Origin of the sequence: Pseudomonas sp. JBR1 (genome assembly GCF_028198185.1) — a bacterium.
Classification (GTDB): Bacteria; Pseudomonadota; Gammaproteobacteria; order Pseudomonadales; family Pseudomonadaceae; genus Chryseomonas; species Chryseomonas oryzihabitans_E.
The window spans coordinates 1,236,336-1,293,090 of record NZ_CP116340.1; the positions used below are offsets into that span (position 1 = coordinate 1,236,336).

Genomic DNA, 56,755 nt, shown 5'->3' on the forward strand with positions numbered 1-56,755 from the left:
CGCCGCGGCATCCAGCTTGCCTGCCGCCAACAGCTCGATGACCCGCGGAAAACGCCCGTTGTTGAGCCGCGAACCTACCAGGGTCAATTCCTTCTTGATGATCTCCAGCTGCACCAGCTCGCTGGGCGTGGCGCTGAAACCCAGCAGGCCGATGCGCCCCGCCGGCGAGGCCAGGCGAACGATCTCTGGCAGCAGGGCCGGATGGCAGGCCGCATCGACGATCAGGGGTACGCCCTCGCCACCGGTGGCCTCACGCAGCGCCGCTTCCACGTCGGTATCGCGGCCGTTGAGGGTCCGCGTCGCCCCCAGGGCACGAGCGGTGGACAGGCGATCATCGAGTACGTCGGTGACGGTGATGTCTTCGATACCCAAGGCACGGCCCATCTGCACCAGGGTCAGGCCGATCACACCCGCGCCATAGATCAGCAATGAATCGCCGGGAAAGACCTGCATCCGCTCCAGCACATTCAAGGCGATGCTGTAGGGCTCGACCAGCGCGGCCTGCGCCAGCGGCAAACCGGGCGGCAGGCGATGGGCATTGGCCGCGGGCACGCAGACCTCTTCGCTGAAGCCGCCATCGCGATGCACACCCAGCACCTGCAGGCGACTGCAGACGTTGGGGCGGCCGATGCGGCAGGGATAGCAGTTGCCGCAGGCGATCACCGGATCGACGCAGACCGGGTCGCCCACCGCCATACCGCTGACCCCCGCGCCCACCTCGCGCACCACGCCGGCGAATTCGTGGCCGGTGACGCGGGGAAAGCGCACGAAGGCGTTCTGCCCATGGATGATGTGCATGTCCGAGCCGCAGATGCCGGCATAGGCCACCCCGACCCGGACCTCGCCGGGCGCCAGCGCGGGCACCGCGACCTCTTCGATGCTGAACTCGTGGGGTGCTCTGACCTGAAAGGCTTTCATCCTGGATTCCTCGCTCACCAATGCCACAGGGTGCCGTCCACCAGCCGGTTCACCGGCAGGCTGGCGCGTTTGTAGGGATAACGGGCGGCGAGGTCCTCGTCGATGTCCACGCCGTGGCCGGGCACCTCGCCCGGGGTGAAATGGCCGTCCTCGAAGCGATAGGCATGGGGAAAGACCTCGTCGATGCGCGCCTCGTGGGGCATGTGCTCCTGGATGCCGAAGTTGGGTACCCAGGTGTCGAAGTGCAGCGCCGCGCCCATGCACACCGGCGACAGGTCGGTAGCGCCATGGAAGCCGGTGCGCACCTGGTAGAGCGCCGCCAGGTCGGCGATGCGCCTCATGTGGGTGATGCCGCCGGCATGCACCAGGGTGGCGCGGATGTAGTCGATCAGCTGTTCCTGGATCAGCTCGCGGCAGTCGTGGATGGAGTTGAACACCTCGCCCACCGCCAGCGGCGTGGTGGTGTGCTGGCGAATCAGCCGGAAGGCCTCCTGGTTTTCCGCCGGGGTGCAGTCCTCCAGCCAGAACAGGTTGTACTCCTCGACACGCTTGCCCAGCCGGCCCGCCTCGATGGGCGTCAGCCGGTGGTGCACGTCGTGCAGCAGATGCAGGTCGTCACCGAAGCGCTCCCGCACCGCAGCGAACAGATTGGGGACATGGTTCAGGTACTTGGCGGTGTCCCAGACGTGCTCCGCCGGCAGATCGCTGTCGGCCGGCTCGTAGCGCTCGCCCTCGCGCTTGGCCACGCCGTAGGTGGTGGGGATGCCCGGTACCCCGCACTGCACCCGTACCGCGCGATAGCCCTGCTCGACATGGCGGGCCACCTCGTCCAGGCAGCTCTCGATGTCCTTGCCGGTGGCGTGGCCATAGACCATCACCCGCTCGCGGCTCTTGCCGCCGAGCAGCTGGTACAGCGGCAGGTTGGCGGCCTTGGCCTTCAGATCCCAGAGCGCCACGTCCACCGCAGCGATGGCGGTCATGGTGACTGGGCCGCGCCGCCAGTAGGCCCCGCGATAGAGGTACTGCCAGATGTCTTCGATGCGGTGGGCGTCGCGGCCGATCAGCGCCGGCAGCACGTGTTCCTCCAGGTAGGCCACGACCGCCAGCTCGCGGCCATTCAGGGTGGCGTCACCCAGGCCGTACAGGCCTTCGTCGGTGACGATCTTGAGCGTGACCAGATTGCGGCCGGGACAGGTGACGATGACGCGGGCTTCGGTGATCTTCATGGGTTCAAGCCTGGGCAGTGAGAGAAAGAGACAGGGGCGGCATTGCCGGCATGGCCGCGCGCGGGATGAGCGCGCCGGGATGCTGGATGACCGTGGCGGCGAGGCGATGGCCCCAGCGGGCGGCCACGTCGGGCGCACCACCCTGGAGGCGGCAGGCCAGGTAGGCAGCGCTGAAGGAATCGCCGGCGGCCGTGGTGTCGACCACCCGGGCGACCGCTTCGCCATCCACCTCCTGGCGCCCCTGGCGATCCTGCACCAGGCAGCTGCGCGCACCCCGCTTGAGCGCGACCTCGGCCACCCCCCACTCGGCGTACTGGGCGAACAGCGCGGCTTCGTCAGCGAAGCCGAACAGCGCGGCGTCGTCCTCCCAGGTCACCAGCGCCAGATCGGTGAGCTGCAGCAGCCGCTGGTAAGCCGTGCGCGCGGCCTGGACGCCTGCCCACAGCCGTGGCCGGTAGTTGTTGTCGAACACAAGGCGGGTACCTGTGGCGCGTGCTTCACGCAAGGCGGCGAACAGCCGCTCGCGCCCGGTATCGGTCAGCACCGCGAGGCTGATGCCACTGAGATAGAGCACCTGATAACCGGCCAGCGCCGCCAGCAGGGGCTGGGCGTCGGCGCCGTCGAAACATTCGCGTGCCGCCGCCTCGCCCCGCCAATAGAGAAAGCGCCGCTCGCCATCGGCGTCGGTCTGGATCAGGTAGAGGCCCGGCAGGCGCCCGGGCAGCACCCGCACCCGCTCGTCACTCACGCCCTCCTCGCGCCAACGGGCGCGCATTGCCTGGCTCAGGGTGTCGTCGCCCACCGCGGTCAGGTAATCCACCTGCACCTCGCCATCCTCCAGCAGGCGCCGCAGGTAGACGGCCGCATTGAGCGTGTCGCCGCCAAAGGCCTGGGCCAGTTGCCCATCCGCCTGGGTACGCAACTCGACCATGCACTCGCCGATGAGGCCGATGCGAGTCAGCGGGGACGAAACGAGGGGCAGCGTCATGCAGATTCCTTTGGTTATTCCGGTACCCGGACGCGGCAGGCGGAAATCGCCAGGCCGGGTACCCCGGGATCAAGGTGGAAGGTACGGCCGGCCAGGGGCTGGGCCAGGCGCGCACGGTCGTCGAGTCCCACGCAGGCGGTGGTCACCAGCAATTGCTCCAGACGCTCGCCATAGAAGGCGCAGGAAGTCACCCGCGCCACCGGGAAATCCAGCCAGTCGAGCAGGTGCCCCTGGGCATCCCAGCGACTCAGCCGAGCGCCGTCCCAGTGTGCGATCCACAGGGCGCCCTGGCTGTCCACCGCGAGCCCATCAGGCACGCCGGGCTGATCACCGAAGTCGATCAAGGTTCGCGTGCGACCGAGTTGGCCACTGCTGAGATCGAAATCGAAGGCCTGCACCCGGCGGGTGGGCGAATCGATGTAGTAGAAGGTACGGTTGTCCGGGCTCCAGCCCAGACCATTGGAGACGGTGACGCCATCGAGCACCTGGTGCAGTCGGCCGTCGAGGTCGAGGCAATACAGTCGTCCACCGCCTGGCGCCTCGTCGAGCAGCGTCGTACCCAGCCAGAAGCGTCCCAGCGCATCGCACTTGCCATCATTGAAGCGATGCTGCGGCCCATGTACCGCCTGGGGCGGCGTCGTGATCCGCACCGGTTGCGAGGTACCGGCGGCGAGGCGCCAGATGCCATCGCTCAAGGCCAGCCAGATGGAGCCATCGACATGGGGAACGGCGCAGCCCAGCGGTCGCCCGAAGCCCAGGACATCGACCACGGCGGTCTGGTGCGGCGCCGCCCGCAACAGCCGGCCGGCGAGAATATCGACCCACAGTAGCGCCCGCTGCCGGGCGTCCCACACCGGCCCTTCGCCCAGCTCATCCTGGTGATCGAACAGACACTCAGGCTGCGCCATGACCGGTCTCCTCCACGAAGCGCAGCGGAATCAGCACCAGCAGGCAGCTCAGCGCGAGCATGGCGTAGCTCCAGTGCCAGCCGAAATGCTCGATCACATAACCGGCCACCGGTCCTACCAGAAAGCCCGCGAGGCCCAGGCCGACGCCGATGAGCAGCCCCAGGCCACTGCCGGCCGCGCGTGGCGAAGAGTCCACCGCCAGCGAGTAGAGCACCACATAGGGCGAATTGCGGAACAGGCCCCAGGCCAGCAACAGGGTCCAGGCCATGGCGCGGCTGTCGATGAACATGCACAGGGCGACGCACACGGAGAAACCGACGGTCAGGATACCCAGGGCGAACTTGCGGCCGCGGCGGTCACTCAGGGTTCCCCAGAAGATCTGCCCTGCCCAGCCCACCAGGCCCGAGGCGCCCGAAATCACCGCGGCTTCGGCCAGCGTCAGGCCCAGCTGGCTGGTCAGCTGATAGGTCAGAAAGGTGGCCACGCCCATTTCGGTCCAGAGAAACAGGAAGTTCATCACCAGGCAGAGGCGCACATTGCGCTCGGCGAACGCCTGGCGCAGGTTGGTCAACGGATTGCGCGAAACCGGCGCCGAAGCATCGACGGGAACCGTAAGGTGCGCCTGGCGAATCCAGGCATAGACCTGCTCCTCGTTGCGACGCCGCCCCAGGTACAGCTGCAGCAGGATGATCGGCAGGCCGATGAGGGGAATCCACAGGAAGGTGGCGCGCCAATCGCCATTGGCCAGGATCAATCCCATCAATACCGGACCGGCGAACTGGCCGAGCGGCATGCCGGTGTGATGGACACCCAGGGCGAAGCCGCGATTTTCCTTCTGCCAGAATTCGCTGGCGACCGCGATGTTGACCGGCTCCATGGCGCCGGTGCCGAGGCCCATGGTGAATCTCAGCACCTGCAAGGCGCCCAGCGAACGCGCATAGACGGTGGCGAAGGCCGAGCCTATGGTCAGCGCGCAGGCACCCACCCAGCTCCAGGCACGGCGATGGCCGGTGCCGACGCTATCGGCCAGCACCCCCACCACCAGGGCCCCGATCAGGGTACCGACAAAGCTCAGGGAACTGAGCCAGCCGCCCTGGGCGGCGTCCAGACCATACTCCTGCATGATCGCCGGCAGCACCGTCGGCAGGAGCTGGCGATCCACCGAAATCATCAGCATCGCCAGGGTAGTGACGCCCAGCATCTGCCAGGAGACCGGGTGAGCCCGGGGCAGCCAACCAGAGGCACGACCGGCAGGCGCCAGGGCGCCCGGCGCTTTGGTAGTGGATTTCATCGTCGCAGGTCCCGTTGTTGTTTTTGTCCGCTTCGCTGGCAACCGCCAGCGCTGGGATACCGACCCTTAGCAAAATTATGTGGAACGTTGTTCCATTCGCTAAATCCAGTGTCGCTGGCATTTCCCGCATCCGTCAATCAGAATGGAACAGTGTTCCGTCAACCAGACGACAGGCGGTCTTATGGAAAAAACAGCGACGCTCGGCAACGACATGGTTAGCGCGGTCGGCCGCACCCTGGCGGTACTGGAGGCTCTTGGCGAGCGCGAGGATGACTGCGGAGTCTCCGAGCTGGCGCAGCAGCTCGGCCTGTCCAAGAGCACCGTTCACCGCTTCCTGCAGACGCTCAAGGCACTGGGCTATGTGGTCCAGGACACCGAGGACCGCTACCGGCTGAGCGTCAAGCTGTTCGAGCTGGGGGCCCGCGCCCTGCCCCAGCTGGACCTGGTCCGTGAGGCCGAACCGGGGATGCGTCATCTCAACGATCTCACCGGAGAAACCGTGCATCTCGGCATCTTCGACGAAGGTGCCATCGTCTATGTACACAAGCTCGATTCGCGCTACACCCTGCGCATGTATTCGCGCATCGGCCGCCGGGCGCCGTTGTATTGCACCGGGATCGGCAAGGTCCTGATGGCCTGGCGCCCGGAGGGCGAGGTCCGCCAGATCCTGGCCCAGGAAACCTTTGTCCGCCGCACCCCCAATACCCTCGACAGCCTGGACGCCTACCTTGCGGAACTGGCGCGCGTTCGCGACCTGGGCTTTGCCGAGGACCACGAGGAATTCGAGGACAACATGAGGTGCCTGGCCGCGCCGATCCGCGATCGTTTCGGCCAGGTCGTCGCCGGCCTGAGCGTGTCCTTTCCGTGCTTTCGCTTCCGTGAGGAACTCAAGGCCGACTACGTCCGGGAGATGCTCACCACCACGGCACGGATCTCGGCCCAGCTGGGTGTACCAGCGCGCTAGCGATTCCTGATTGTCCGGCGCATGCGGGTCGCCGGGCGCCCGCCGCCAGCACCCCGGCGTGACTTGGGCGGCCGTTCACCGCTGGTCCCCGCGCCCCGCTGGCGGTGCCTTCCAGTCCCATGGCTCTTCGCCAGACGGATGGCCATGCGGCTTGGGCCTTCTTAAGGTACCGCTAAGACACCCCCTATAGCGTGTGACGCACATCACAAACCAATCCCACTGTCCAGCTGGGAATCTTCAAGGTGACTGTCATGATGATGCGCACACTCAAGATGGGCCGCCGCTCGGCTCTGGCCTTCTCGATTATCGTAGCAATCGTCATCACGCTCGGCGCCATTGCCGTGACCCAGATGCACCTGCTGAGGCAGTCGGAAATCAAGGTGGAAACGGACTGGATGCCCAGTGTCCGCCAGGCCGGCGAGATGACCGCGGCGCTGCTCCGGCTCCGTCTCGAAAGCCTGCGCAGCCTTGGCACCCTTGATCCGGCGCTCAAACCGGAAATGGTCGATACCCTGGCCGATCTGCGCGGCCGCTTTTCCACCCAGGTCAAGGCCTATGCACGGCTGGTGTCCAGCGACGAAGAGCAGCAGCTCTACCAGACCGTGCAGAATGGCACCTCCGCCTATCTCGGCCAGCTGGACACCTTCGAGACCCTGTATCGGCGCGGCGACCTGCAGGGCGCCTCCGCGCTGGCCAATGGCAGCCTGCGCGCGGCGGCAGATCAGGTGCAGACGCAGATCGAAAACCTGGCTGCCCTGAACGACCGCGGAGCCACCGCCTCGGGGATCGAGGCGACCCAGATCTATAATCACGGCCTGGCCTGGACCATCGGCCTGATCGCTACCACCCTGCTGGTCACCGTGACGCTGGCGCTCCTGCTGACGCGCAGCATCACGCTCCCCATCAGCGAAGCGCTGCGCATCGCCCAACGGATCGCCAACAAGGATCTCTCCGAAGACATCCAGGTCGTAGGCCGTGACGAGGCTGCCGGCCTGCTGACCGCCCTGGCCGGCATGCAGGCCAATCTGCGCGACACCGTCGCGCACCTGGCGGACAGCTCCGGCCAGCTCGCCGCCGCGGCCGAGGAGATGACCGCGGTGATCGACGAGGGTAACCATGGCCTGCTCAGGCAGAACGACGAGATCAGCCAGGTCGCCACGGCGGTGACGGAAATGAGTGCCGCCGTGGACGAGGTGGCGCGCCATGCCGAGGAAAGCGCCGGCGCGTCGCAACAGGGCAGCGCTCTTACCCGGGCCGGCCTGCAGCACGTCGGCTCCACCCTCGCCGCCATCGAGCGGCTGACCGCCCAGGTTGGCCAGAGCAGCGGCCAGATCCAGACCCTGTCTAGCCGGGTCCAGGACATCAGCAACGTCGTCGACGTCATCCGCGCCATCGCCGAGCAGACCAACCTGCTGGCCCTCAATGCCGCCATCGAGGCCGCCCGGGCAGGCGACCAGGGACGCGGCTTCGCCGTGGTGGCGGATGAGGTCAGGGCGCTGGCCCATCGTACCCAGCAGTCGACGCGAGAGATCGAGACGATGATCACCACCATCCAGCACGACTCCACGGAGGCGGTGAAGGCCATGCAGCAGAGCAGCCAGACGGCCGCCGCCTCCCTTGCCGTGGCCCGGGACGCCAACGGCGCGCTGCTGGCCATCGCCGAGGCCATGGGCGGCATCGACGAACGCAGTGCCCTGATCGCCACGGCCGCCGAAGAACAGGCGCTGGTCGCCAAGGACATCGACCGCGGCCTGATCAGCATCAAGGACCTGTCCGATCAGAGCGCCGCCGGCGCAAGTCAGACCTCCGGGGCCAGCAACGAGGTCTCGCGCCTGGCCGCGGGCCTCAAGCTGGTGGTGGCCGAGTTCGTGATCTAGCCAGTGGACTCAAGGTCCCCTGAGGTACCGCCCTGGATTAGCGCAACCCGCCAAAGCGCCGATAGAAGCCGTCGTTCATCTCCGGCAGCGGACCATCGGCGGTTTCCAACACCTGGGCCAGGTAACCTTCAGCCGGTAGCGCGGTGAGTCGATAGAGGTTGCGACAGAGTTGCCGGGCCGCACGGCCTTCCCAGTCGGCAGGCAGCAATTCGTCTGGCAGCTGGGGATCGCGCAGGACCAGCTTGCGGTACTCGTGGATCAGCAGCAGTCGCACCAGAAAGCATTCCTGGGCATCGAGCACGGTCTTCTCGTTCAGCGCCTGCCACAGGGGCCGGAACAGGGCGATGAATTCGCGGTAGTGCTCACCCAGTTCGTCCAGCCGCCAGCTGTCCCGCACCTGCAGGCGCATGGCCTTGGACGCCAGCACCTCCTGGCCGCGGGTTTCGAAGATGAGGCTGTCGTCCAGCACGCCCAGCTCCTTGAGGGTGGTCGTGACATCGGCGCGGTCGCTGCGCGGACAGGCCAGGGTATTGGCCGCCAGCGCCCCGAAGCCCTGCCACTCCAGCTCTTCGCGGACGCGCTTGCGCTGCTCGGCGGGAACCTGCGACAGCAACACCATCAGCCAGGTACCGTCCCACGCCGCGGGCGCCCCGCTGTAGACGCGCTTGAAGGCCTTCTCGAAGCGGCGCCGCCCGGAGCCAGTGAGGCTGTAGTAGCTACGACGACCAACTTTCTCCGCGATCAGCCACTCTTCCTTGGCCAGCCGAAAGACCGAGGTGCGCACCAGGCGTTCGTTGATGCCCATGGGTTCGAGCAGGGTGAAGAGGCTGCCAAGCCAGACCGTGCCGCCGTGGGGCTCGATCACATCGCCATAGAGGGTAATGATCAGCGAACTGGCGCGGACGGGACCGTTCTGCTGGAAGCGGGCGATCAGTTGATCGAGTTGCGGCTGACTGCTCATGGGCGAACGCATGGAAAAGGAGCCGCGACTATACCCGCGCGGCCGCGGCGCTGACCACGCCCCTCCAGGGCTGTTCAGGACGGCGAAGGCGTCTTGGGGCGGAAACCGGCATCCACCTGCCGCGGCCGATTCGCCTCCACCGCCGTCAGGGGCGCACACTCCGCCAATCCCTGCCGGCAACGCTGTGCCAGCAACTGGTATTCCGCCGTGCCCCGCTGCTTCCAAGCTAGCTCTTCGGCGCTCAGGGTGCGCACCACCTTGGCCGGCGAGCCCATCACCACGCTTAGTGGCGGGCACTCGAAGCCAGCCTTGACGAAGGCGGTGGCCGCTACCAGGCAGCGCTCGCCGATCCGCGCGTTGTCCATGACCACGGCGTTCATGCCTACCAGGCTGTCCGCGCCGATATGGCAGCCATGGAGCACGGCGCCATGACCGATATGGCCGTTCGACCCCACCACGGTGTCACTGGCGGGAAAGCCGTGCAGAACGCAGGTGTCCTGCACATTGGCGCCTTCCTCCAGCAAGATTCGCCCGAAGTCGCCCCGCAAGGCGGCCAGGGGGCCGACATAGCACCCCGGTCCGACGATGACGTCGCCGATCAGTACGGCGGTGGGGTGCACGAAGGCACTGGGATCCACGACCGGCACCAGGCCGTCGAGTCGATAACAAGGCATCTAGCGATCTCCTCTACACGGCCGCCCTGGCAAGCCGACTGAACGAAACACGCGGCAGCCTCGCCAGGCAGGGCTGCACTCAAGGGCTGGCAAGGGACGACGGCAGGTCAAGCCCAAACTCCCTCAGCCATCCCTGAAGAACATAACCAATACGACAAAGAGACACAAATTAAAAGCATAGCGTTGATTCTTTGTATCGGTTAGTGCCTATACTGAAGCTGTCGAGTGCCCGTTCCAGAACGAGACCCTGCTGCAGAACCAGAACAACACCAAGACGCCGGCCCTGAGCCGCGCCTGCTGCAAAGGAGTGTCCATGCCGCGCACCCTGAATGTGCTGCCGCCGGAGAAAGGTGTCTGCCTGATCACCCTCCAGCGCCCCGAGGCGCTGAATGCCCTCTCCACCGAGCTGCTGGGCGAGTTGGCGCAAGCCCTGGAAACAGCCGAACGGGAGCCTGAGGTCCGCGTCGTGGTCCTCACCGGCAGCCGCAAGGCCTTCGCCGCGGGCGCCGATCTCAAGGAGATGGCCGAACGGGATCTGATCGGTACCCTCGAAGACCCCCGGGTCCGCCACTGGCAACGCATCGCCGCCTTTTCCAAACCCCTGATCGCCGCGGTCAACGGCTTCGCCCTGGGCGGTGGCTGCGAGTTGGCCATGCATGCCGACATCCTCATCGCCGGCCGCGACGCCCGCTTCGGCCAACCGGAAATCAATCTCGGCATCATCCCCGGCGCGGGTGGTACCCAGCGCCTACTGCGTGCGGTCGGCAAGTCCCAGGCCATGCAGATGGTGCTCACCGGTGAGGCCATCGATGCCCGCCAGGCCCAGCGCGTCGGCCTGGTCAGCGAGATCACCCAACCCGAACTCACCGTCGAGCGCGCCCTCGAAATCGGCCGACTCATCGCGGCCAAGGCGCCACTGGCGGTGCGCCTCGCCAAGGAGGTGCTGCTCAAGGCGCAAGACGTGGATCTCGCCAGCGGGCTGAAGATCGAGCGCCAGGCCTTCATCATGCTGGCGGGCACCGCGGACCGCACCGAAGGCCTTCGCGCCTTCCAGGAAAAACGCCCGCCGCGCTTCGTCGGCCGCTAAGCCCTTTCCGCCTCTGCCCTGGAGCCAGTCCCATGACCTTCGAACACCTGCTGTTCTCCGTCGAAGACGGCGTCGCCCTGCTCAGCCTGAATCGGCCGGAGCAGCTCAACAGCTTCACCCCGCCGATGCACCTGGAGCTGCGCGAGGCCCTCAAGCAGGTGCGCCAGACGCCCGAGGTGCGGGTGCTGCTGCTGACCGGTGAAGGGCGCGGCTTCTGCGCCGGGCAGGATCTCTCCGATCGCAATGTGGCACCCGAGGCGGCGATGCCAGATCTCGGCGCCTCCATCGAGACCTACTACAACCCCCTGATCCGCGCCCTGCGTGACTTGCCCATGCCGGTCATCTGCGCCGTGAACGGCGTGGCTGCCGGCGCCGGGGCCAATATCCCCCTGGCCTGCGACCTGGTCCTGGCCGCACGCTCGGCGAGTTTCATCCAGGCCTTTTGCAAGATCGGCCTGATCCCCGACTCGGGCGGTACCTGGATGCTGCCGCGCCTCATCGGCATGGCCCGCGCCAAGGCGCTCGCCCTGCTGGGTGAACGTCTCACCGCCGAACAGGCCGCCGACTGGGGGCTGATCTACCGGGTGGTGGACGACGCCGAACTGCGCAACGAAGCCCTCAAACTTGCCCGCCATCTCGCGACCCAGCCCACTTCCGGACTGGCGCTGATCAAGCGCAGCCTGAACGCCAGTTTCGACAACAGCTTCGACGAGCAACTGGACCTGGAGCGCGACCTGCAACGCCTGGCCGGGCGCAGCGACGACTATCGTGAGGGTGTCAGCGCCTTCATGGCCAAGCGCTCCCCCACCTTCAGGGGCCGCTGAGATGGTTGCCTTGCCGGAGACGGCGCGGATCGCGGTCATCGGCGCCGGGGCCATGGGCGCCGGCATCGCCCAGGTCGCGGCCCAGGCCGGCCACGAGGTGCAGCTCTACGACAACCGCCCCGGCGCCGCTGTCCGGGCCATCGATGGCATCGCCTGGCAACTCGGTCGGCTGGTGGAAAAGGGCAAGCTGGAAGGCGCCACGCGCGACGCCATCCTCAGTCGCCTGCGGCCCGCGGTGTCCCTCGACGCCCTGGCCGAGGTCAGCCTGGTGATCGAAGCCATCGTCGAGGACCTCGCGGTCAAAGGCGCGCTCTTCGCGCAACTCGAAGCCCTCTGCACCCCTGACTGTATCCTCGCCAGCAACACCTCTTCGCTGTCCATCACGGCGCTGGCTGCGGGTCTCGAGCGACCCGAGCGGCTGGCCGGCCTGCACTTCTTCAATCCCGCTCCGCTGATGGCGCTGGTCGAGGTGGTCAGCGGCCTGGCCACCGACTCGGAGGTAGTGGAGACGCTGCTGGCCACCGCCCGTCGCTGGGGCAAGCGCCCGGTCCGTACCCGTTCAACCCCCGGTTTCATCGTCAATCGCGTCGCCCGCCCCTTTTATGCCGAGAGTCTGCGCCTGCAGCAGGAAGGCGCCGCCAGCTGCGCCTCGCTGGATGCGCTGCTGCGTGAGGCCGGTGGCTTCCGCATGGGCGCCTTCGAGCTGACCGACCTCATCGGCCAGGACATCAACTATGCCGTCACCTGCTCGGTGTTCAACGCCTATCACGGTGATCCGCGCTTTCGGCCCTCGCTGATCCAGAAGGAGCTGGTCGATGCCGGCCGCCTGGGCCGCAAGAGCGGCCTGGGCTTCTATGACTATCGCGAAGGCGCGACCCGTCCGGCTCCAACCGAGTTGGAAAGCGCCGCCACCGTCGACGGCTGCGTGCTGGAAGGCGACCTCGGCGTGGCCCGGCCCTTGGTGCAGCGCCTGCGGGCCACGGGGATCGCCGTCACCGAGCGGGCCGGTAGCGGTCTGTTGCGAGTGGGCGATGCGGTACTGGCCCTGAGCGACGGGCGCCTGGCGAGCGAGCGCGCCCGGCAAGAGGGCCTGCGCAATCTGGTCCTGTTCGATCTGGCGCTGGACTACGGCACGGCTAGCCGCCTGGCCATCAGCTGGGCAGCCGACACCACCCCCCTGGCCCGTGATCAGGCCGTCGCCCTGTTGCGCCACGCCGGCCTCAAGGTCACACCGATCCGCGACCTGCCCGGTCTGCCGGTGCTACGCACGGTGGCGATGCTGGCCAATGAAGCGGCCGATGCGGTCCTGCATCAGGTGGCGTCCGCCGCGGACGTGGATCTCGCCCTTTGCGCCGGCGTCAATTACCCCCTTGGGCCACTCGCCTGGGCGGAGGCGATCGGCCTGGGACCGGTACTGACCACCCTGGAAAACCTGCAGCGCAGCTATGGTGAGGATAGGTATCGACCCTCACTGCTGTTGCGCCGGACCCTGGCCGAAGGAGGTCGCCTGCATGAATGACGCCCATTCGCAGCCCCTGGCCGAGGCCTGCGCCGAAGTCCTGCTCAGTCGCGACCGCGCCTCACGTCAGCTGGGCATCCAGCTGCTCGACGTCGGCCCCGGCAGCGCCCGCCTGAGCATGCTGGTCACGCAAGACCACCTGCAGGGCTACGGCACCTGCCACGGCGGCCTGCTCTTTACCTTGGCCGACTCGGCCTTTGCGGTCGCCTGCAACACCTACGACCAGGCCACGGTCGCGAGCGGCTGCAGCATCGATTTTCTGGCCCCGGCCCAGGCGGGAGACCGCCTGGTGGCGACCGCCGTCGAGCAGAGCCGGCGCGGTCGCACCGGCCTCTATGACGTCCGTATCGACAACCAGCAGGGCCAGCTGATCGCCCTCTTCCGCGGCAGGGCCTACCGCGTGCATGGCCCGGTGCTGGTACAGGAGACCCGTGAGGAGTGATGCCCTCTGAACCCGGACGCCTGAGCAACGCCCAGGCATTGCGCAAAGGCCGCCCGCAGCCCCCAACACAACCTTCGAGTGACGCCATGAACCTGCCCCTCGACGCCAATCGTGCCCTGCTCGACCCGCTGGAGATCGCCAGCCTAGACAGCCTGCGCCAGCATCAGCTGGACCGGCTGCGCTGGAGCCTGAAGCACGCCTACGAGAACGTATCCCTGTATCGCCGGCGTTTCGAGGAGGCCCAGGTGCACCCGGACGACCTGCACTCCCTGGACGATCTGGCGCGTTTTCCCTTCACAGGCAAGAGCGACCTGCGCGATCACTATCCCTACGGCATGTTCGCCGTGCCCCAGCACGAGATCGTGCGCTTGCACGCCTCCAGCGGCACCACCGGCAAGCCGACGGTGGTGGGTTATACCCAGGGGGACATCGACACCTGGGCCAGTGTCATGGCCCGCTCGATTCGCGCCGCGGGCGGTCGCAAGGGTGACCGGGTGCATATCGCCTATGGCTACGGCCTGTTCACCGGCGGGCTGGGCGCCCATTACGGCGCCGAGCGCCTGGGCTGCACCGTGATCCCGATGTCGGGCGGCCAGACCGAGAAGCAGGTCCAGCTGATCCGCGACCTGCAACCCGACATCATCATGGTCACCCCTTCCTACATGCTCAACCTGGCGGACGAGATCGAACGCCAGGGCGTGGACCCGCACGAATTGCGGCTGCGCCTGGGCATCTTCGGCGCCGAACCCTGGACGGCCGAACTCCGCCGTGTGGTGGAAGAGCGCCTGGGCATCGTCGCCCTCGACATCTACGGCCTCTCCGAGATCATGGGGCCTGGCGTGGCCATGGAGTGCGCCGAAACCAAGGACGGCCCCACGGTGTGGGAAGACCACTTCTATCCGGAGATCATCGATCCGGTCAGCGGTGCCGTGCTGCCGGATGGTGAATACGGCGAGCTGGTCTTCACCTCGTTGAGCAAGGAAGCCCTGCCGATGATCCGCTATCGCACCCGCGACCTGACCCGCCTGCTGCCGGGTACCGCCCGCCCCATGCGGCGCATCGACAAGATCACCGGGCGGAGCGACGACATGCTCATCATCCGGGGCGTCAACGTCTTTCCAACCCAGATCGAGGAGCAGGTGCTCAAGGCCGGCATCCTGGCCGAGGTCTATGAACTCCACCTGTCCCGCCAGGGCAACCTGGACAGCATCGAGGTGCATGTGGAACTCCGGCACGAACTCCAGCACCTGGCCGCCACCGAACAGGCGCAAATCGCCCAGGAACTGGCACGGCAGATCAAGACCCACGTCGGCATCAGTACCAGGGTCCTGTTGCAGCCCTGCCACAGCCTCAAGCGCTCGGAAGGCAAGGCCTGCCACGTCTACGACCGTCGTCAGCGCGCCTGAGCCACCACCACTCTCCAGACGCGAGGGCGGCGCCTCGGTGCTCGGTCCCAAAGCCGTCTTTCTCGCCTACGCAGTGCGTGAATCGATCGGATCACGGGCCGGGCAGGCGCTTGCCAACCGTGGGTTCCCCGCAAAACAGCGCCTCTACCGGCGGTCATGGCCACAGGGGACATCCACCAGCGGCCCTTCAGGCGCCCATAAACCGACACAGATAAATTGCACTGTACATTGCTTTTTGTATCGTTTAGAACTGAAGACCTGTGAGGCGATACCTCTTTCCTCCACTGCACAGGAGCCGACTCATGTACGCGCAACTGGTCGAGACCGGCACCAAGGGTGTCAAGTCGCTCGAAGAGATGTCACCCGAGGAGCGGGCGTTCCAACAGAAGATCGATGACGAGATCAAGATCGAAGCCAAGAACTGGATGCCCGAGGCCTATCGCCAGACGCTGATCCGGCAGATCTCCCAGCATGCCCATTCGGAAATCGTCGGCATGCTGCCCGAGGGCAACTGGGTGACCCGCGCGCCGACGCTCAAGCGCAAGCTGCAGTTGATGGCCAAGATCCAGGACGAAGCCGGCCACGGGCTCTACCTGTACAGCGCCATGGAGACCCTGGGCGCCGACCGTGACGAGGAGATCGCCAAGCTGCACACGGGCAAGGCCAAGTACTCCAGCATCTTCAACTACCCGACGCTGAACTGGGCCGACATGGGCGCGGTGGGCTGGCTGGTGGATGGCGCCGCCATCGTCAACCAGGTGGTCCTGCAGCGCACCTCCTACGGCCCCTATTCCCGCGCCATGATCCGCATCTGCAAGGAGGAGAGCTTCCACCAGCGCCAGGGCTACGAGCTGCTGCTGACGATGATGCGCCAGGGTACCCAGGCCCAGCGGGACATGGTGCAGGACGCCATCAACCGGCTCTGGTGGCCGGCGCTGATGATGTTCGGCCCGAACGACGCGCACTCTCCCAACAGCGCCCAGTCGCTGGCCTGGAAGATCAAGCGGCAGAGCAACGACGAGCTGCGCCAGCGCTTCATCGACCAGACCGTGCCGCAGCTGGAGCTGCTCGGCTGCACCGCGCCCGACCCGGAGCTCCGGTGGAACGAGGCTCGCGGGCATTACGACTTCGGCGCCATCCAGTGGGAGGAATTCTACGAGGTGCTCAAGGGCAACGGCCCCTGCAACGCCGAGCGCCTGGCCACCCGCCGCAACGCCATCGACGGTGGGGCCTGGGTCCGCGAAGCCGCGGTCGCCCACGCCCGCAAGAAACAACAACGCACTAGCGCCGCCTGACCCTGGGAGATCGCCGCCATGGCTGAATGGGCCCTGTTCGAAGTCTTCGTGCGCAGCAAGCACGGTCTCAACCACAAGCACGTCGGCAGCGTCCATGCGGCCGATGCCGCCATGGCCCTGGAGAACGCCCGTGAGCTCTACACCCGGCGCAGTGAGGGCGTGAGCCTCTGGGTGGTGCCCTCGGCGCAGATCACCGCCTCGTCGCCGGACGAGAAGGAGCCGCTCTTCGACCCCGCCGACGACAAGATCTACCGGCATGCCAGCTTCTATGAGCTGCCCCCTGAAGTCGGCCACATGTGAGCCCTGCCATGAGTGAGCATCACGCCAAGATCGAGTACCTGCTACGGCTGGCCGACAGCGCCCTGATCCAGGGCCAGCGGCTGTGCGAGTGGTGCGGCCGGGCCCCGGCGCTGGAAGAGGAGCTGGCGCTGATGAACGTCGGCCTGGACCTGATGGGCCAGGCGCGCAACTGGTACGACTACGCGGCGGAATTGCTGGCCGACGGCCGCGATGCCGATCACCTGGCCTTTCGCCGCGACGAGCGCGCCTTCCGCAATCTGTTGCTGGTCGAGCAACCCAACGGCGACTACGCCGTGACCCTGACGAAGCAGTTCCTCTACGACGCCTGGCACCTGCCCGTGCTGCGCGGCCTGAGCGAGTCCGGCGACGCCCGCATCGCCGGTATCGCCGCCAAGGCGGTCAAGGAAGTCACCTATCATCTGCGTCGCTCCGGCGAATGGGTCGAGCGCCTGGGCGATGGCACCGAAGAGAGTCACGCACGGATGCTGGCTGCCCTGCCCCAGGTCTGGCGCTTTACCGTGGAGCTGACCCAGGGCGACGAGGTAGAGCAGGCGCTGCAGGAGGCAGGTATCGGCCCGGATCCGCTGGCCATTGCCAGCGCCTGGCAAGCGCAGGTCGAAGAGACCTTCGCCCGGGCCACCCTGCCCGTGCCCGCCCCTGCGGTGAATTTCTACCTCAGCGGCCGCCGTGGCCTGCACACCGAACACCTGGGCACCCTGCTGGCGGAAATGCAGTTCCTGCAACGAGCCCATCCCGATGCGACCTGGTGAGCTGATCGCCAGCAGTCACGGCGCCCGTCCAGGCACCCCCGCCGACCTCGACCTGGCCTGGCGGGTGCTCGGCGCGGTGATGGATCCCGAGGTGCCGGTTGTCAGCGTGGTCGACCTGGGTATCGTGCGCGACCTGGATTGGCAGCAGGGCCACCTGCATGTGGTGGTGACCCCGACCTACTCCGGCTGCCCGGCTACCGAGGTCATCGAGCAGGACATCCAGCAGGCTCTTGAGACCGCCGGCTTCGCCGCCCCGCGCCTGGAGCGCCGCCTGGACCCGGCCTGGACCACCGACTGGATCACCGCCACCGGCCGCCAGGCGCTGAGCGCCTACGGCATCGCTCCCCCCGCCCCCGGTGGCAGCAAGCGCAGCCTGCTGGGCGAGGCGCCGGAAGTGAGCTGTCCGCAATGCGGCAGCCGCCACACCGAACGGCTGAGCGAATTCGGCTCCACGGCCTGCAAGGCGCTGTATCGCTGCCTGGAATGCCGCGAGCCCTTCGACTACTTCAAGTGCATCTGAGCGGCGGCGCCGCACGAGGTCGACCATGAGCCGATTCCACCGCCTGACCATCCGCGACGTCCGTCCCGAAACCCGCGACGCCGTGTCCATCGCATTCGACATCCCCGCCGAACTGCAGGAACGCTTTCGCTTCACCCAGGGCCAGCACCTGGTGATCCGCACCCGGGTGGAGGGCGAGGAGCTGCGCCGCTCCTACTCGATCTGCAGCGGCGTCAACGATGGCGAGCTGCGGGTGGCCATCAAGCGGGTCAACGGCGGCCGTTTCTCCACCCATGCCAACCAGGCGCTCAAGGTCGGCAGCCAGCTGGATGTCATGCCGCCCGCGGGCCGCTTTCAGACTCCCCTTGATCCCCAGCACCAGGGCCACTATCTGGCCGTGGCGGCAGGCAGCGGCATCACCCCCATCCTGTCGATCATCAAGACCACCCTGGAAACCGAACCGCTCAGCCAGATCACCCTGCTCTACGGCAATCGCTCGGGCAACGCCGCCCTGTTTCGCGAGCAACTGGAGGACCTGAAGAATCGCTATCTGCAACGCCTGAACCTGATCTTCGTCTTCAGCCGCGAACAACAGGACGTGGACCTCTACAACGGTCGTATCGACGCCGATAAATGCGCGCAGCTGTTCAGTCGCTGGCTGGACGTTCCTGCCCTCACCGCCGCCTTCATCTGCGGTCCCCAGGCGATGACCGAAACGGTACGGGCGCAGCTCACCGCCAGCGGCCTGCCAGCTGAGCGCATCCACTTCGAGCTCTTCGCCGCCGCGGGAAGCGAGCGATCGGAGGCGCGTCAGACCATCGAAACCGGCAGCACCGCGACCAGCCAGATCACCGTCATCCACGATGGTCGCGCTCTGGCATTCGATCTGCCACGCAACAGCGCCAGCCTGCTGGATGCCGGCAACGCCCAGGGGGCTGAACTGCCCTATTCCTGCAAGGCGGGCGTCTGCTCCACCTGCAAATGCCGGGTGATCGAGGGTGAGGTGGAAATGGACAGCAACTTCGCCCTGGAAGATTACGAGGTCAAGGCCGGCTATGTGCTCGCCTGCCAGGCCTACCCCCTCAGCGACCGGGTGGTGCTCGACTTCGACCAGCGGTAAACCGTCGCCCAGGGCGAAACCAAGAACGATAACGAGAGCCGCCGCCCGGTGTCGGACGCGCTCCAGGAGAAGTCCCATGAACAACGTCCCCGTCCTGCAAAGCTTCATCGGCGGCCGCTGGATCGGCCGGCACGGTGCCCAGCCGTTGCGCAGCGCCGTGAATGGTCGACCGGTCGCCCATACCCACGAGGAACGCCTGGACTTCACCGAAGCCCTCCGGCATGGCCGCACCCAGGGGCAGCAGGCGCTGATGGCGCTGGATTTCCAGCAGCGCGCCCAGTGCCTCAAGGCCCTGGGGCTCTATCTGCTGGAACACAAGGAGTGCCTCTACGAGATCAGCCGCCACACCGGCGCGACCCGCGCGGACAGCTGGATCGACGTCGAGGGCGGCGCCAGCACCCTCTTCGCCTACGCCGGCCTCGGCCGCCGCGAGCTGCCCTCCGGCAACCTTATTCACGAAGGCCCGGCCTTCCCCCTGGGCAAGGCTGGGCATTTCGCCGGCACCCATATCCTGGTCCCCCGCGGGGGCCTGGCGGTGCATATCAATGCCTTCAACTTCCCCATCTGGGGCATGCTGGAGAAATTCGCACCCAGCTTTCTCGCCGCCATGCCCTGCATCATCAAGCCGGCCACTGCTACCAGCTACGTGACCGAGGCGGCTGTGCGCCTGATGCAGGAATCCGGTCTGCTGCCCTCCGGCAGTCTGCAACTCATCATCGGCAGCACCGGCGACCTGCTGGATCAGCTACAAGGCCAGGACGTGGTCACCTTCACCGGCTCGGCGGACACCGCTGCCCGGCTGCGGGTCACGCCCAACCTGATCCAGCGTTCGATTCCCTTCAACGCCGAGGCGGATTCGCTGAACTGCGCCATCCTCGCCCCTGACGTCACACCCGACGATGAGGAATTCGAGCTCTTCGTCCGCGAGGTAGCGCGCGAGATGACCGCCAAGACCGGGCAGAAATGCACCGCCATTCGCCGCGCCATCGTCCCCAGCCAGCACCTCGATGCCGTGGCCGAACGCCTGAGCGCCCGCCTGGCCAAGCTGGTGATCGGCGATCCGGCGGTGGAAGGGGTGAAGATGGGTGCCCTGGCGTCCCACGCCCAACAAGCCGATGTCGCGGAGCGCGTGCAGGCCCTGCTCGCCTCCAGCGAGCTCATCCATGGCGCCCGCGACGGCTTCGAGCCCCGTGGTGACGGCGTACGGGACGGCGCCTTCTTCGCCCCGACCCTGCTCCGCAGCCGCGATCCCCATGCCCCCGGCGGCGCCCATGACATCGAAGCCTTCGGCCCGGTCAGCACCCTGATGGGCTACGACGATCTGGACGAAGCCCTGGTACTGGCGGCCCGCGGCCAGGGCAGCCTGGTAGCTACCCTGGTCACCCGCGCGCCACAGATCGCCGCGCGGATGGCACCGACCATGGCCGCCCTGCATGGCCGCCTGCATATCCTCGACCGTGAAGCCGCCGCCGAATCCACTGGCCACGGCTCCCCGCTGCCCATGCTCAAGCATGGCGGCCCCGGTCGCGCCGGTGGTGGTGAAGAGCTGGGCGGCCTGCGCGCGGTGAAGCACTATCTGCAACGCGCCGCAGTCCAGGGCTCCCCGACCATGCTCATGGGTATCAGCGGCGAGTACGTCCGCGGCGCCGTCCTGTACGAAGGCGAGGTTCATCCCTTCCGCCGCCACTTCGATGACCTGCGGATCGGTGAATCCCTGCTTACCCATAGACGCACGGTGACCGAAGCCGATCTGGTCAACTTCGGCTGCCTGTCGGGCGATCACTTCTACATGCACTTCGATGAACTGGCCGCGCGGCAGTCGCAATTCGGCAAGCGCATCGCCCATGGCTACTTCGTACTCTCCGCCGCGGCCGGGCTGTTCGTTTCTCCCGGCGTCGGCCCGGTGCTGGCCAACTACGGCCTGGACACCCTGCGCTTCGTCAATCCGGTCGGCATCGGCGACACCATCCAGGCCCGCCTCACCTGCAAGCGCAAGATCGACCAGGGCAAGCTGAGTCCTCTAGGTGAGCCTCAGGGCGTGGTCGCCTGGGATGTCGAGGTCACCAATCAGGACCAGGTGCTGGTGGCGAGCTACGACATCCTGACGCTGGTCGCGAAGCGCGCTGACCTGGCGCCTGCCAGCTGAATTGTCAGCAGGCCTTTTCTACAGGCACAAAAAAAGCTGCCCTAGGGCAGCTTCTCTTGCGTCGTTCGGGCAGTTCAGAGGACCCGGAACGACTTCTATATGGCGCAGCGGACGGGACTCGAACCCGCGACCCCCGGCGTGACAGGCCGGTATTCTAACCGACTGAACTACCGCTGCGCATTGCGTGTACCTTGCGGAACACTTCCCGAAGAGTTTGGTGGCTGATGACGGGATCGAACCGCCGACCCCCTGCGTGTGATGCAGGTGCTCTCCCAGCTGAGCTAATCAGCCATCCCCTTCGGGTGACGCGCATTCTGCTCGTAGCCCCTTGATCCGTCAAGGATTTTTCCAATTTATTTTTCTGCTCGCGACTATTCGACGTAGATCATCTTGCGCGTCATGCCCCCATCCAGGGTGATGGCTTCACCACTGATGAAGCCGGCATTACCACCCAGCAGCCAGGCCACGCAGGCCGCCACGTCTTCCACCGTCCCCACCCGCCCAACCGGATGCTGCTCGTGATCGGTAGCGGACAACGGCTCGGCGTCCCGGACATGGGGATCCCGTGCATCGATCCAGCCGGGACAGAGGGCGTTCACCCGCACCTCCGGCCCGAGGCTGATCGCCAGTGCATGGGTCAGCGCCAGTAGCCCGCCCTTGCTGGCGGCATAGGCTTCGCTGTGCGGCTCGGATTGCTGAGCGCGAGTCGAGGCGATGTTGACGATGGCGCCCTGCTGCTCGCGCAGATATGGCGCGCAATGCTTGGCCATGAGCATGGGGCCGTCCAGATTCACCCCCAGCACCCGACGCCATTCGCCCAGTGCAAGGCTTTCCAGCGGCTGGCCTTGGGCGCTGGCGAGGCCGGCATTGTTGACCAGGGCATCCAGCCGCCCGAACTGCCCGATCACCTGGGCGACGGCGGACTCGACCTGGGTCTCGTCGGCCACGTCCACCGCCACGAACCAGGCACGATCACCCAAGGCAGCGGCCACCTTGGTGCCACGCTCCTGCTCGACGTCAGCCACCACCACACGCCAGCCCTCGGCCACCAGCCAGGCGGCAATGCCCAGACCAATGCCACGCGCCGCGCCCGTGACCAGGGCCACGCGCAGCTCTACCGGTGCGAAGGTCAGACTCATAGGGCCGCCAGTCCGCGAGCCAGGTCCTGCTGCAGATCACCGCGGTCCTCCAGACCGACGGCGATGCGGATCAGGCTGTCGCTGATCCCGGCGCTGGCCCGCTCGGCCGGCGACAGCCGCCCGTGGGAAGTGGTGGCCGGGTGGGCGATGGTGGTCTTGGTATCGCCCAGGTTGGTGGTGATGGAAATCATCCGGGTGGCATCGATGAAGCGCCAGGCAGCATCACGCCCACCCGCTACCTCGAAACTCACCACGGCACCAAAGGCCGTTTGCTGGCGGCAAGCCAGCTGATGCTGCGGATGGCTTTGCAGGCCGGCGTAGTGAACACGCTCGATACCGGGCTGCGCTTCCAGCCAGCGCGCCAGTTCCAGCGCGGTCTGGCTGTGCGCCTGCATGCGGATCTTCAGTGTCTCCAGCCCCTTGAGGAACAGCCAGGCATTGAAGGGACTCAAGGTCGGCCCGGCGGTGCGCAGGAAGCCCACCACCTCCTTCATCTGCTCGGCGCGGCCAGCGACCACGCCGCCCATGCCACGGCCCTGGCCGTCGATGTACTTGGTCGCCGAATGGATGACGATGTCCGCGCCCAGCGCCAGCGGCTTCTGCAGCGCCGGGGTGCAGAAGCAGTTGTCGACCGACAGCAGCGCACCCTGGGCATGGGCGATCTCGGCCAGGCCGGCGATGTCCACCAGCTCGGCCAGCGGATTGGACGGCGATTCGACGAAGAACAGCCGGGTGTTGGGCTTGCAGGCCGCTCGCCAGGCGTCCAGGTCCGCCAATGGCGGGTAGTCCACCTCGATGCCGAAGCGCTTGAAGTACTTCTCGAACAGACTGATGGTGGAGCCGAACACGCTGCGCGAGACCAGCACATGGTCGCCAGCGCTGCACAGGCTCATCACCATGGCCAGGATGGCCGACATGCCCGAGGCGGTCGCGACGGCCTGCTCCGCCCCTTCGAGCGCCGCGATGCGGGTTTCGAAGGTACGGACCGTGGGATTGGTATAGCGCGAATAGACATTGCCCGGCACTTCGCCGGCAAAGCGCGCCGCCGCATCCGCGGCGGTACGGAACACGTAGCTGCTGGTCAGGAACAGGGCTTCGCCGTGCTCGCCTTCCGGCGAGCGCTGCTGCCCTGCCCGCACCGCCAAGGTCTCGAAGGCCGCGCCTTCGAGATCACTGTCCAGGCGTCCGGCATCCCAGTCTTGGCTCATGTGCAGCTCCTTAGTCGTTGTAGAGATCGATGATGGCGCTGACCGCCTGGTGCTTGACCTTGGCCGAGTCGTTGCGCGCCTGTTCGATCCGGTTCAGATAGGCGGCATCGATGTCGCCGGTGATGTACTCGCCATCGAACACCGCGCAATCGAACTGCTCGACCTTGGGTGCCTTGCGGGTCCGTACGGCCTCCTGCAGGTCCTGCAGGTCCTGGTAGATCAGCCAGTCGGCGCCGATCAGTTCACCGACTTCCTCGGTGGTACGACCATGGGCGATCAACTCGTGGACGCTGGGCATGTCGATGCCGTAGACGTTGGGGAAGCGCACTGCCGGGGCGGCCGAGCAGAAGTAGACCTTCTTCGCGCCCGCCTCGCGGGCCATCTGGATGATCTGCTTGCAGGTGGTGCCGCGGACGATGGAGTCGTCCACCAGCATCACGTTCTTGCCGCGGAATTCCAGCTCGATGGCATTGAGCTTCTGACGTACCGATTTCTTGCGCGCGGCCTGGCCGGGCATGATGAAGGTACGGCCGATGTAGCGATTCTTGACGAAGCCCTCGCGGAACTTGACGCCCAGGTGGTTCGCCAGCTCCAAGGCGGCGGTGCGGCTGGTGTCCGGGATCGGGATGACCACGTCGATGCCGTGATCCGGACGCTCGCGCTGGATCTTCTCGGCGAGTTTTTCGCCCATGCGCAGGCGGGCCTTGTAGACCGAGATGCCATCGATGATGGAATCCGGGCGGGCCAGGTAGACGTGTTCGAAGATGCAGGGGGCGTAATGCGGATTCTGCGCGCACTGACGGGTGTAGAGCCGGCCGTCCTCGGTGATGTACACCGCTTCGCCCGGTTCCAGGTCGCGGATCAGGGTGAAGCCGAGCACGTCGAGGGCGACGCTTTCGGAAGCGATCATGTACTCCACGCCGTACTCGGTGTGGCGCTGGCCGAAGACGATGGGACGGATGGCGTTGGGATCGCGGAAACCGACGATGCCGTAGCCGGTGATCATGGCCACCACGGCGTAACCGCCACGGCAGCGCTCATGGACTTCGGACACCGCGGCGAAGACGTCGTCCTCGGTCGGCTGCAGCTTGTTGCGCACCGCCAGTTCGTGGGCGAAGACGTTGAGCAGCACCTCGGAATCGGAGGTGGTGTTCACGTGGCGCAGATCGGACTCGTAGATCTCGCGGGACAGCTGCTCGACGTTGGTCAGGTTGCCGTTGTGCGCGAGGGTGATGCCATAGGGCGAGTTCACGTAGAACGGCTGCGCCTCGGCGGAGCTGGAGCTGCCGGCCGTGGGATAGCGCACGTGACCGATACCCATGTGGCCGATCAGGTGCTGCATGTGTCGTTGCTGGAAGACGTCGCGAACCAGGCCGTTGTCCTTGCGCAGGTAGAGTTTACCGTCCCGACTGGTCACGATACCGGCGGCATCCTGACCGCGATGTTGAAGGACGGTGAGCGCGTCGTATAGCGACTGGTTGACGTTCGTCTTGCCCACGATACCTACGATGCCACACATGTGACGCGACCCCACTGTTTCAAGTGATGCGACGGCGAACCATCGCAGGATGACCCCGGCAGAGCGAGGCCTGGAAAACGGTTCACGGGGCCTTGGGCCCCAGCTGTGGCAGCAGTTGCAGGCTCGGCATGGGCGTCGCGCCCAGCCATTGACCGGCAAAGCCCAACAGCAGATTCTTCGACCAATCGGCTACCAGGAGAAAATGCGGCACCAGCACCGACTGCTGCCACCAGCCGTCCTGCTGGACTGGCCCCAGGCTCAACAGGCCCACGGCCACCGTGATCAACAGGGCGCCCCGCGCGGCGCCGAACGCCATGCCGAGAAAGCGATCGGTGCCCGACAATCCGGTGACGCGGATCAATTCGCCAAGCAAGAAGCTCACCAGAGCGCCGACGAGCAGCGTCAGCACGAAGAGAATGACACAGGCGGCGATCACCCGTCCGGAAGGCACCTGAATATAGTCCACCAGGTAGGTGGAAAGCGCCCCGCCGAATACCCAGGCTACCCCACCGGCAACGATCCAGGTGGCCAGTGACAGCGCTTCCTTGACGAAGCCGCGCCTGAGGCTGATCAGGCAGGAAACGATGACAACGGCGACGATCGCCCAGTCCACCCAGGTGAAGCCCACGGCAAGGTCCACTAACAAAAAAGGCTCTGCATTCTAGCAGAGCCTTGTGACCGGGTTAACCGCGCTCTGGCTGAAAGCGTACGACGAAGCCCTTGACGCCATTCTGCTTGTTGAGCTGATCGCGCAAGCGATCAGCCTCGCTGCGCTCGATCACCGGCCCGACGAAGACGCGATTCATGCCGTCGGCGGTCCGCACATAGGCGTTGTAGCCCTGGCTGCGCAGCTTGGCCTGCAGCGCATCGGCGCTGGGCCGGGACGACAGGCTGGCCAGCTGGACCGACCAGCTGTTCGGTAGGTTGGCCGCGCCCAGGCGCGAATCAGGTTTGGCGGCCGGTGCCGGGGTAGCGACCGGAGCGGCAGGAGCGCTGGCGGCAGGCGCCTTGGCGACCGGGGCGGCAGGTGCAGCCTGGGGTGGCGGCGGCGCCGTTACCGGAGCGTTCTGTGCCGGCGCCTGACCGGAGGTACCGGCGATAGGCGTCTGCGGCTTGCCGAGCGGCTTGGCCGGCTCGTCGGGGACCACCACCACCGGCGGTGCCTCAGGCGTCTGCACCGGCTGTACCTCGGTGCTGGGCACGGTGGGCGCCGCCGGCTGGGGCGGTGCCTCGACCACCACCTTGCGAGCGTCATCCTGGCGATTGAAGAGCATGGGCACGAAAATGATGATCAGCGCCAGCAGCACCAGCGCTCCGATGACTCGTTGCTTGAGCATGGGTTATGCCTCCGCGGATTCGGATGGGGAAGAAAGCTGCGCGACGACCTCGGCAACGCTATAGAAGGAGCCGAACACGACCACCTCGTCGGCCGCCGCACTGGCCGCCAGTTGCGCCTCGAAGGCGGCCAGCAGCGAGGCATGGACCTCGGCCTGGGCGCCGCGTGCGGTCAGGATGCCCGCCACCTCGGCGCCATCGCGACTGCGTCCGGTCGGCAACGTGGCCACCGCCCAGCTGGCGAAGAGCCCTTCCAAAGGTGCCAGGATCCCGTCCAGGTCCTTGTCCGCCAGCACGCCAAATACTGCCCGACGCACGCCGGCGATGGGCTTCATCGCCAGGCGGCGGGCCAGGTACTCGGCCGCATGCGGGTTGTGCGCCACGTCCAGCAGGATGTGACGCGCCTCCCCGGCCCGCTCAACCTGCCGACGATCCAGCCGCCCGGTCATACGGGTGGCCAGCAAGGCGGCAGCGACCTGCTCGGGGAGCCAGGGCTGATCGAGCAAGGCATAGGCCTGTAGCGCCAACGCCGCGTTCTCCATGGGTAAATCGAGCAACGGCAAGCCAGGCAGGAGCCGCTCGTTGCCCTGGGCATCCCGACCGCGCCAGAACCAGCTGGCGCTCTCGATCTGCAGGTCGAAGGCTTCGCCGCGTTGTAGCAGCGGTGCTCCCAGACGCTCGGCAGCCTCGGCCAGCTCCGCCGGAGGCTGCACGTCACCACAGAGAGCCGGTTTGCCGGCGCGGAAGATGCCGGCCTTTTCCACAGCGACGCTTTCGCGGGTGTCGCCCAGCCATTCGGCGTGATCCAGGCCAATGCTGGTGACCAAGGCCAGATCGGCGTCGATCAGGTTCACCGCGTCCAGGCGGCCACCCAGACCGACTTCGAGGACGGCGACGTCCAGGTCGGCGCGTTCGAACAGCCAGAAGGCCGCCAGGGTGCCCACCTCGAAATAGGTCAGGCTGATCTCGCCACGGGCGGCTTCCACCGCGGCGAAGGCGGTGCAGAGCTCGCTATCGCTGGCAAGAGTGCCATCCACATCGACGCGCTCGTTGTAGCGCACCAGATGGGGCGACGCATAGACGCCCACCCGCTGCCCGCTGGCGCGCAGCAGGCTGGCCAGAAAGGCACAGGTGGAGCCCTTGCCGTTGGTGCCGGTCACGGTCACCACCCGCGGGGCCGGCCGGGTCAGTCCCAGCCGCTGCGCGACCTCGCGCACCCGGTCCAGGCCCATGTCGATCGCCGAGGGATGCAGCTGCTCGAGATAGGCCAGCCACTGCGCGAGGCTGCGCGAAGCCATCAGGCCGCCGGAACCGGCTGGTGCTGGAAGGTCGCCAGTAACCGCGCCAGGCGGTCACGCAGCTCCTTGCGCGACACGATGAGGTCGACGGCGCCGTGGTCCAGGAGGAACTCACTGCGCTGGAAACCTTCCGGCAGCTTTTCACGCACGGTCTGCTCGATCACGCGCGGACCGGCGAAGCCGATCAGGGCCTTGGGCTCGGCGACGATGACGTCACCCAGCATCGCCAGACTGGCGGAGACACCACCGTAGACCGGATCGGTCAGCACGGAGATGAAGGGAATGCCCTCTTCGCGCAAGCGTGCCAGCACCGCGGAGGTCTTGGCCATCTGCATCAGGGAGATCAGGGCTTCCTGCATCCGCGCACCACCGGAGGCGGAGAAGCAGATCAGCGGGCAGCGCTGTTCCAGGGCCACATTGGCCGCACGCACGAAGCGCTCGCCGACCACGGCGCCCATGGAGCCGCCCATGAAGGAGAATTCGAAGGCACAGACCGCCACCGGCATGCCCTTGAGGGTGCCACGCATGGAGATCAGGGCATCTTTCTCGCCGGTTTCCTTCTGCGCTGCGGTGAAGCGATCCTTGTACTTCTTGCTGTCGCGGAATTTCAGCCGATCTACCGGCTCCAGCTCGGTACCCAATTCCTCACGACCTTCGGCGTCGAGGAAGATGTCCAGGCGGCGACGCGCATTGATACGCATGTGGTGACCGCACTTCAGGCACACGTCCAGATTCTTTTCCAGCTCCGGACGGTAGAGGACCGCTTCGCAGGCCGGACACTTGTGCCAAAGACCTTCCGGCACCGAACTGCGCTTCACCTCGGACCGCATGATGGAAGGAATCAGTTTGTCGACCAGCCAATTGCTCATGCATCTCTCTCCACTTGCATGGGCTCCCAGCGCGGCCTAGGCCACGCCTTCCTTGAGCATCTGTAATAGGTTCGGTAACGCCCGCTACGTCCCGGGCCGCTACCCTCTTGTCTCATGCCGCCTCCGAGGGAGCCGGACTTCAGCCCCGCGCGAGGCGGGCCTGTCGAATATGTCGCAGGTGTGGACGGCCATCGGCCCACGAGGGTCACATCAGGCGACCGGCGCACCCCGCACAGCGGCGATGAAGCGCGCGATCTCGGCGGCATCCTTGATGCCCTTGGCCTGCTCTACGCCGCCGCTCACGTCCACGCCATAGGGCCGGGATGCGGCGATGGCCGTGGCGACGTTGTCCGCGTCCAGCCCACCCGCCACGATCAACGGCAGCGAGAGGTCAGCGGGCACTCGCGTCCAGTCGAACGCCTGGCCGGTACCTCCGGGTACGCCAGCGACATAGGTATCGAGCAACAGCCCGCGGGCGTCCGCATAGTCCCGGGCGATGCCAGCAAGGTCGATATCCTCGCGCATGCGCAGGGCTTTGATATAGGGACGACGATAACGGGCACACTGGGCCGGCGACTCGTCGCCGTGGAATTGCAGGAGATCCAGGGGCACGGCATCCAGCGTCTCTTCGATCTCGCAGGGCGAGGCATCGACGAACAGCCCCACACTGGTCACGAAGGGCGGCAGCGCCGCGACGATCTGCCGTGCCTGAGCGGCCGTGACCGCCCGCGGGCTGCGCGCATAGAACACCAGGCCGATGGCATCGGCACCGGCTGCCGCAGCCGCCAGCGCATCCTCGACCCGGGTGATGCCGCAGATCTTCACTCGAACGTTAGCCAAACCGGAATGACCTCGTTCCAAATCGATGGATGTTAGCAGACCACCTGCCCAGCGTCAGCCTTGGGGGTCATCCAGCTCGGGGATATGCCCCAGGAACAACGGACCCAGCGGCCGCTTCGGCACGGGCGTGCTTTCGGGATATTCGGCGTCCACCAGGTAGAGGCCGTAGGGATGGGCCGTAACGCCGCCCAGGCGCCGCTCACGCGCGGCCAGGACCTCGGCGACCCATTCCACCGGCCGCTCGCCACAGCCTACCGCCATCAGCACCCCGGCGATGTTGCGCACCATATGATGCAGGAAGGCATTGGCGCGGATATCCAGCACGATCAGCCGCCCGCTCTGCCAGAGACGCAGATGGTGGATCGTCTTGATCGCCGACTTGGCCTGGCAGGCCTTGGCGCGAAAGGAGGTGAAATCGTGCGTACCGAGCAGCACCTGGGCGGCTTCACGCATCGGTTCGATCCGCAACGGCCGATGATTCCAGGTGACCTCTTCGGCCAGGTGGGCAGGCCGGATCGGATCGTTGTAGATCACATAGCGGTAACGCCGGGCCATGGCGCTGAAACGGGCATGGAATTCATTGCTGACCGGCTTGACCCAGGTGACGCTGATGTCGGACGGCAGATTGGCATTGGTGCCCATCACCCAGGCCTTGAGCGGTCGAGCGACAGGGGATTCGAAATGCACCACCTGGCCGGTAGCATGCACCCCGCAATCGGTCCGGCCCGCGCAGTGCAGGGCGATAGGTGCCGCGGCGACCTCGGACAAGGCGTCTTCCAGCGTCTCCTGAACGGAGCGCACACCGGGTTGCTGGCGCTGCCAGCCGCGATAGCGAGCACCCTTGTACTCGACGCCAAGCGCGATGCGTTGCGGGGGAACGATGATGGTGGGGTCTAGAAAATCCAAGGCGGCGGCCAGGCAAAAAAAAGGGGTGGCAGCTTATAGCGCCTCCCCTCCTCTGCCAAGCCCGACCGGCGTCAGCTGAGCTGGGCGATGATCGCCCGTGCTTCCTGCTGCTGCCCGGCATTCCCCTCGGCCAGTACCTCGTCGAGGATGTCCCGGGCACCCTCGGGATCGCCCATGTCGATGTAGGCACGCGCCAGATCCAGCTTGGTAGCGGTCTCGTCTTCGCCGGACAGGAAATCGAAGTCGTCCAGCCCATCTTCCTTCGACGACCCGCTGGTGGTTTCCGCATCGAACTGACGCGAAGCCTCCTGCAGGCGTGCGGCGAACTCCTCGTCGCTCTCACGTTTGGCCGCAGGCTGCTCCTCGAAGTCGGCGAGATCGAAGTGCGCCGGCAACTCGGCATCGGCGGCCGGCTCCTCCGGCGTGGTCAGCGGCTCATCGAATGCCGCGGTGCTCGGTGCCTCGTCGCTTGCCAGGTCGCCCTGCCGCTCGAACTCACTGAAGTCGAGGGCGAAGTCGTCATCCTTGGTCGCCGGAGTGGTACCGGGTGCAGCAGCGGGCTCGGGATCGAAATTGAGATCGAAGTCGAAGTCGTCCCGGGAGTCCGCTGCGTTGGCCTTGGCCTCGGCAAAAGCCTCGCCGAACAGCGGCTCCTCAGCCGGGCCGGCAGGCTGGGGCGCATGGTTATCTTCGGTGCCAAAGTCATCCAGGGACAGGTCAAAATCCTGGCTATCCTCGGTTGCCGAGAAACCCTGATCCCGGGCCTGCTCTTCGCTCAACTCATGAGCGGCGGCCAGGGCGGCAGCGCCGACCGCGGCAGACGCCACGGCCACGGTGGCCATGGCAGGGTAGCGTGACTTCAGGTGCTCGACCTCTGGCTGGGCACCGCCGATCTCCTTGAGCTCACGCTCCTCGCGCTGGAAACCGTCCTTGTCACCCATCTCGGCATAGACTTCCATGAGCTTGAGGCGCAGATCGGCGCGATGAGGCTCCTGGTCGCTGGCTTTCTTGAGCACCTCGGCCGCCTGGCTGAAGCGGCCGTAGGCCATGTAGATGTCCGCCTGCCCCAGGGCATCGTCCTGGGCGTCGGCGTCGCGGGAGGTATCCTGGCCGGCCTGGCTCAGTTCCAGGCCCGCGAGCCCGTGGTGGTCGCCCAGCTCGGGATCGGCATCGAAGACGGTATCAGGACGCGCCGCTTCGGCTTCGCGTTCGCGCTCGGCCTCCTTCACCGCATTGCGGCGCGAGTTGATCATCAGCAGCACCAGCAGAGCCAGCAGAGCGCTGCCACCGATGATGCCCAGCCACAGCGGGTTGCTGAGAATCTCGTCGAGGAAGCTGTTGGTCGCTTCGGTAGGCTCGGTCGCCGGACTGCTCGGGGTGACCGGAATGACCTTGGGCTCGTTGGCACTCGCCGCGGGCGGCGCGTTACCGGTAGCGGCTTCGCTGGCCGGCGGCGTGGCGGGCTGAGCCGGTGCAGCCTCGGCCGGCGGCGTAGCAGGCGCGGTCGCCGCCGGATCCTGAGGCACTGGCGTGTTGGGGTTTTCGGCGGGAGCAGGCGTGCCTGGGACCGCCGTCTCAGGCGTGGCCTGCGCGGCGGGCTGACCCGCCGCCTGCGGATTGGCCATGTTGGCCTGCATCCGGGCCAGCTGGGCGTCCTTGAGCTGCATGATCTTCTGCAGCTTGTCGAGCTGCGACTGCAGATCGCCCAGACGACTCTTGAGTTCTTCATTCTCGCGCCGGGTGGTGTCCAGGCTTTCCTGGGTCACCGCCAGCTTGTCGGCGAGGGCCTGATCACTGCCCTTTCCACCGGCGGAGTCGCCTCCGCGGCTGGACGACTGGCCAGAGAGCAGCTTGAGGTTGTCCTTGGGTGCGGCGGTCGCCGGCGCCTCGTTTCCACTCGGCTGGGCGGATGCATCCACCTGCCGACGCGGCGTACCGGTCGGAGCACTGTCGCCACCCTGCCTCCAGGCCCGGGTCTGACGCGCGATCTCCGCTACGGCTTCGCGCTGGGGACGTGCTCCAGCCTGTGCCTGATCGGGCAGGCGCAGCACCTGGCCGCTCTTCATGAGGTTGATGTTGCGATTGATGAAGGCGTTGGGGTTCAGATCCTGAATCGCCAGCATGGTCTGATCGACGCTGACAGTGGACGCCGGGCGATTGCGCGCCGCCACTTCCCAAAGGGTGTCACGCGGCTCGGTGGTGTAGGTACCAGGCGTCTGGGTCGCGCTCGGCGCTGGCGCGGCGGGCGGTGTGGCCGGACGTGAAGCGTTCGACGTGGTGTTGCGTGCACGCGGCGTGGCCGGAACCTGGGGGGCGAAGGGCGCTGCCGCAGCCTGGGGGGTGTAGAGCGGCGGATCCAACAGCACCGTGTACTCGCGGAGGATACGCCCGCTTGGCCAATTCACCTCGAGCAGGAAGTTCAGATAGGGCTCGCGCACCGGGCGCGCCGACGTCACGCGAATGACGGTCCGCCCATTGCGCACTTCCGGCGCGAACTTGAGATCGTTGAGGAAGAAGGCACGGTCGACGCCGGCCTTGCCGAAGTCCTCGGCGGACGCGAGGTTGGGTCGCAGGTCGGCGGTGCCAAGATCACGCAGGTCCGACAGATCGATGGTGGCATCGAAGGGCTGATTGAGCGCGGAGTTGAGATGGATCTCCCCCAGGCTGAGGGCCTGGGCCGCGCCAGACATCAAGGCGCTCGCCGCTGCAATTGCCCGCACCAGTTTCTGAACTCGAACCATGACCGTCCCTTTTTAGAAGCTGTCGATCGCGCCACCGTGCGGGCGCCTGTGTCCATCGCTGCGTGCCACGTCTACTGCCCTTTCGCTTAAGCCAAAAGGGCGAAGCATTTCACGAAGTATCTTTTAGGCCGACTGTTTAAGCAACAATTCGGCCAGCTGAACGGCCGTGAGCGCCGACAATCTGACGTTGTCCGCCACCAACCAGCACTCCAGCCGCCGCGCATCCCGCGGATGCAGCCTTACCCGTCCCACCAGCACCTCTTCGCGCCCCAGGGCATCGCCCACCGCCGACGGACAGTCAACGTCTTCGTCGAGTGCCAGCCCGGGCTCATCACCCAGCGCTTCCAGCACCTGCTCCAGCTGCCAGGCTTCCCGACCCCGCAGACTCAGCGCCAGGCTGTCGCCAAAGAATACGGGCGCCTGTACGGCAGTGACGTCCAGTACCGGCAAGGTCTCGCCCAGCACCTGCTGACATTCGTCCAGCAGGCGATGTTCCTGGGCAGTATAGCCACCCACAGCGGGAGCACCGGTGCGACCGAGCAGATTGAAGGCCAGCTGGCCTTCGAACAGCCGGGCCTCGACGGGCCGACCATTGAGCAGTTCGGTGGCCTGCCGCGCCAACTCCTCGACACCGCCACGGCCGGCGCCGGACGCGGCCAGGCAGGCGGTCAGGGACGCATCGCTGAGCGTATTGAAGCGAGCCAGCACGGCTGCCACGCTGGCAGCGGCCTGTGCCGCCGCGAGCGGTACGCCAAGCCAGGCGGCAGCGGGAAGGCTATCGAGCGTCTCGCCATTGATGCGCGGCAGTACGGACGCCGCGGCGGAGGCACCGCTGAGGTCCAGTACGGCGCAACCAGCGGCGGCCAGTTGTGGCCTCAGGGTTTCCACCACGGCTGCCGGCACCGCGAGGATGACAAGGCCGACCTGAGCGAAATCGAAACCTTCGAGACCGGCGACGCGCAGATTGCTGCCTCGGAAGGGCAGATTCTGACCCGCCGATTCACCGCTGGCGAGCAGGTGCAGCCTGCCGAGCGGCACGTCACGTTCGTCGAGGAGCTCACGAATGGCTTCGCCATAGGCACTGGTGGCGCCGATGAGGGCGATATCTCTGGCAGTCATGATAGGACGGTCCGCAACGAAAGAGGGCCGCACTTTACTGGCGGCCCTCCTCTATAGGCAAACGTTTAACCGTCAGCTCACTGCTCGAGCAGGATCCGCAACATGCGGCGCAACGGCTCCGCGGCGCCCCACAGCAGCTGGTCGCCCACGGTGAAGGCGCCCAGGTACTGGGAGCCCATGTTCAGTTTGCGCAGGCGGCCAACCGGTACGCTCAAGGTGCCGGTAACGGCAGCCGGGGTCAGGTCGCGCATGCTGACGTCGCGGTTATTCGGCACCAGCTTGACCCAGGGATTGTGCTGACTGATCAGACCATGGATGTCGGACAGCGGCACGTCCTTGTTCAGCTTGATGGTCAGCGCCTGGCTGTGGCAACGCATGGCGCCGATGCGCACGCAGATCCCATCCACGGGAATGGGATTCTTGAAGCGTCCGAGAATCTTGTTGGTCTCGGCCTGGGCCTTCCATTCCTCGCGGCTTTGGCCGTTGGGCAGTTCCTTGTCGATCCAGGGGATCAGGCTGCCCGCCAGCGGGACGCCGAACTGCTCGGTGGGGAAGGCCTCGCTGCGCAGGGTCTCGGCGACCTGACGGTCGATGTCGAGGATGGCGCTGGCCGGGTCGGCCAGGCTGTCGGCGACGGCGGCGTGGGTCGCGCCCATCTGGCGAATCAGTTCGCGCATGTTCTGGGCACCGGCACCGGACGCGGCCTGGTAGGTCATGGCGCTCATCCAGTCCACCAGACCGGCTTCGAACAGCCCGCCCAGGGCCATCAGCATCAGGCTGACGGTGCAGTTGCCGCCGATGAAGTCCTTGCGGCCATCGGCCAGGGCCTGGTCGATGACGCGACGGTTGACCGGGTCCAGCACGATGACGGCGTCATCCTGCATGCGCAGGCTGGAAGCCGCATCGATCCAGTAGCCTTTCCAACCGGCCTGGCGCAGCTTGGGGAACACCTCGCTGGTGTAGTCGCCGCCCTGGCAGGTGAGGATGACGTCGAGGGTCTTGAGCTCGTCGATGCTGTAGGCATCCTTGAGCGGCGCCACGCCCTTGCCAATGGCAGGGCCTTCACCACCGACATTGGAGGTGGTGAAGAACACCGGCTCGATCAAGTCGAAATCCCGCTCTTCGAGCATGCGCTGCATGAGCACGGAGCCCACCATGCCACGCCAACCGATCAGACCTACACGTTTCATCGCTACTGCACCTTTATTGTCTTGAGGACGGCCGCCTCCCCTGGCGGCCGATCAGATTAACGCCTTGCGAGGGCGGCGACCACTGCTTCGCCCATCTCGCGGGTACCGACCCGCTGCTTGCCTTCCGACCAGATGTCGCCGGTCCGCAGCCCCTGGTCTAGCACTTGGCCCACCGCCGCCTCGATGGCCTCGGCCGCCACGGCGGCGCCAAAGGTGTATCTGAGCATCATGGCCACCGAAAGGATGGTCGCGAGGGGGTTGGCCACGCCCTGGCCGGCGATGTCGGGCGCCGAGCCGTGGCAGGGTTCGTACATGCCCTTGTTATGGGCGTCCAGGGACGCCGAGGGCAGCATGCCGATGGAGCCGGTCAGCATCGAGGCTTCGTCGGAGAGGATGTCGCCGAACATGTTGTCGGTGACGATCACATCGAACTGCTTGGGCGCGCGCACCAGCTGCATGGCAGCGTTGTCGACGTACATGTGGCTGAGTTCGACGTCCGGATAGTCCTTGGCCACCTCCTCCACCACTTCGCGCCACAGGCGGCTGGATTCGAGGACGTTGGCCTTGTCCACCGAGCACAACTTCTTACCGCGCAGGCGCGCCATGTCGAAGCCGACACGGGCGATCCGGCGGATCTCGCCTTCGCTGTACGGCAGGGTATCGAAGGCCTGGCGTTCGCCGTTCTCCAGCACCCGGGTCTCGCGCGGCGAGCCGAAGTAGATGCCGCCGGTCAGCTCGCGGACGATGAGAATGTCCAGGCCGGAGACCACTTCCGGCTTGAGGGTCGAGGCTTCGGCCAGCTGCGGATAGAGGATCGCCGGACGCAGGTTGCCGAACAGACTCAGGGCGGAACGGATCTTCAGCAGACCGCGCTCAGGGCGGATGTCACGCTCGAGCTTGTCCCACTTGGGGCCACCCACGGCGCCCAGCAGCACGGCAGCGGCGGCGCGGGCGCGCTCCAGGGTCTCATCGGCCAGGGGTACGCCGTAGCGGTCGATGGCCGCACCGCCCAGGTCGTCGTGGACCAGCTCGAAGCCCAGGTCATGATCGCGGTTGACCGTTTCCAGCACCTTGACCGCTTCGGCCATGATTTCCGGACCGATGCCGTCGCCCGGCAGGATGAGGATCTGCTTGCTCATTGTCTTTTCCTGTCTCACATCAGATGGGCTGGGCCCAGAGAACCATGACGTCGACGCTGAAAGAGCCGTCGCGGTCGATTTCGAAATACTGGCGCACTTCCTGGCCGATCTTGCTCTGCAGGCTGCGGATGGCCTGGCACTGCGGCTCGGGGGTACGCATGCGCTCGGTCCAGGTGGCGAAGTCCAGGCGCAGGCGCTGGCGGCGGCAGCGGGTCACGCCCAGGCGCGCCATGTCCAGCAGGCGATGCCACTCGGCGAAGGAGTAGTCACGCACGTGACTGATGTCGCGCAGGATCTCCACCGTCTGCAGATAGGTATCCAGGCGCGGGTTGGCCGGCGAGATCACGTCGATGATGGCCATTTCGCCGCCATGGCGCAGCACCCGGCGCACTTCGCGCAGGGCGGCGCCGATGTCGCGCCAGTGGTGCGCCGAATAGCGGCTGAAGACGAAGTCGAAGCTGGCATCGCCGAAGGGCAAATGCTCGGCCATGCCGGGTTGGACGCTGATGTTGTCCAGGCCCTGCTCGGCCGCGGTGCGCTTGACCACCGAGAGCATTTCCTCGGCCAGATCCAGGGCAACCACCTGCCCGGCCACCGGCGCCACGTTGTAGCTCACGTGACCGCCACCGCACCCAAGATCCAGCACCTTGGCGCCTTCTCGCTGCGCCACGGCCTCGCGCAACTCGGCGAGTTCGGCGCCCTGGGCATGGACGGCGCTGGTCAGGTAGGCCTCGGCGGTGGCGCCGAATTGCTGCTGTACGTGTTGCTCGTGTTCACCGCTCATGGAGCCTCCGGAAAGAGCGCCGACCCCGAGGGCCGGCGACTGGGTTCAGGCGCTGGGGAACATCCAGGGACTGCTCTGGCGATAGCGTGTTTCAAAGCTCGCGATGGCGTCGGCATCCTGCAGGGTCAGGCCGATGTCGTCCAGGCCGTTGAGCAGGCAGTGCTTGCGGAAGGCATCGATCTCGAAGGGCAGCGCCACGCCATCGGGGCGGCGGACGGTCTGGCTTTCGAGATCGACCACCAGCTGGTAGCCCTCATGGGCCTCGACCTGGCGGAACAGCTCGTCCACCTCGGCATCGCTGAGGATGATCGGCAGCAGGCCGTTTTTGAAACTGTTGTTGAAGAAGATGTCGGCGAAGCTCGGCGCGATCACCGAGCGGAAGCCGTAGCCATCCAGCGCCCAGGGCGCGTGCTCGCGACTGGAACCGCAACCGAAGTTCTCCCGCGCCAGCAGGATGCTGGCGCCCTGGTAGCGTGGCTGGTTGAGCACGAAGTCAGGGTTGAGCGGGCGCTTGCTGTTGTCCTGGCCGGGCTGGCCGACATCCAGGTAACGCCACTCATCGAACAGGTTGGGGCCGAAGCCAGTGCGCTTGATCGACTTCAGGAATTGCTTGGGAATGATCTGGTCGGTATCGACGTTGGCGCGATCCAGGGGAGCGACCAAACCGGTGTGCTGGGTAAAGGCTTGCATGGTCAGGCTCCTCAGGCGTTGGCGAAGTCGCGGACGTCGACGAAACGACCGGCGATGGCAGCAGCGGCGGCCATCGCCGGGCTCACCAGGTGGGTACGGCCACCGGCACCCTGACGGCCTTCGAAGTTGCGGTTGGAGGTGGAGGCGCAGTGCTCGCCACTCTCCAGGCGGTCGGCGTTCATCGCCAGGCACATGGAGCAACCGGGTTCACGCCATTCGAAACCGGCTTCGATGAACACCTTGTCCAGGCCTTCACGCTCGGCTTGCGCCTTGACCAGACCGGAGCCCGGCACCACCAGCGCCTGCTTGAGGGTCGCGGCAACCTTGCGGCCCTTGGCCACGGCGGCGGCGGCGCGCAGGTCCTCGATACGAGAGTTGGTGCAGGAGCCGATGAAGACGCGATCGAGCACGATGTCGGTGATCGGCTGGTTGGCCTTGAGCCCCATGTATTTCAGGGCGCGTTCGATGGAGCCGCGCTTGACCGGATCGGCTTCGCGGGTGGGATCCGGCACCTGCTGGTCGACGGCCAGGACCATCTCGGGCGAGGTGCCCCAGCTGACCTGCGGCTTGATCTGGGCGGCGTCGAGCTCGACCACGGTATCGAAGTGGGCATCGGCATCAGACACCAGGCCACGCCACTCGGCCACGGCAGCTTCCCAGACGGCACCAGTGGGCGCGAAAGGACGACCCTCGACGTAGTCGATGGTGGTCTGGTCCACCGCCACCATGCCGACCCGGGCACCGGCCTCGATGGACATGTTGCAGATGGTCATGCGGCCTTCCATGGACAGGGCACGGATGGCGCTGCCGGCGAATTCGATGGCATGGCCATTACCGCCCGCGGTGCCGATCTTGCCGATGATGGCGAGGACGATGTCCTTGGCGGTGACGCCGAAGGGCAAGTCGCCTTCCACCTTCACCAGCATGTTCTTCATCTTCTTGGCCACCAGGCACTGGGTGGCGAGCACGTGCTCGACCTCGGAGGTGCCGATGCCATGGGCCAGGGCGGCGAAGGCGCCGTTGGTGGAGGTGTGGGAGTCACCGCAGACCACGGTCATGCCGGGCAGTACGGCGCCCTGCTCAGGGCCGATCACGTGGACGATGCCCTGGCGGACGTCGTTCATCTTGAATTGGGTAACGCCGAAGTCGTCGCAGTTCTCGTCCAGGGTGCGGACCTGGATACGCGAAATCTCGTCCTTGATGGAGTCGAGGCCTTCCTTGCGATCGGGAGTCGTCGGCACGTTGTGGTCGGGGGTCGCCAGGTTGGCGTCCAGACGCCAGGGCTTGCGGCCGGCCAGACGCAGGCCTTCGAAAGCCTGGGGCGAGGTCACTTCGTGGATGATGTGGCGGTCGATGTAGAGCAGCGCGGAACCGTCGTCGCGCTGCTTGACCAGGTGCATATCCCAGAGTTTGTCGTAGAGCGTCTTGCCAGCCATGGGTGGATTCCTCATCAGGCGTGGAACGGCACGGGCCTTTGCATGCCCTTGGTGCTTGTGGGGTCAAAGATACCGCGCTAGGCTCGCATGAAACAAATTCATCTTTTTCATGAAGCGCATAACCAATAGGAATTCGAAGTCTTGGACCTCGCCAATCTCAATGCCTTCGTGGCCGTCGCGGAACTGGGCGGCTTTTCCGACGCCGGCGAGCGTCTGCACCTGACCCAACCTGCGGTCAGCAAACGCATCGCCGCGCTGGAGCAGCAACTGGGGCTGCGGCTGTTCGACCGCATCGGGCGGGAGGTCAGCCTGACCGAGGCCGGACGCGCCCTGCTCCCCCGCGCCTATCAGATTCTAGGCGTGATCGATGACACTCGACGCGCCCTGACCAATCTCAATGGTGCCATCGGCGGCCGGCTGACGCTGGCGACCAGTCACCACATCGGCCTGCACCGGCTGCCGCCGATCCTTAGACGGTTCACTCGGGAGTATCCCGAGGTCGCCCTCGACATCCGCTTTCTGGATTCGGAAGCGGCCTACGACGAGATCCTGCATGGGCGGGTGGAGCTGGCCATCATCACCCTGGCGCCCCAGACCGCGGCCCCGATCAAGGCGGTGCCGGTGTGGAGCGATCCGCTGGATTTCGTGGCGGCGCCCGAGCATGCGCTGGCAAACCAGAAGGAGGTCAGCCTGGCCGATGTGGCGCGGCACCCGGCAGTGTTTCCCGGCGGCAATACCTTTACCCGCCTGATCGTCCATGGTCTGTTCGATGCCCAGGGACTGACACCCAACATCGCCATGAGCACCAACTACCTGGAGACCATCAAGATGCTGGTTTCCATCGGCCTGGCCTGGAGCGTCCTGCCGCGTACGCTGCTGGACGATCAGGTCCGCCGGCTGCCGCTACCGGGGATTCAGCTGGAACGGCGGCTGGGCTACATCCTGCATACCGAGCGTACCCATTCGAATGCGGCTCAGGCGTTCATGGGGCTGCTGGATGAGGTGGAGCGGGCGTAGCGAGAGCTGTTCGATGCCCGGTTAACCGTAGCGTGGAGAACGGCGCAGCCTTTTCCACCCGGGTATTCAGTGGGAAGGAGCGCCCTCACGCCAACCCTCTCCCATGGGGAGAGGGGGCTAGCCGAGCAGGCGTTCAGCTCCATCAGGCGTAGGTTGGGCTGAGACGGCTTTATCGTCGAAGCCCAACAGCAGGGAACTGGCTTGGCATTGTTGGGCTTCGCTGCGCTCAGCCCAACCTACGGAAAGTGCCAACCAGGACGCTCGGTGTTCTGTGGCAAGGAGCGCCCTCACCTCAACCCTCTCCCGCGGGGAGAGGGGGCCGGCCGAGCAGGCGTTCAGCTCCATCAGGCGTAGGTTGGGCTGAGACGGCTTTATCGTCGAAGCCCAACAGGGGGGAGCTGGATTGGCATTGTTGGGCTTCGCTGCGCTCAGCCCAACCTACGGAAAGTGCCAACCAGGGCGCTCGGTGTTAGGTGGCAAGAAGCGCCCTCACCCCAACCCTCTCCCGTGGGGAGAGGGTCTAGCCGAGCAGGCGTTCAGCTCCATCAGGTGTAGGTTGGGCTGAGACGGCTTTATCGTCGAAGCCCAACAGCGGGGAGCTGGATTGGCATTGTTGGGCTTCGCTGCGCTCAGCCCAACCTACGGAAAGTGCCAACCAGGGCGCTCGGTGTTAGGTGGCGAGGAGCGCCCTTACCCAACCTTCTCCCGCGGGGAGAGGGGGCTGCCAAGCGGGCGCTTGACTCTATCAGGTGTAGGTTGGGCTGAGACGGCTTTATCGTCGAAGCCCAACAATGCGGCGGTGACCTGGCCAACGTTGGGCTTCGCTGCGCTCAACCCAACCTACGGGTACCGACAGGAACGCATCAGCCCTTTTTGAGCTTCTTCAGGCGCTTCTTCGACTTGTCGATGACTTCCTTACGCTCCTTGTCCTTCAGCTCTTTCCATCCCTTGATCTCTGAGCGTTTGCGGCCACATCCCTGGCAGACGTCGTCTTTGATCTTGCACTGGCTGATGCAGGGACTTTCGACCTTACCCACGGCAACCTCGGAAATGAAAAAGGCCCTGCAGTATAACCACTGCAGGGCCCTGTCCAGCGCCATCGGGCAGGATGGCAGGCTATGGGGACGATTTAGAAAACCGCTTGAACCTTCAGGCCACCCACCACGGCATTGTCGACCTCACGCACACCACCCGGGTTCTTGATGTACTGGAGGTTGGGGCGCACGGTGAGCCAGTTGGTCACGTGCACGCCGTAGTAGATCTCGGCGTCGTACTCGTTGTGCTGCAGCGGCGTGAAGGCCGGATCGTTGTAGTCGGTGGCACCGGCGGCCTGGTTGAGGGCGCGCTGGTTGTCGCGGAAGTCACCGTTGGTGGTGATGCGCGCGACACCGAAGCCAATGTCATCCTTGGGACGGCCATCGAAGGGGCCCTTGTAGACCAGGCCGGCCTGGACGTAGCTGCTGACCTTGTTGACGTCCTTGGCATGGGCGGTGAAGTTGGCGAACACCGACAGGCCACGGCTCGGGTCATCATTGTGAGCGGTGATCTGCTGACGGGCCACGACCCAGTAGCCGTGCTTGCTGGAGTGTTCCTTGTAGTCCAGCCCGGTGAGGGCCGCGGAGTTGCCGTTGACGTCCTCGTAGACGTCGTTGGCATCGGCGGTGCTGTAGTAGTAGCCGACGCGGTATTCGCCCGGCAGGCCGTTGACCTTGGGCGACCAGACCATTTCCACCGGCAGGACCGCACCCTTGGTGCCGCTGCCGTTGAGCTTGAAGCCGTTGCCGGTTTCCAGCAGCGACGGATTCTGCTCGTAGGCACCGACCTGGACGAACAGCTCGGGGGTCAGGTTGTATTTGACGCGCAGGGCCCACTGGCTGACCGGCCAGTTGTACCAGACGCCTTCCCAGTTGCCGACCTGGGAGCCGCAGAACGCCAGGTTCTGGAAGTCGCACTCGAAGGAGTTGAAGTCCTCGCCTTCCCCGAAGCGACCGGCCTTGATGTCCAGGCGGCCATCGAAGAAGCCCTTGGACAGCCACAGCTGGGTCAGACGCCAGGTCTGGCCACGGCCATAGACTTCCTGCACCGAGGAGTAGCCGCCCACGCGCGGATCGGTGATGCGGTCATCGGTGAGGTTGCGGCCGTCACGGGAGGTGATGGCCAGCTTGAACACCGAGTTTTCCCAGCCGGCGATCTTGTTCATGTCGCCCCACAGGCCGAACATGTACTGCGAGCTCCAGCGCCCGGTGCGATCGTCGTCGTAGCCGCCACGCAGGTTGGTCGCGCCCTCGCCCACGTATTCGAGCTTGATGTCCCAGCCCTTGTCGCGCAGGTCCTTGCGTACGCCACCCCAGTCACCGGTCATGGTGTTGCCCAGGGGCTCGAAGGCGGCCTCGGTGTTGTTGACGCCGCTGAAGTTGCCACCCGGATTGGCCTGGGGGGCCGCCTGGGCACCGGCGGAGACCGCCAGGGCGAGCAGCGACACCAGGGGCAGTGCGAGCCCCGAACGATTCTTGTGATTCTGACTATTCATTACTGAGATCCCTTTTTATTGAAGTGATGACACCCAGGGCCCGAAACCCGCGTCTCTAATACTTACGGCAGGACGTTGAGGACTTCGTAACAGGCACCCATGGTGTGGTAGTCGACCTTGCCGGCCGGACTCTTGTCGTCGGAGTACTTCTGGTTCCGACGGTCGAGCAGGCGCCACCAGGCGCCCTGCTCGTGATCGATGAAAAATTCCCAGCTGTAGCGCCAGAGCGCCTCGTAATGCTCCCAGTAGCGCGCCTCGCCACTGCGCTCGGCCAGCAATGCTGCCGCGGCCAGGGCCTCGGCCTGCACCCAGAAATACTTGTCCGGATCGCAAGGTGCGCCATCCGGGGCGAAGCCGTAGTAGAGGCCGCCGTGCTCGCCATCCCAGCTCAGGCGCCAGGACACGTCGAACAGCGCCTGGGCGCGCGGCAGCAGCCAGGGCTGGGGGCGATGGCGTTCAAGGATGAGCAGCAGCTTGGCCCATTCGATCTGGTGGCCGGGCTGGAAGCCCCAGGGCCGGAACAGATTCGCCGGATCATCCCGGTTGTAGTCCCAGTCGATGGACCAGTCGCTGTGGTAGTGCTCCCAGATCAGGCCACCGGGGACCTGGTCGGCTACGCCACCCTGCCCCTTGGTCAAGGCCGCCTGACGCTGGGTCATGTTGCGGGCCAGCGTCTCGGCGCGATCCAGATAGCGGGTCTCGCCGCTGGCCTCGAAGGCGGCCAGCAGGGCTTCGCAGGCGTGCATGTTGGCGTTCTGGCCGCGATAGGATGAAACGGTCTGCCAGTCGGCGCTGATCTCGTCGACATAGAGGCCGTCGGCTTCACGCCAGAAATGGGTTTCCAGGGATTCCCAGGCTTCGCTCAGCCAGCCACGGGCTTCCTCGATTCCGGCGAGCAGGCCATGGGCATAGGCCAGCACCACGAAGGCCAGGCCATAGCAATGGTTGGTACCATCCACCACGGTGTCGCCGTCGAGCAGCCAGGCATAGCCCCCATTGGCCTGGCGATGCCGCTCGCGCAGGTACCTCAGGCCGTGACGGGTCGCGTCCAGATAGACCGGGTCGCCGAAGTGTCGATAGGCCATGGCGAAATCGAAGACGAAACGGGTGCTGGAGACCAGGTGACGGGTCTGGCGGTCATAGACCGTCCCGTCGTCCTTGAAGGAATGATAGAAGCCGCCTTGCGGATCAACACAGCGGGGATGGTAGAACGCCAGGGTTTGGCGTACGTGCTCCAGCAGGGTGTCGCGACGACGAAAATCGGGGAAGTCCATCGGGTTTCCTTGGCGGCTATTATTGTTGTGGGAAAACGTCTCAGTGGGGACTCACCTGCAGCAGGGCTTCCACGTCGGCGCGAGTCGGCGCATAGGCGCCAGCGTGGCGGCAGGACACCGAGGCACTGGCGGCGGCAAATCTCAGGCGCTGCTGCAGACCGGTCAGGCCCAGCAGGCCCGAGGCCAGCCAGCCGGCCATGCAGGCGTCACCGGCACCCACGGTGTCGGCCACGTCCACGGCGATGGCGGCCTGCTGCCACTCGCCTTCCGGCGTATAGAGCACCAGACCGTGCTCGCCGCGGGTGAAAAGAATACGGGCGTGGGGATTGAGGGCGCGCAACTCGTCCAGCGCGGCACGCTCGTCCAGCCCGGGGTAGATCTGGCGGATGTCTTCGTCGGACAGCTTGATGTCGTCGGCCAGGCGCACCAGTTCGGGGAAGGTCTGCTGGCGATAGCGGTCATCCATCAGGTTGCGCCAGTTGGGGTCGTAGCTCAGGCGCTTGCCGGCGGCTTTGGCCTTGCGCGCCAGGTCCAGCAAGGTGTCGGCCAGCGGATAGCGAGCCAGGCTGATGCAGCTGAAATGGCAGACTTCGGCAGCGTCGAGCCAGCCTTCGGGCAGCAGCGCCGGATCGAATTGCAGATCGGCTTCGCCCGCGAAGAAATAGCGCGGTGGGCGGCTCGACGGCACGATGGCCACCAGGGGATCGGCGGCGACGCGCTGCAGGAAGCGGGTATCGAGGCCGGCGGTTTCCGATTGCCAGGCGATCTCGTCACCCAGGCCATCCTGACTGATGGCGCCACCGAAGGCGCTGTCCACACCCAGCCGGGCCAGGCCGCGCGCCACGTTCCAGGGGGCGCCACCCGGGTAACCCCGCCATTCGCCAGGATTGCCCTGGACGATGTCGGTGAGGGCTTCGCCAAAGACCACGACTCGGGGTAGTGCCATTCCTGTTCTCCTGTCTGTCACGGCAGCCGGGGGTCAATCCCGGGCCTCTGGTAAGGCCGCAACCCGACCTCAGGCGCGGCGGCGGGCGGACCTTACCATTGCTGTAACGTTTCAGCCATGAGCTAGGTTCAAGAAAGTCGGCGACCGCTGGCCGGATCGAACAGTACCGCCCGTCGCGGATCGATCCGCCACAAGACCTGATCGCCCGCCCGAGGCGCCTCACCCGGGGCGACCCGGCAGCACACCTTGGTGCCGTTCCACTCGGCATATAGCAGGGTATCCGGACCTGTGGGCTCGACCACCTGGACGCGTGTCAGGATGCCTGGGACGGCGCTATCGGCCGGATGCGCCGACTGGATCTGCTCCGGACGCACCCCAAGGATAGCCTCTCTGCCGGCCAGCGCCGGATCCAGTTCCGGCAACTCCACCTGGCTGTCGCCGGTGTCGCCGGTGACTCGCGCGACCACCCTGCCCTCACGGGCTTCGAGACGCACCGGCACGAAGTTCATCGGCGGCGAGCCGATGAAGCTGGCGACGAAGAGGTTGGCCGGATCGTTGTAGATCTCTTCAGGGGTGCCGAACTGCTGCACCTCGCCATCCTTCATCACCGCGACCCGATCTCCCAGGGTCATGGCTTCTATCTGGTCATGGGTGACGTAGACGGTAGTGGTCTGCAGGCGCTGGTGCATCAGCTTGATCTCGGTACGCATCTCCACCCGCAGCTTGGCGTCCAGGTTGGAGAGCGGCTCGTCGAACAGGTAGAGCTTGGGCCGCCGGGCCAGGGCGCGGCCCATGGCCACCCGCTGCTGCTGGCCGCCGGAGAGTTGTGCCGGCTTGCGTTCGAGCAGGTGCTCGATCTGCAGCAGCTTGGCCACGCGTGCCACCTCGGCGTCGATCTGCTCCTTGGGTGTCTTGCGGATCTTCAGGCCGAAGGCGATGTTCTCGCGCACGGTCATGGTCGGATAGAGGGCGTAGGACTGGAACACCATGGCGATGTCCCGGTCCTTGGGCTCGACCTGGGTGACATCCTCGCCATCCAGGCAGATGGCGCCACTGCTGATGTCCTCGAGGCCGGCGATGGCGTTCATGAGGGTGGACTTGCCGCAGCCGGAGGGCCCGACCAGGATGAGGAACTGACCGGCGTCGATGCGGATATCGATGCCCTTGAGGGCTTCCTGGGCGGCGTTGCCGTAGGTCTTGCGTACGCTTTTGAGTTCGAGAGCTGCCATGGTGGCCTTCCTTATCCTTTGACCACGCCCGAGGTCAGGCCCCGGACGAAATACTTGCCAGCGAAGATGTAGACCAGCAGGGTCGGAAGCGCGGCGATCATGGCGGCGGCCATGTCGACGTTGTATTCCTTGGCACCGGTGCTGGTGTTGACCAGGTTGTTCAAGGCCACGGTGATGGGCTGTGACGAGCCGCTGGCGAACACCACGCCAAACAGGAAGTCGTTCCACACCTGGGTGAACTGCCAGATCAGGCTGACCATGACGATGGGCGTGGACAGCGGCAGCAGGATCTTGAAGAAGATGGTGAAGAAGCCCGCCCCATCCAGCCGCGCCGCCTTGATCAGGGCGTCGGGAATGCCCACGTAGTAGTTGCGAAAGAACAGCGTGGTGAAGGCCAGGCCGTAGATCACGTGCACCAGCACCAGGCCGGCGGTGGTGTTGGCCAGGCCCAGCTGGCCGAGGGTGAAGGACATCGGCAGCAGGATCACCTGGAAGGGAATGAAGCAGCCGAACAGCAACAGGCTGAACAACAGGTTCGAGCCGCGGAACTGCCACTTCGACAGGGCGTAGCCGTTGAGCGCGCCGATGAAGGTGGAGATGAGCACCGCTGGGACGGTGATCATGAAGGAGTTCCAGAAGTAGCTGTGCACCACGTCCCAGGCCTTGAGCCAGCCGATCACCGTCCAGTCCAGGGGCAGGCTCAGCAGGTTACCGGTACGGACATCGTCCGGGGTCTTGAAGCTGGTCAGCAGCATCACCAGCAGCGGCACCAGATAAACCGCGCAGGCGATGATCAGGGTGGCGTGGATGGCCACGCGATTGACGTTCAGAGCCTTAGCCATTTCGCTTGCTCCGCAATTCCGAGTAGAGGTAGGGCACTAGCACCGCCAGCACCGCGCCAAGCATCAGCACCGCACTGGCCGAACCCAGGCCCATCTGGCCGCGGGTGAAGGTGTGCTGATACATGAACACCGCCGGCAGGTCCGAGGCGTAGCCGGGGCCGCCCGCGGTCATGGCCATGACCAGGTCGAAGCTCTTGATGGCGATGTGGGCGAGGATCATCACCGCACTGAAGAACACCGGTCGCAGGCTCGGCAGGACGATGCGCAGGTAAATGGTGGGCAGCCCTGCCCCGTCGACCTGGGCGGCGCGCAGGATGGAGGAATCCACACCACGCAGACCAGCGAGAAACATGGCCATGACGAAACCCGAGGCCTGCCAGAGGGCGGCGATCAACAGGCAGTAGATGACCCGGTCGGGATCCACCAGCCAGTCGAAGCGAAAGCCTTCCCAGCCCCAGTCGCGCAGCAGCTTGTCCAAGCCCATGCCGGGGTTGAGCAGCCATTTCCAGGCGGTACCGGTAACGATCATCGACAGCGCCATGGGGTAGAGATAGATGGTGCGGATGAAGCCTTCGCGGCGGATGCGCTGGTCCAGCAGGATGGCGAAGAAGACGCCGATGGCCAGGCTTAGCAGAATGAACAGGCCGCCGAAGATCGCCAGGTTCTTGCAGGCAACCAGCCAGCGGTCGTTCTCCAGCAGCCGCGCGTATTGGGCGAAACCGGCGAAATTGTAGCTGGGCAGGAAGCGCGAATTGGTAAAGGAGATCACCGCCGTCCACAACATGTAGCCATAGAGGCAGACGACCATGGCGATGGCCGTGGGCGCCAGCACCAGCTTGGGCAGCAGGCGCTGCAGCCGGTCCGGACGCCGGGTGACCGTCGTCGCGGGAAGAGTTTCGGTAAGAGCCATGGAGGCATTCTCAGGGGTGGTATTATCTTGGCGTCAGGCAGTTGGATGATCGCGGCCATGGGCCGCTCCTACAGCCGATGGTTGGCCTGTAGGAGCGGCCTACGGCCGCGATAAACAATCCTCACCGATGGCTGTTTGCGCTTACTTCGCGGCCTGGATGGCGGCGACCAGTTGCTCGGTAGCCTTCTTCGGATCGGCGTTGGCGTCGTTGAAGAAGTTGGTCACCACGTCGAAGATCGCGCCCTGCACGTAGCTGGTGTTGGCCATGCTGTGCGCCATGCTCGGCTCGGCCTTGCCATCGGCGTTGGCCGCCTGGAAGTCCTTGGCGGACTGCTGGGCGCAGCTGTCGAACTTGGCCAGGTCGATGTCGTTACGCACCGGGATGGAGCCCTTGTTGAGGTTGAACACCTCCTGGAAGGGCTTGTCGATGACGGTGCGTACCAGGTCGTCCTGGGCCTTCTGGTTGTCCTTGTTCTTGATCTTGAACATGGCCAGGGAGTCGATGTTGTAGATGAAGTCGCCCTGGGTGCCTGGCATGACCACGCATTCATAGTCGACGCCCGGCTTCTTGCCAGCAGCGGTGAATTCCGCCTTGGCCCAGTCGCCCATGATCTGCATGCCTGCCTTGCCCTCGATGACCATGGCGGTGGCCAGGTTCCAGTCGCGACCGGCGGCGTTGGGATCGACGTAGCCCTTGATGCGCTTGAAGGTCTTGAAGACCTCGACCATCTTGTCGCTGCGGATGGTGTCGGCATCGGTCTGCACGAAGACCTTGTCGTAGCCTTCCGGGCCCATGATGGCCATGACCAGGGATTCGAAGATGGTGCCGTCCTGCCAGTTCTGGCCACCGTGGGCCAGGGGTACGACGCCAGCGGCCTTCAGCTTGTCGGCGGCTTCGAAGAATTCGTCCAGGGTGGTGGGGACCTTGGCGCCGGCCTTCTTGAAGACGGCGGGGTTGATCCACAGCCAGTTGATGCGGTGGATGCCGGCCGGCACCGCGACGTACTCGCCATCATGCTGCATGGTCTGGGCCACGCGCTTGGGCAGGATGGTGTCCCAGTTACCCTGTTTGGCGATGTCGCTGATGTTGGCCAGGAAGCCCATGCTGGCCCATTCCTGGATGTCGGGGCCTTTCAGCTGGGCAGCGGACGGCGGGTTGCCGGACACGGCGCGGGTCTTGAGCACGGTCATGGCGGCTTCACCAGCGCCACCGGCCACGGCGAAGTCCTTCCAGGTATCGCCCTGCTTCTGCATCAGCTGCTTGAGAACATCGACAGCGCGAGCCTCGCCACCGGAGGTCCACCAGTGCAGCACCTCGACCTCACCGGCATGGGCGGTCAGGGGGGCGACGACGGCGGCGCAGGAAAGGGAAACGGCGAGAGCGAGACGATTCAACGCATTCATGGGGGGTCGTTCCTTGTTGTTTTTTTATTGGAGCTGGGCCGAGTCTAGTCAGACGACTGCGGCCGTGGGTAACGAAGGGAAGGAGTTTTGTCACGGACTGGTGACATAGCGGCCGACCAGTGTCTAGCGTGGTGTTTCAGAGTTCGAGCAAGAATTGACAGGTGATTCTTTTGCTTAGGCCAGGCGCCGCGACGAGTCCTAACAGCGCCATGGCAGGTAGTGGCAACGCCACCTGGGCAAAAAAAGCGCCACCAGATTGTGCGGTCGGCTTCTGGACCACCACACTAGCTACGAGGTAGCGTCAGGGTCACCCGCAGACCACCCTCGCGGCGATTGCGCAGCTCTACCTCGCCGCCATGGGCGTGGGCCAGGTTGCGGGCGATGCCCAGGCCAAGGCCGTAACCATGGCGATCGGTAGCCAGTCTTACATGGGGCTGAAAGACCTGCTCCAGCTCCTGCTCCGGCACGCCAGGCCCCTCGTCGTCGACATGCAGGACAAAGACATGGCCGTCGTCTTCCACCTGCAGGTGGGCGCGATAGCCGTACTTGAGGGCGTTGTCCAGCAGGTTGCCGATGCAGCGCTTGAGCGCCAGGGGCTTGCCCAACAAAGTGCCCTGGGCCTCGCCGGTGAGACGGACCCGCGGCGGCTGCTCCTGGGTGAAGGGCTCCACCAGTTGCAGCAGCAGTGCCTGGAGATCGACCGGCTCCAGATTCTCGTGGATGTCGGTGTCCTTGACGCACTGCAGGGCGCCCTTGACCAGCAGGTCCAGCTCATCCAGGTCACGCACCAGCTTGGCCTGCATCGCCTCGTCGTCCACCAACTCGGCGCGCAGGCGTAGCCGCGTGATGGGGGTGCGCAGGTCGTGAGAGATGGCGCTGAACAGCTGGGCACGCTCGTCCAGGTAGCGGGCGATGCGTTCACGCATGGCATTGAAGGCGCGGGTGACCTCGCGGATCTCCTGGGCGCCCTCCTCCCGCACCGGCGGCGTATGGACCTCCAGCGACAGCTCCCGTGCGGCGCGCGACAGGCGTTTGAGCGGGCGACTCTGCCAGCGGATCAGCAGGCCGATGAACAGCAGCAGGAAGGCGCTGCTGAAGACCATGAACAGCAGCTGCTGCAGGGGCAGCCAGGATTCGTCCAGGCTGTAGTAAGGCGCCGGCATTAGGGTCGCCAGGTACACCCACTCCCCTTCGCCGATGCGGATCTGGGTCACCAGCACCGGTGGCTCCAGCGGTTCCAGGCTTAGCGCATAGTGCGCCCAGGAGCGCGGCAGGTCGTCGAGCGCCACCGCGCCGTTGAACAGGCGCAGCTGTTGCGGGCCGATGAATTCCACGTACATGGGCATGGCGGCGCCCAGGCGCTCACGCAGCACCGTTTCGACCTCCTGCAGCACCGCGCGACGCCCCGGGGTCGCCGGCAACGCCTGCATGGTCAGCGGCTTTTCGTTCAGGGAGACGAAGAAGCGCGTGCCGCCCATGTTGCGCAGTTGTTCCAGCACCAGCGGGCGATAGGCCGGTGGCAGCAGACTGAAATAGCGCACGCTGGCGGCGATGGAGTAGCCCAGGCTGCGAGCGGCGGTCTGCAGGCCCTGGTTGCGATCGCTGCGCAGGGCGGCCGACCAGAACAATGCCGAGGCGCCCTGGGCCAGGAGTACGGCCAGCAGGGTCAGGAGCAGCATGCGCGCCAGCAGGGAACGTGGCACCAACCGAGTGAGTGAACCGCTACACCGCATCGGCGACCAGCCCGCTGACCTCGGCGGCGAGCAAATACCCGGAACCCCGCACGGTGCGGATCAGCCGCGGCGACTTGCCGGTATCCCGCAGACGCTGGCGCAGGCGACTCACCGCCATGTCGACGATGCGCTCCAGCGGCAGCACCTCGCGCCCACGGGTGGCATTGGCGATGGTGTCGCGGTCGAGGATCTGCTGGGGATGATCGAGAAACAGCTTGAGCAGGGTGAAATCGGCGCCGGACAGGATGACCTCCTCGCCGTCGCGGTGAAACAGCCGATGGCTGACCGGATCCAGGCGCCAGTCGTCGAAGGTCAGCAGACCCGTAGCCACCGGACGCGTTTCGCCAAAGCCGGCGCGGCGCAGCAGCGCCTTGATGCGCGCCAGCAGTTCGCGAGGGCTGAAGGGCTTGCCCAGGTAGTCGTCGGCGCCCAGTTCCAGGCCGATGACCCGATCGGCCTCGTCTGAGCTGGCGGTGAGCATGATGATGGGCACCTGGCGGCAGCTCGATTGCTCGCGCATCCAGCGGCAGAGGGCGAAGCCGTCTTCGCCGGGAAGCATGACGTCGAGGATCAGCAGGTCGGGGACGAAGTCACCCAGCGCCCGGCGCAACTCGCGGCCATCGCCAACGGTACGCACCAGATAGCCGGCACGGGTGAGATAGGTGTCGAGAAGCTCACGGATTTCCCCGTCGTCGTCGACGATCAGGAGAGATTTGCCCAGGGTGGACATGGCGATGTTCGCTCTTGTTGTTCTGGCCAGAGGCCAGCTACCGGTAGTGCCGGCAGCATACCGGGGCCGGGCGACCTTGAGTAGTCGCCCGGCCCCGGGGTGGATCAGGCCTGCCGTGCCTCGGCGATGGTCTGGTCCAGGGCGACGCCGGCACCGAACAGCCCCGGATATTCGGCTGTCACCAGCCAGGCCGGGATGTCCTTGAGGTAGGCACTGCTGGTCTTGCCCTTGTCAGCGAAGGCATGGGCGAAGGCCCCGCTCTGGAAGCGCTCGACGAAGCGCGGCAGGATGCCGCCGGCGATGTAGACGCCACCCAGCGCGCCCAGGGTCAGGGCCGCGTTACCGGCGACCCGTGCCAGCCAGATGAAGAACTGCTCCAGCACCGCGTCGGCATAGGGATCGCCCTTGAGCGCCAGCTCGCAGATGTCCGCCGCGCTGTGCAGGGCGGCGGTACGGCCGTCCAGCTCGCAGCTCGCATGATAGAGGTTGACCAGGCCGCTGCCGGACACCACGCGCTCAGCGGAGACGTGATTGCCGAACTGGCGCTTGAGGATCTTCCAGATATCGAATTCACGCTGGGTGTTGATCGGCAGATCGACGTGACCGCCCTCGCTCGGCAGCACGATCCAGCGATCCTTGCCACTGGGCACCAGGCTGGCGAGACCCAGGCCGGTGCCAGGGCCGATCACCAGGCGCGGACGGGTCGGCAAGGCGATGCCGTCACGGACCTGTACGGAGTCAGCCGGATCCAGGCGGGCGATGGCCCAGGCCATGGACGTGAAGTCATTGATCAACAGCAGATGGGTCAGACCCAGCTCGCGGCAGAACTGCTCGCGCTTGATCACCCAGTGGTTGTTGGTGAAGCGGAAGTCACCCTCGCCTACCGGACCCGCGCAGGCGAGGCACACGGCAGTGATGTCATCCAACGCCACGCCGGTCTGCGCCAGGTACTTGCGTACTGCGTCTTCCGGACAGGCGTAATCCGCACAGGCGAAGACCTCGATGGCCTCCAGGCGACCGTCGCGCCACAGGGCGAAGCGGGCATTGGTGCCCCCGATGTCGCCAACCAAAGCCAAACTCATTTCAGCGCCTCCAGGCTGGAAGTGAATGCACTGGCACCCGATTCAGCCGTGCTCATGGCGCCGCGCATGAAGGCGAACAACTCACGACCACAGCCTACCCCGGTGCCCTGGGGCGCTTCGACCGCCTGGCGGGCCATCCATTCGTCCGCCGGGACCAGAATCGTCAGTTCCCCGGTACGCCCATCGACGCGGATGAGATCACCGTCACAGACCTTGGCCAGCGGACCGCCATCGATGGCTTCCGGACAGACGTGAATCGCCGCCGGAACCTTGCCCGAGGCGCCGGACATGCGGCCGTCGGTGACCAGAGCCACCTTGTAACCACGGTCCTGCAACACACCAAGATAGGGAGTGAGCTTGTGCAGCTCGGGCATGCCCAGGGCCTTGGGTCCCTGGAAGCGTACCACCGCGACGAAATCCTGCTCCAGTTGGCCGGCCTTGAAGGCCTCTGCCAATTCGCTCTGGTCGTGGAAGACGCGCGCCGGCGCTTCCACCAGCTGGTGCTTGGGCGCCACGGCCGACACCTTCATGACGCCGCGGCCGAGGTTGCCCTGCATGACGCGCAGGCCACCCTCTTCGTTGAACGGGCGGCTGGCCGGACGCAGGATGTCTTCGTCCAGGCTCTCGGCGCGCCCGGTACGCCATTCCAGCTTGCCGTCCACCAGGAAGGGCTCCTGCAGGTAGCGCGACAGACCGTGGCCCATGATGGTGTTGACGTCTTCGTGCAGCAGCCCGGCTTCGAGCAGGGTGTGCACCATGAAGTTGACGCCACCGGCGGCGTGGAAATGGTTCACATCGGCCTTGCCGTTGGGATAGACCTGCGCCAGGGTCGGGGTGACCGCCGAGATCTCGGCCATGTCGTCCCAGGTAAGCTGGATGCCGGCGGCCTGGGCGATGGCCGGGATGTGCAGGGTATGATTGGTCGAGCCACCGGTGGCGCTCAGGGCGACCACGGAGTTGACGATGGACTTCTCATCGACGATCTCGCCCAGCGGCATGAAGTTGCCGCCCTGGTGAGTGATGCGGGTCACCTGGCGCGCCGCCTCGCGGGTGAGTTCGTCACGCAGCGGGGTGTAGGGATTGACGAAGGAAGAGCCCGGCAGGTGCAGGCCCATCACTTCCATCACCACCTGGTTGGTGTTGGCGGTGCCATAGAAGGTGCAGGTACCGGGGCTGTGGTAGGACTTCATCTCCGATTCCAGCAGCTCTTCGCGGGTGGCCTTGCCCTCGGCGAAGGCCTGGCGCACGCGTGCCTTCTCCTTGTTGGAGATGCCCGATGGCATGGGGCCGCCAGGGACGAAGATCATCGGCAGATGGCCGAAGCGCAGCGCGCCGATCATCAGGCCGGGAATGATCTTGTCGCAGATGCCCAGCAGCAGCGCCGCGTCGAACATGTTGTGCGACAGGGCCACCGCAGTGGACATGGCGATGACTTCACGACTCGCCAGGCTCAGCTCCATGCCGGCCTCACCCTGGGTCACGCCGTCGCACATGGCCGGCACGCCACCGGCGAACTGACCGACGGAGCCGATCTCGCGCAGGGCCTGTTTGATCAGCTCCGGGTAGTGCTCGTAGGGCTGATGAGCCGACAACATGTCGTTGTAGCTGGAAACGATGGCGACGTTGGCCTGGTCCATCAAACGGAGGCGCTGCTTATCCGTCGAGGATCCACACCCGGCGACGCCATGGGCGAAATTGGCGCATTGCAGCTTGCCGCGCTGCGGACCGTCGCTGGCGGCGGCCCGGATCATGGCGAGGTAACGCTCACGGGTCGGACGACTGCGTTCCACCAACCGCTGTGTGACTTCGAGGACGCGAGGATGCATGGTTTCGATTCTCCACCGGGCTAAATTTGTTGTTATTTAAAACATTCACAGCCAAATTGGCGCTATTATTCCGCTTAGCACGCGTCATGTGTAATGTTTTTTACAACAAAACCCAGCTATCGCGAGGTTTCTCTCAATGAGTATTCGTATTGCCATCAATGGTTTTGGACGCATCGGCCGCAACGTGCTGCGGGCGCTGTATACCGAAGGCTATCGCCAGGACCTGGAGGTCGTTGCGATCAACGACCTGGGCGACGCCGCCATCAATGCGCATCTCCTACAGTATGACAGCGTTCATGACCGCTTCCCTGCCGAGGTGTCCGTCGAGGGCGACAAGCTGGTGGTCAATGGCGACCGCATCGCCGTGACGGCCATCCGCAACCCGGCCGAGCTGCCGTGGAAGGACCTGAAGGTCGATGTGGTGTTCGAATGCACCGGTCTCTTCACCAGCCGCGACAAGGCCGCTGCCCATCTGGAAGCCGGCGCCTCCAAGGTGATCATCTCGGCACCGGGCAAAGAGGTAGACGCCACCATCGTTTATGGCGTCAACGACAACATCCTGCGTCAGTCGCACCAGATCATCTCCAACGCCTCCTGCACCACCAACTGCCTGGCGCCCGTCGCCCAGGTGCTGCAGCGCGAGCTGGGCATCGAGAATGGTCTGATGACCACCATCCATGCCTACACAAACGACCAGAACCTGTCGGACGTCTATCACTCCGACCCCTTCCGGGCGCGTTCGGCCACCCAGTCGATGATTCCGACCAAGACCGGTGCCGCCGAGGCTGTGGGCCTGGTATTGCCGGAGCTGCAAGGCAAGTTTAGCGGCATGGCGGTGCGCGTACCGACCATCAACGTGTCGCTGGTCGATTTGACCATCCTGACCGCCAAGGAAACCGACGCCAAGACCATCAACGCCTTCATGAAGGCGGCGGCCGAAGCCTCGCCGGTGCTGGGCTATAACGAAAAGCCGCTGGTCTCCATCGACTTCAACCACAACCGCCTGTCGTCGATCTTCGACGCCAACCACACCAAGGTGAGCGGCAAGCTGGTGAAGATCATGGCCTGGTACGACAACGAGTGGGGCTTCTCCAACCGTATGCTCGATACCTGCAAGGCGCTGGTCAACGCACCGGCCTGAGGTCTGTAGGACCTGATGGAAAAAAGCGCCTTCGGGCGCTTTTTTCGTTTTCAGTTGCGGCAAGGTCTGCCACAGATGTGGCGGCTCCTTCGGGGAGTTCCGAAGATAAGGGCAACTGTCTTTATCGCGGCCATGGGCCGCTCCTACAGAAGATCCGGCTGCTGTAGGAACGGTCGCTACGGCGCACCGCCATGCCCGCGATACGCATCAGATAACTGGAAAACCGTAGCGTGGAAAACGGCGCAGCCTTTTCCGCTTGGGCATTCACCCTGAGCGCGCCCTCACCCCGGCCCTCTCCCCGAGGGAGAGGGGGTTATTCGAGCGAGGGATGACCTTCCGCAGTCAGGGGAGCACCGTAGCGTGGAAAACGGCGCAGCCTTTTCCGCTTGGCATTCATCGTGAAGCGTGCCCTCACCCCAACCTTCTCCCCGAGGGAGAGGGGGTTATTCGAGCGAGGGGTGATCTTCCGCAGTCAGGGGAGCACCGTAGCGTGGAAAACGGCGCAGCCTTTTCCGCTTGGCATTCATCGTGAAGCGTGCCCTCACCCAACCCTCTTCCTGAGGGAGGGAACTGTTCGAGCGAGGGGGTCCTTCCGCGGAAGGGGCGGTTCAGCGCGTAGGTCGGGTTGAGCAGCGCGAAGCCCAACAGGCCTGACTCAACCCT

Annotated in this window: 51 protein-coding genes, 2 tRNA genes and 1 pseudogene (2 of these 54 only partly in view); 16 read left to right on the forward strand and 38 right to left on the reverse strand. The window is 65.6% G+C overall.

The annotated features are described in order from the left end of the window. The 5 genes in view from PJ259_RS05915 to PJ259_RS05935 are tightly spaced (at most 14 nt apart) and all read right to left on the reverse strand, a layout consistent with a single transcriptional unit that may run on beyond the window. Window positions 1–918: the 5' portion of a Zn-dependent oxidoreductase gene (locus PJ259_RS05915; protein ID WP_271655098.1), read on the reverse strand. 111 nt of this gene lie to the left of the window's left edge; the window shows 918 of its 1,029 coding nt (coding positions 1–918); the start codon lies at window positions 916–918; the stop codon falls past the left edge of the window. 14 nt (window positions 919–932) lie between these two features. Further along, window positions 933–2,144: a D-mannonate dehydratase ManD gene (gene manD, locus PJ259_RS05920; RefSeq protein ID WP_271655099.1), complete on the reverse strand. Its 1,212-nt coding sequence runs from the start codon at window positions 2,142–2,144 to the stop codon at window positions 933–935. 4 nt (window positions 2,145–2,148) lie between these two features. Then, window positions 2,149–3,132 (reverse strand): sugar kinase, encoded by a 984-nt coding sequence (locus tag PJ259_RS05925; RefSeq protein WP_271655100.1) that lies wholly within the window; start codon window positions 3,130–3,132, stop codon window positions 2,149–2,151. A gap of 14 nt (window positions 3,133–3,146) precedes the next feature. Next, entirely contained in the window at window positions 3,147–4,040 is an 894-nt protein-coding gene (locus PJ259_RS05930) for an SMP-30/gluconolactonase/LRE family protein (protein WP_271655101.1), read from the reverse strand. Beyond that, complete coding sequence (locus PJ259_RS05935) at window positions 4,027–5,331, reverse strand: MFS transporter (RefSeq protein ID WP_237140515.1); 1,305 nt, start codon at window positions 5,329–5,331, stop codon at window positions 4,027–4,029. Before PJ259_RS05935 ends, PJ259_RS05930 begins: the two co-directional genes overlap by 14 nt. A gap of 181 nt (window positions 5,332–5,512) precedes the next feature. Here PJ259_RS05935 and kdgR point away from each other — a divergent pair, with 181 nt between their 5' ends. The 3 genes and pseudogenes from kdgR to PJ259_RS22870 all read left to right on the forward strand — a co-directional run bounded on the left by kdgR (window position 5,513) and on the right by PJ259_RS22870 (window position 8,172). Then, complete coding sequence (gene kdgR, locus PJ259_RS05940) at window positions 5,513–6,295, forward strand: DNA-binding transcriptional regulator KdgR (RefSeq protein ID WP_271655102.1); 783 nt, start codon at window positions 5,513–5,515, stop codon at window positions 6,293–6,295. Window positions 6,296–6,567: 272 nt separating this feature from the next. Further along, window positions 6,568–7,317: pseudogene (locus tag PJ259_RS22865) on the forward strand (MCP four helix bundle domain-containing protein); the annotation flags it as partial. Between the two features lie 66 nt (window positions 7,318–7,383). Further along, window positions 7,384–8,172: a methyl-accepting chemotaxis protein gene (locus PJ259_RS22870; protein WP_420480518.1), complete on the forward strand. Its 789-nt coding sequence runs from the start codon at window positions 7,384–7,386 to the stop codon at window positions 8,170–8,172. A 37-nt stretch (window positions 8,173–8,209) separates the two neighbouring features. Here PJ259_RS22870 and paaX read toward each other — a convergent pair whose 3' ends face one another. Together paaX and paaY are read right to left on the reverse strand one after the other, a co-directional pair. After that, the gene (paaX, locus tag PJ259_RS05950; RefSeq protein WP_271655836.1) at window positions 8,210–9,133 is read right to left on the reverse strand and encodes a phenylacetic acid degradation operon negative regulatory protein PaaX; all 924 of its coding nucleotides are present in this window, start codon (window positions 9,131–9,133) and stop codon (window positions 8,210–8,212) included. A 74-nt stretch (window positions 9,134–9,207) separates the two neighbouring features. After that, window positions 9,208–9,807, reverse strand: coding sequence for a phenylacetic acid degradation protein PaaY (gene paaY, locus PJ259_RS05955; protein WP_271655103.1), 600 nt, complete (start codon window positions 9,805–9,807; stop codon window positions 9,208–9,210). Window positions 9,808–10,120: 313 nt separating this feature from the next. On the opposite strand from paaY, the gene paaF reads away from it, so the two are divergent. The 11 genes from paaF (at window position 10,121) to paaZ (ending at window position 21,215) form a co-directional block, all read left to right on the forward strand. After that, complete coding sequence (gene paaF / locus PJ259_RS05960; RefSeq protein WP_271655104.1) at window positions 10,121–10,894, forward strand: 2,3-dehydroadipyl-CoA hydratase PaaF; 774 nt, start codon at window positions 10,121–10,123, stop codon at window positions 10,892–10,894. 32 nt (window positions 10,895–10,926) lie between these two features. Then, window positions 10,927–11,718 carry a 2-(1,2-epoxy-1,2-dihydrophenyl)acetyl-CoA isomerase PaaG gene (paaG, locus tag PJ259_RS05965; protein ID WP_271655105.1) on the forward strand — a complete coding sequence of 264 codons (792 nt, stop codon included), beginning with the start codon at window positions 10,927–10,929 and terminating at the stop codon, window positions 11,716–11,718. 1 nt (window position 11,719) lies between these two features. Then, complete coding sequence (gene paaH, locus PJ259_RS05970; protein WP_271655106.1) at window positions 11,720–13,237, forward strand: 3-hydroxyacyl-CoA dehydrogenase PaaH; 1,518 nt, start codon at window positions 11,720–11,722, stop codon at window positions 13,235–13,237. Continuing rightward, complete coding sequence (gene paaI / locus PJ259_RS05975; protein ID WP_271655107.1) at window positions 13,230–13,679, forward strand: hydroxyphenylacetyl-CoA thioesterase PaaI; 450 nt, start codon at window positions 13,230–13,232, stop codon at window positions 13,677–13,679. Before paaH ends, paaI begins: the two co-directional genes overlap by 8 nt. An 86-nt stretch (window positions 13,680–13,765) precedes the next feature. Further along, window positions 13,766–15,085 (forward strand): phenylacetate--CoA ligase PaaK, encoded by a 1,320-nt coding sequence (paaK, locus tag PJ259_RS05980; RefSeq protein WP_271655108.1) that lies wholly within the window; start codon window positions 13,766–13,768, stop codon window positions 15,083–15,085. Window positions 15,086–15,387: 302 nt separating this feature from the next. Further along, a complete protein-coding gene (gene paaA / locus PJ259_RS05985; protein ID WP_059315166.1) occupies window positions 15,388–16,380 on the forward strand; it encodes a 1,2-phenylacetyl-CoA epoxidase subunit PaaA in 993 nt (330 codons plus the stop codon). Between the two features lie 18 nt (window positions 16,381–16,398). Continuing rightward, window positions 16,399–16,680, forward strand: a complete 282-nt coding sequence (gene paaB / locus PJ259_RS05990; protein ID WP_271655109.1) for a 1,2-phenylacetyl-CoA epoxidase subunit PaaB — start codon at window positions 16,399–16,401, stop codon at window positions 16,678–16,680. Window positions 16,681–16,688: 8 nt separating this feature from the next. Continuing rightward, complete coding sequence (paaC, locus tag PJ259_RS05995; RefSeq protein WP_271655110.1) at window positions 16,689–17,450, forward strand: 1,2-phenylacetyl-CoA epoxidase subunit PaaC; 762 nt, start codon at window positions 16,689–16,691, stop codon at window positions 17,448–17,450. Beyond that, the gene (gene paaD, locus PJ259_RS06000) at window positions 17,437–17,970 is read left to right on the forward strand and encodes a 1,2-phenylacetyl-CoA epoxidase subunit PaaD (protein ID WP_271655111.1); all 534 of its coding nucleotides are present in this window, start codon (window positions 17,437–17,439) and stop codon (window positions 17,968–17,970) included. Before paaC ends, paaD begins: the two co-directional genes overlap by 14 nt. Before the next feature lie 25 nt (window positions 17,971–17,995). Continuing rightward, the gene (gene paaE / locus PJ259_RS06005) at window positions 17,996–19,069 is read left to right on the forward strand and encodes a 1,2-phenylacetyl-CoA epoxidase subunit PaaE (protein ID WP_271655112.1); all 1,074 of its coding nucleotides are present in this window, start codon (window positions 17,996–17,998) and stop codon (window positions 19,067–19,069) included. A 76-nt stretch (window positions 19,070–19,145) separates the two neighbouring features. Next, window positions 19,146–21,215, forward strand: coding sequence for a phenylacetic acid degradation bifunctional protein PaaZ (paaZ, locus tag PJ259_RS06010; RefSeq protein ID WP_271655113.1), 2,070 nt, complete (start codon window positions 19,146–19,148; stop codon window positions 21,213–21,215). 100 nt (window positions 21,216–21,315) lie between these two features. On the opposite strand, the gene PJ259_RS06015 is transcribed toward paaZ, so the two are convergent. The 18 genes from PJ259_RS06015 to leuC all read right to left on the reverse strand — a co-directional run bounded on the left by PJ259_RS06015 (window position 21,316) and on the right by leuC (window position 39,428). After that, window positions 21,316–21,392 (reverse strand) — tRNA-Asp (locus tag PJ259_RS06015). A gap of 38 nt (window positions 21,393–21,430) precedes the next feature. Continuing rightward, window positions 21,431–21,506: transfer RNA gene (locus PJ259_RS06020), tRNA-Val, on the reverse strand. 80 nt (window positions 21,507–21,586) lie between these two features. After that, window positions 21,587–22,354 (reverse strand): SDR family oxidoreductase, encoded by a 768-nt coding sequence (locus tag PJ259_RS06025; protein ID WP_271655114.1) that lies wholly within the window; start codon window positions 22,352–22,354, stop codon window positions 21,587–21,589. Then, on the reverse strand, window positions 22,351–23,562 hold the full coding sequence (locus PJ259_RS06030) for an O-succinylhomoserine sulfhydrylase (protein ID WP_271655115.1): 1,212 nt from the start codon (window positions 23,560–23,562) through the stop codon (window positions 22,351–22,353). Before PJ259_RS06030 ends, PJ259_RS06025 begins: the two co-directional genes overlap by 4 nt. Window positions 23,563–23,572: 10 nt before the next feature. Then, entirely contained in the window at window positions 23,573–25,081 is a 1,509-nt protein-coding gene (gene purF, locus PJ259_RS06035; RefSeq protein ID WP_271655116.1) for an amidophosphoribosyltransferase, read from the reverse strand. An 82-nt stretch (window positions 25,082–25,163) separates the two neighbouring features. Next, window positions 25,164–25,709, reverse strand: a complete 546-nt coding sequence (locus PJ259_RS06040) for a CvpA family protein (protein ID WP_271655117.1) — start codon at window positions 25,707–25,709, stop codon at window positions 25,164–25,166. A gap of 55 nt (window positions 25,710–25,764) precedes the next feature. After that, a complete protein-coding gene (locus PJ259_RS06045) occupies window positions 25,765–26,418 on the reverse strand; it encodes an SPOR domain-containing protein (protein ID WP_059315176.1) in 654 nt (217 codons plus the stop codon). A gap of 3 nt (window positions 26,419–26,421) precedes the next feature. Beyond that, the gene (folC, locus tag PJ259_RS06050; protein WP_271655118.1) at window positions 26,422–27,714 is read right to left on the reverse strand and encodes a bifunctional tetrahydrofolate synthase/dihydrofolate synthase; all 1,293 of its coding nucleotides are present in this window, start codon (window positions 27,712–27,714) and stop codon (window positions 26,422–26,424) included. Further along, window positions 27,714–28,583: an acetyl-CoA carboxylase, carboxyltransferase subunit beta gene (gene accD / locus PJ259_RS06055; protein ID WP_059315178.1), complete on the reverse strand. Its 870-nt coding sequence runs from the start codon at window positions 28,581–28,583 to the stop codon at window positions 27,714–27,716. Before accD ends, folC begins: the two co-directional genes overlap by 1 nt. 210 nt (window positions 28,584–28,793) lie before the next feature. After that, on the reverse strand, window positions 28,794–29,423 hold the full coding sequence (locus PJ259_RS06060; protein WP_059315179.1) for a phosphoribosylanthranilate isomerase: 630 nt from the start codon (window positions 29,421–29,423) through the stop codon (window positions 28,794–28,796). A 54-nt stretch (window positions 29,424–29,477) separates the two neighbouring features. Next, window positions 29,478–30,329, reverse strand: coding sequence for a tRNA pseudouridine(38-40) synthase TruA (truA, locus tag PJ259_RS06065; RefSeq protein ID WP_007158660.1), 852 nt, complete (start codon window positions 30,327–30,329; stop codon window positions 29,478–29,480). A gap of 71 nt (window positions 30,330–30,400) precedes the next feature. Beyond that, window positions 30,401–33,019 carry a FimV/HubP family polar landmark protein gene (locus PJ259_RS06070; protein WP_442964872.1) on the reverse strand — a complete coding sequence of 873 codons (2,619 nt, stop codon included), beginning with the start codon at window positions 33,017–33,019 and terminating at the stop codon, window positions 30,401–30,403. Between the two features lie 174 nt (window positions 33,020–33,193). Beyond that, the gene (locus tag PJ259_RS06075) at window positions 33,194–34,189 is read right to left on the reverse strand and encodes an aspartate-semialdehyde dehydrogenase (protein ID WP_271655120.1); all 996 of its coding nucleotides are present in this window, start codon (window positions 34,187–34,189) and stop codon (window positions 33,194–33,196) included. A gap of 77 nt (window positions 34,190–34,266) precedes the next feature. Further along, entirely contained in the window at window positions 34,267–35,379 is a 1,113-nt protein-coding gene (gene asd / locus PJ259_RS06080; protein ID WP_007158663.1) for an aspartate-semialdehyde dehydrogenase, read from the reverse strand. Between the two features lie 56 nt (window positions 35,380–35,435). Beyond that, window positions 35,436–36,518: a 3-isopropylmalate dehydrogenase gene (gene leuB, locus PJ259_RS06085; RefSeq protein ID WP_271655121.1), complete on the reverse strand. Its 1,083-nt coding sequence runs from the start codon at window positions 36,516–36,518 to the stop codon at window positions 35,436–35,438. A 19-nt stretch (window positions 36,519–36,537) separates the two neighbouring features. Beyond that, window positions 36,538–37,302, reverse strand: coding sequence for a class I SAM-dependent methyltransferase (locus tag PJ259_RS06090; RefSeq protein WP_271655122.1), 765 nt, complete (start codon window positions 37,300–37,302; stop codon window positions 36,538–36,540). Between the two features lie 45 nt (window positions 37,303–37,347). Further along, complete coding sequence (gene leuD / locus PJ259_RS06095; protein WP_271655123.1) at window positions 37,348–37,992, reverse strand: 3-isopropylmalate dehydratase small subunit; 645 nt, start codon at window positions 37,990–37,992, stop codon at window positions 37,348–37,350. An 11-nt stretch (window positions 37,993–38,003) separates the two neighbouring features. Then, window positions 38,004–39,428, reverse strand: a complete 1,425-nt coding sequence (gene leuC, locus PJ259_RS06100) for a 3-isopropylmalate dehydratase large subunit (RefSeq protein ID WP_271655124.1) — start codon at window positions 39,426–39,428, stop codon at window positions 38,004–38,006. 141 nt (window positions 39,429–39,569) lie between these two features. On the opposite strand from leuC, the gene PJ259_RS06105 reads away from it, so the two are divergent. After that, window positions 39,570–40,445, forward strand: coding sequence for a LysR family transcriptional regulator (locus PJ259_RS06105; RefSeq protein ID WP_271655125.1), 876 nt, complete (start codon window positions 39,570–39,572; stop codon window positions 40,443–40,445). A gap of 863 nt (window positions 40,446–41,308) precedes the next feature. Here the strand turns inward: PJ259_RS06105 and PJ259_RS06110 are convergent. From PJ259_RS06110 to edd, 12 genes are all read right to left on the reverse strand, one after another. Beyond that, window positions 41,309–41,482, reverse strand: a complete 174-nt coding sequence (locus PJ259_RS06110; RefSeq protein ID WP_082696425.1) for a DUF1289 domain-containing protein — start codon at window positions 41,480–41,482, stop codon at window positions 41,309–41,311. Window positions 41,483–41,574: 92 nt separating this feature from the next. Then, complete coding sequence (locus PJ259_RS06115; RefSeq protein ID WP_093251910.1) at window positions 41,575–42,975, reverse strand: carbohydrate porin; 1,401 nt, start codon at window positions 42,973–42,975, stop codon at window positions 41,575–41,577. Between the two features lie 62 nt (window positions 42,976–43,037). Continuing rightward, complete coding sequence (locus PJ259_RS06120; RefSeq protein WP_271655126.1) at window positions 43,038–44,249, reverse strand: AGE family epimerase/isomerase; 1,212 nt, start codon at window positions 44,247–44,249, stop codon at window positions 43,038–43,040. Window positions 44,250–44,289: 40 nt separating this feature from the next. After that, complete coding sequence (locus PJ259_RS06125) at window positions 44,290–45,195, reverse strand: carbohydrate kinase family protein (protein ID WP_271655127.1); 906 nt, start codon at window positions 45,193–45,195, stop codon at window positions 44,290–44,292. 128 nt (window positions 45,196–45,323) lie between these two features. Beyond that, on the reverse strand, window positions 45,324–46,424 hold the full coding sequence (locus PJ259_RS06130; RefSeq protein ID WP_271655128.1) for an ABC transporter ATP-binding protein: 1,101 nt from the start codon (window positions 46,422–46,424) through the stop codon (window positions 45,324–45,326). Between the two features lie 11 nt (window positions 46,425–46,435). Next, on the reverse strand, window positions 46,436–47,266 hold the full coding sequence (locus PJ259_RS06135) for a carbohydrate ABC transporter permease (RefSeq protein WP_058772994.1): 831 nt from the start codon (window positions 47,264–47,266) through the stop codon (window positions 46,436–46,438). Beyond that, the gene (locus PJ259_RS06140) at window positions 47,259–48,176 is read right to left on the reverse strand and encodes a carbohydrate ABC transporter permease (protein WP_271655129.1); all 918 of its coding nucleotides are present in this window, start codon (window positions 48,174–48,176) and stop codon (window positions 47,259–47,261) included. The genes PJ259_RS06135 and PJ259_RS06140 overlap by 8 nt, the downstream gene beginning before the upstream one ends. Window positions 48,177–48,317: 141 nt before the next feature. Then, window positions 48,318–49,580 (reverse strand): ABC transporter substrate-binding protein, encoded by a 1,263-nt coding sequence (locus tag PJ259_RS06145; RefSeq protein ID WP_271655130.1) that lies wholly within the window; start codon window positions 49,578–49,580, stop codon window positions 48,318–48,320. 284 nt (window positions 49,581–49,864) lie between these two features. Beyond that, entirely contained in the window at window positions 49,865–51,313 is a 1,449-nt protein-coding gene (locus tag PJ259_RS06150) for an ATP-binding protein (RefSeq protein WP_271655131.1), read from the reverse strand. Beyond that, window positions 51,303–52,043 (reverse strand): response regulator, encoded by a 741-nt coding sequence (locus PJ259_RS06155; protein WP_059315196.1) that lies wholly within the window; start codon window positions 52,041–52,043, stop codon window positions 51,303–51,305. Before PJ259_RS06155 ends, PJ259_RS06150 begins: the two co-directional genes overlap by 11 nt. Before the next feature lie 104 nt (window positions 52,044–52,147). Then, window positions 52,148–53,125, reverse strand: coding sequence for a glucokinase (locus tag PJ259_RS06160; protein ID WP_007158679.1), 978 nt, complete (start codon window positions 53,123–53,125; stop codon window positions 52,148–52,150). Continuing rightward, a complete protein-coding gene (gene edd / locus PJ259_RS06165; protein WP_271655132.1) occupies window positions 53,122–54,951 on the reverse strand; it encodes a phosphogluconate dehydratase in 1,830 nt (609 codons plus the stop codon). The genes PJ259_RS06160 and edd overlap by 4 nt, the downstream gene beginning before the upstream one ends. 136 nt (window positions 54,952–55,087) lie before the next feature. Here edd and gap point away from each other — a divergent pair, with 136 nt between their 5' ends. Continuing rightward, window positions 55,088–56,092 carry a type I glyceraldehyde-3-phosphate dehydrogenase gene (gene gap, locus PJ259_RS06170; protein ID WP_271655133.1) on the forward strand — a complete coding sequence of 335 codons (1,005 nt, stop codon included), beginning with the start codon at window positions 55,088–55,090 and terminating at the stop codon, window positions 56,090–56,092. Between the two features lie 655 nt (window positions 56,093–56,747). Here gap and scpB read toward each other — a convergent pair. Beyond that, on the reverse strand, window positions 56,748–56,755 hold the end of the coding sequence (scpB, locus tag PJ259_RS06175) for an SMC-Scp complex subunit ScpB (RefSeq protein ID WP_271655134.1). 736 nt of this gene lie beyond the right edge of the window; only the last 8 of its 744 coding nucleotides appear in the window; its start codon lies off the right edge, out of view; it ends in the stop codon at window positions 56,748–56,750.

Excerpts from the sequence above, each read along its gene's own strand:
- PJ259_RS06145 (WP_271655130.1), bottom strand. The coding sequence starts at position 49,580 with ATGAATGCGTTGAATCGTCTCGCTCTCGCCGTTTCCCTTTCCTGCGCC.
- PJ259_RS06155 (WP_059315196.1), bottom strand. The coding sequence starts at position 52,043 with ATGTCCACCCTGGGCAAATCTCTCCTGATCGTCGACGACGACGGGGAA.
- leuD (WP_271655123.1), bottom strand. The coding sequence starts at position 37,992 with ATGCAAGCCTTTACCCAGCACACCGGTTTGGTCGCTCCCCTGGATCGC.
- paaY (WP_271655103.1), bottom strand. The coding sequence starts at position 9,807 with ATGCCTTGTTATCGACTCGACGGCCTGGTGCCGGTCGTGGATCCCAGT.
- PJ259_RS05930 (WP_271655101.1), bottom strand. The coding sequence starts at position 4,040 with ATGGCGCAGCCTGAGTGTCTGTTCGATCACCAGGATGAGCTGGGCGAA.
- PJ259_RS06045 (WP_059315176.1), bottom strand. The coding sequence starts at position 26,418 with ATGCTCAAGCAACGAGTCATCGGAGCGCTGGTGCTGCTGGCGCTGATC.
- PJ259_RS06115 (WP_093251910.1), bottom strand. The coding sequence starts at position 42,975 with ATGAATAGTCAGAATCACAAGAATCGTTCGGGGCTCGCACTGCCCCTG.
- PJ259_RS06090 (WP_271655122.1), bottom strand. The coding sequence starts at position 37,302 with ATGAGCGGTGAACACGAGCAACACGTACAGCAGCAATTCGGCGCCACC.
- paaA (WP_059315166.1), top strand. The coding sequence starts at position 15,388 with ATGTACGCGCAACTGGTCGAGACCGGCACCAAGGGTGTCAAGTCGCTC.
- edd (WP_271655132.1), bottom strand. The coding sequence starts at position 54,951 with ATGCATCCTCGCGTCCTCGAAGTCACACAGCGGTTGGTGGAACGCAGT.
- PJ259_RS06070 (WP_442964872.1), bottom strand. The coding sequence starts at position 33,019 with ATGTCTGGCGCGGCCCAGGCCCTCAGCCTGGGGGAGATCCATCTCAAC.
- manD (WP_271655099.1), bottom strand. The coding sequence starts at position 2,144 with ATGAAGATCACCGAAGCCCGCGTCATCGTCACCTGTCCCGGCCGCAAT.
- paaB (WP_271655109.1), top strand. The coding sequence starts at position 16,399 with ATGGCTGAATGGGCCCTGTTCGAAGTCTTCGTGCGCAGCAAGCACGGT.
- PJ259_RS06140 (WP_271655129.1), bottom strand. The coding sequence starts at position 48,176 with ATGGCTCTTACCGAAACTCTTCCCGCGACGACGGTCACCCGGCGTCCG.
- PJ259_RS22870 (WP_420480518.1), top strand. The coding sequence starts at position 7,384 with ATGACCGCGGTGATCGACGAGGGTAACCATGGCCTGCTCAGGCAGAAC.
- PJ259_RS06160 (WP_007158679.1), bottom strand. The coding sequence starts at position 53,125 with ATGAGTTTGGCTTTGGTTGGCGACATCGGGGGCACCAATGCCCGCTTC.
- folC (WP_271655118.1), bottom strand. The coding sequence starts at position 27,714 with ATGGCTTCGCGCAGCCTCGCGCAGTGGCTGGCCTATCTCGAGCAGCTG.
- paaF (WP_271655104.1), top strand. The coding sequence starts at position 10,121 with ATGCCGCGCACCCTGAATGTGCTGCCGCCGGAGAAAGGTGTCTGCCTG.
- paaX (WP_271655836.1), bottom strand. The coding sequence starts at position 9,133 with ATGAGCAGTCAGCCGCAACTCGATCAACTGATCGCCCGCTTCCAGCAG.
- paaZ (WP_271655113.1), top strand. The coding sequence starts at position 19,146 with ATGAACAACGTCCCCGTCCTGCAAAGCTTCATCGGCGGCCGCTGGATC.
- paaG (WP_271655105.1), top strand. The coding sequence starts at position 10,927 with ATGACCTTCGAACACCTGCTGTTCTCCGTCGAAGACGGCGTCGCCCTG.
- paaD (WP_271655111.1), top strand. The coding sequence starts at position 17,437 with ATGCGACCTGGTGAGCTGATCGCCAGCAGTCACGGCGCCCGTCCAGGC.
- PJ259_RS05935 (WP_237140515.1), bottom strand. The coding sequence starts at position 5,331 with ATGAAATCCACTACCAAAGCGCCGGGCGCCCTGGCGCCTGCCGGTCGT.
- leuB (WP_271655121.1), bottom strand. The coding sequence starts at position 36,518 with ATGAGCAAGCAGATCCTCATCCTGCCGGGCGACGGCATCGGTCCGGAA.
- PJ259_RS06125 (WP_271655127.1), bottom strand. The coding sequence starts at position 45,195 with ATGGCACTACCCCGAGTCGTGGTCTTTGGCGAAGCCCTCACCGACATC.
- leuC (WP_271655124.1), bottom strand. The coding sequence starts at position 39,428 with ATGGCTGGCAAGACGCTCTACGACAAACTCTGGGATATGCACCTGGTC.
- PJ259_RS06130 (WP_271655128.1), bottom strand. The coding sequence starts at position 46,424 with ATGGCAGCTCTCGAACTCAAAAGCGTACGCAAGACCTACGGCAACGCC.
- PJ259_RS06150 (WP_271655131.1), bottom strand. The coding sequence starts at position 51,313 with ATGCGGTGTAGCGGTTCACTCACTCGGTTGGTGCCACGTTCCCTGCTG.
- PJ259_RS06135 (WP_058772994.1), bottom strand. The coding sequence starts at position 47,266 with ATGGCTAAGGCTCTGAACGTCAATCGCGTGGCCATCCACGCCACCCTG.
- PJ259_RS05925 (WP_271655100.1), bottom strand. The coding sequence starts at position 3,132 with ATGACGCTGCCCCTCGTTTCGTCCCCGCTGACTCGCATCGGCCTCATC.
- PJ259_RS06075 (WP_271655120.1), bottom strand. The coding sequence starts at position 34,189 with ATGACTGCCAGAGATATCGCCCTCATCGGCGCCACCAGTGCCTATGGC.
- PJ259_RS06030 (WP_271655115.1), bottom strand. The coding sequence starts at position 23,562 with ATGAGCCAAGACTGGGATGCCGGACGCCTGGACAGTGATCTCGAAGGC.
- paaI (WP_271655107.1), top strand. The coding sequence starts at position 13,230 with ATGAATGACGCCCATTCGCAGCCCCTGGCCGAGGCCTGCGCCGAAGTC.
- paaC (WP_271655110.1), top strand. The coding sequence starts at position 16,689 with ATGAGTGAGCATCACGCCAAGATCGAGTACCTGCTACGGCTGGCCGAC.
- paaK (WP_271655108.1), top strand. The coding sequence starts at position 13,766 with ATGAACCTGCCCCTCGACGCCAATCGTGCCCTGCTCGACCCGCTGGAG.
- purF (WP_271655116.1), bottom strand. The coding sequence starts at position 25,081 with ATGTGTGGCATCGTAGGTATCGTGGGCAAGACGAACGTCAACCAGTCG.
- paaE (WP_271655112.1), top strand. The coding sequence starts at position 17,996 with ATGAGCCGATTCCACCGCCTGACCATCCGCGACGTCCGTCCCGAAACC.
- kdgR (WP_271655102.1), top strand. The coding sequence starts at position 5,513 with ATGGAAAAAACAGCGACGCTCGGCAACGACATGGTTAGCGCGGTCGGC.
- gap (WP_271655133.1), top strand. The coding sequence starts at position 55,088 with ATGAGTATTCGTATTGCCATCAATGGTTTTGGACGCATCGGCCGCAAC.
- PJ259_RS06120 (WP_271655126.1), bottom strand. The coding sequence starts at position 44,249 with ATGGACTTCCCCGATTTTCGTCGTCGCGACACCCTGCTGGAGCACGTA.
- asd (WP_007158663.1), bottom strand. The coding sequence starts at position 35,379 with ATGAAACGTGTAGGTCTGATCGGTTGGCGTGGCATGGTGGGCTCCGTG.
- accD (WP_059315178.1), bottom strand. The coding sequence starts at position 28,583 with ATGAGCAATTGGCTGGTCGACAAACTGATTCCTTCCATCATGCGGTCC.
- paaH (WP_271655106.1), top strand. The coding sequence starts at position 11,720 with ATGGTTGCCTTGCCGGAGACGGCGCGGATCGCGGTCATCGGCGCCGGG.
- PJ259_RS06025 (WP_271655114.1), bottom strand. The coding sequence starts at position 22,354 with ATGAGTCTGACCTTCGCACCGGTAGAGCTGCGCGTGGCCCTGGTCACG.